The organism is Roseivirga seohaensis subsp. aquiponti, from assembly GCF_001267955.1.
GTDB classification, from domain to species: Bacteria; Bacteroidota; Bacteroidia; order Cytophagales; family Cyclobacteriaceae; genus Roseivirga; species Roseivirga seohaensis.
In genome coordinates this window covers 57,672-115,342 of sequence record NZ_JSVA01000016.1, presented here as the reverse complement: position 1 = coordinate 115,342, position 57,671 = coordinate 57,672, and the positions used below count along the sequence as shown (strand labels likewise).

Genomic DNA, 57,671 nt, shown 5'->3' with positions numbered 1-57,671 from the left:
TATTGAAATCGCCTTCTGAGTCTTGGTTGGCGTGGTCAGGAACGGTTTGGTTATAAATTTTGTAACCAAATGGAAGTGTCGTTATCTAATGTTCAAACCTCACTAAAAATGGAAGCGATTAAATTGAATGACATTACCATTGGAAAAATGTCGGATTCGGAAATCATCAGGAGAGTATTGGGTGGTGAAAAGGAACTCTTTGAGATACTGATGCGCAGATATAATCAAACACTCTATCGTGTGATTAGGAGCTATATGACTGTTGAAGGTGATGTAGAAGATGCTATGCAAGAGGCCTACCTTAAAGCTTATGAAAAGTTAGATCAGTTTAAAGGTACAGCCGCTTTTTCTACTTGGTTGGTAAGAATTGGAATGAATGAGGCGCTACAAAAGATTAGAAAGAACAAACGGATATTTTTTATTGACGAACACGCGGAAGCGTCTGGTCGAATTTTTCTACTCCCAGATAACGGACAAATGAATCCTGAAAAGAACGTAATTAAACACGAAACCCGATTGATGGTGGAGAAGTCCATTGACCAATTGCCAGAGAAATACAGGGTGATTTTTATGCTGCATCAAGTGGAGGGCATGAATAATACCGAGATTTCAGCTGCGCTCGATTTAACCGAAAGCAATGTAAAAGTAAGGTTGTATAGGGCGAAGAAGATGCTGAAAGAAGAATTGTTTAAGCAATCCGTAGATGTATCAGCTTTTGAATTCGGGAACTGCCGTTGCGATAGAATTGTACAGTTTGTTATGGATCGTATTTAGTCTAGGCTGTAGGCCAACCTAGACTATTGATCCCTAAACTTGCGCATCATTTTGTTGGCAAATACGAACTCGTCAAGTTCTTGAACACCAGAATGCATAATGTCATCACTATTGCCTTCCCAAAGTTTGTGGCTATTGCTAAGGAACATAATGTATTCGCCAATCTCCATTACTGAGTTCATGTCATGAGTTACAATCACGGTGGTGATTTGGTATTCCTCCGTAATTTCCGCTAGTAAACGGTCTATTTTGATCGAAGTAATTGGGTCGAGTCCAGAATTAGGTTCGTCACAAAACAGGTATTGAGAGCTGTTTACGATGGCCCTAGCAATACCCACTCTTTTTTGCATGCCACCACTAATTTCTGAAGGCATTCGCTTATTGGTGTTTTCTAACTTTACCCGTTTCAGACAAAAATTTACTCTATCGAGTTTTTCATCTTCGGGCATTTTGGTTAGAATATCTAATGGAAATTTCACATTCTGCTCTACAGTCATTGAATCGAAAAGCGCACCTCCTTGAAAAAGCATTCCTATTTCTCTTCGAATGTCGGTTTTTAGGTCTCTGTGGGCGTTAATAAAATCTCTTCCATCGTAAAGAATGTCTCCTGAATCAGGTTTGAAAAGGCCAACGATATTCTTAAGCATTACACTTTTTCCCGACCCACTTGCACCAATGATCAGGTTCGTCTTTCCCTTCTCAAATTTCACACTGATGTCATTTAAGACCACCTTATCATCGAAAGACTTTACTAAATTCTTAACTTCTATCATCTTACTAAAAGTAATTGAGCGAGAATGAAATCACTGAACAAAATGGCGATACAGCTTACAGTTACCGCGCGTGTACTGGCCTGACCTACTTCTAATGCACCGCCTTTGGTAAAAAAGCCCATATAGGAAGAAATGGATGAGACTAGAAAGCCAAAAACAACAGATTTTATTAATGCGAAAGAAACAGTGAATTGATTGAAGTCCATTTTGAGTCCCATAAAGTAGTCGGCTGTAGAAACTACACCACCAAATTTAGCAGCCAAGAATCCTCCTAAAATTGCCAATACTCCAGCTAGAATTACGAGCAGCGGATACATAATAAGCGTGCCTACTATTTTAGGAAGTACCAAATAGGAAGAAGAGTTAATTCCCATAACTTCAAGCGCGTCAATTTGCTCTGTAATTCGCATGGTACCAAGGTTTCCTGCAATGCTAGACCCAACTTTACCAGCGAAAATGATAGCGGTAATTGTTGGAGCCAATTCCAAAATCGTTAAATCTCGAACCACAAGCCCTACAACACTATCGGGAATAAGTGGGTTAACAAGGTTGTATGCCGTTTGAAGGGTAGATACTGCTCCGATAAAAAGCGAAACCAAACCTACCAAAACGATACTGTTGATACCCACCAACATACACTCGTCAAGGGTTAATTTAACATAGGTTTTGAACGACTCACGATTTTTGAAAAGAGAGCTTATAAACAATAAGTATTTGCCGAGACTCTTCATTAAAAAAGCATTTCCATCAGGGTGATTAAATTAACAGGGTGGTAAAATAACAAAACTTGAGGCAAAAGATTCGGCTTGGGCCATCTTAATTGAACAAATTGATCTAATTTCAAGTCGTTGGTAAAACGTAAAAATCTGAAACAATTATTCAAACATGAAAAAACTGGCAGTAATTACCGGAGGAACTAAGGGAATTGGCAGAGCTACCATTGAGAAATTTGCCAAAGAAGGCTTCGATATTATGACTTGCGCGCGAAACCAAGAAGACCTGAAACAGCTCAAGAAAGAGGTAAATGAGGCTTTCCCTAAAATTGAGATTCACACAATCCAGGCAGATTTATCAAAAAAACAGGAGGTGCTTAAATTCGCTGAGATGATTATATCCTTTGATCGCCCCGTGGATCTGCTTTTGAATAATACAGGCACTTTTATTCCGGGCAGTGTACATAATGAAGACGATGGAAATATAGAAATGATGATTGAAACGAATCTTTACAGCGCTTATCACCTTACACGGGCATTGATTTCTGGGATGATGGAACGCAAATCGGGTCATGTTTTTACCACGGGCTCAATTGCAGGAATTCAGGCTTATGCCAATGGTGGTAGCTATTCTATTTCCAAATTTGCCTTACTGGGTTTTACAAAAGCTTTGCGTGAGGAAATGAAACCTCATGGAGTACGGGTTACTTCTATATTGGCTGGCGCAACCTATACGCCAAGCTGGGAAGGAGCGGGACTTCCAGAAGAACGATTTATGAAGGCTTCAGATGTTGCTGATGCTATTTATGCTGCTCATGCCTTGTCGCCCAATACTGTGGTGGAGGAGATCATCCTTCGTCCGCAATTGGGAGATATTTAAGTCTGCCACTGTAAAGTTTGTGGCTTGATTGGGTTTTCGAAAGGGGTTTTCTCTTCTTGGCATTTTTCGTAACGTGTTCGAATGGCATTATACCACTTGGCCTGCATGTCAGGGTCGCCCATGAGCATCAGTGGAGGGTTGTTTTGAAGGCCTTCCTTTAGCTTTTCAAACACATCTACATCCTGCTGAATAAAGGTGTTGGCAAAGCGATAGAAGATAGGTTTTAGGTATTTGAACCAACCGATGTCCGTGTAAATAAATTGAATCAATTCCGTCTGGTTTTCATTTACAGGAGTCAGGGCCGTCATGATCACGATATCATTTTCACCCACTTTAATATGCTCAATTCTGATGCCTGGTAACTGAAAACTGATTTCCGTAGTCTGCTCTTTTTTTAGAATTTTATAAGCCGCTGAGTTCTTAGAAGGTTCATGCCGCACCATCTTAAAACCCAGGTGTGAAGGCGCAAAATTCTTTGTCTTGAGCTTGAGGTTGGTCTTTTTTCTAAAGAACCAAGATTGATGCACAAAAGGAACGTGTGCAGGATCAATCAAGCCAATCACCGAATGATCGAGGCTGCAAGACATCGGTTTTGCAGTCACAAAATCGAAATTGGCTTCTTCTTTTAAAGGAAACTGAGGGAAAAGACTTTCGTCCATGTCCTCAGGCTTGCGCATGTCTTTGGGTAAGTAAATCAGTACAATGCCATGCACTTCGCGCAGCGGATAATAAGGCGCTCTTACCTTAGTTACATCTAGTTTAGAAGAAGGAGGGAGCGTTGGTATTTTAGAACAAGTGCCGTCTGTTTTAAACCTCCAGCCATGATAGCAGCATTCAATTTCGCAGCCGTCAAAAGTGCCATAAGTTAATGGAATGCCACGGTGTGGACATTGGTTGCGAAGCGCGAAAACCTTCCCTTGTTCATCTCTGCCCAAAAGAATTTTCTCACTGTCTATTTCCTTCTCAATGGTCTTCCCATTTTTCAAAAGGCTACCATGACAGGCTACGTACCAAATGTTTCGTAAATTTTTTGACTTTGCTGTACTCATTATATCAAATCTGCACCCACAAACATAATGATTATCAACCGCATCTATTTTTAGAGTGGATAGAAATTTTAAGAAGGCCGCTAAAGGTCGTTATATACTGGTGCTGCTATTTCTTTATAGGGAACAGCACTCATCAATAAGCCGCCACTCATATGGTAACTGAGGTTCACGAGGTCATTTGAAACTGGGTCAATATTAAAATCTACACAGGCAATTTGAAGCTGACTTCCGTTAGAAAAGCTGAGCACCATTTCTTGAGGTACAAAAAGTTTTTCCTCTAGAATTTCGAAATTCTCATCAAGTTTCTGGAAGTAAGTCCAATTGATGGCTACTTCATTCACTTCATCGCCTTCCATATTTTTGAAGGTGTCGATGTTGGTGATTTCAATATCATCCCAATCTTCATCTACTTCTACCTTGGCCAAAGAGAAGTTGAAAATTTGATCTTCTGGATGCCAGTAGAAGGTAAGTGGGCTGTCTTCAAAAACAAATGCTACAGCAGCAGAAACCACTACTGCCTCGTTTTCTTCCACAAAAGGGTAGGGCTGGTGGTGGTTGAATACTCTAATACTGGTTAGTTTTTTATTAAGAATCTTACTTATGAGGAGTTCGTTGGCTTCTTGTTCAGTCATTACGTACTTGTTGTCCTATTAAAAAATCAAATATACATTTCTTACTTTATGTAAGCACCCTTCAACACCTCCAACTTTCCGTCAACCTCAGGTAACTCATTAATGCCTAAAATATGGGCTACAAATGGGTAAACGTTTACATTTTCAAACTTAGTAAGTTTGAAGCCTGGTTTAATGTTTGGCCCATTTGCGTAGAAAATGGTAGCCATATCTTCTGAGAGATAAGGATCATAACCATGCTCTCCGTGTACCCCGCCTCTAATAATATTTCTTTGCCAATTGCTTTTAGAATTTAAAGAGTGACCTGCATTGGCCACCAAAACTATTTCGCCACTTCGCAAATTTTGATAGTGCCAGTTTTTAGGGAAGGCCTCTTTCTTGTAGGCTGTGAAATTATTCTCCTTTCCTTTAATGGCCGTATATATTTGGTCAGTTTTTGATTGGTCGTTAACATAAAGGTGAGCGAGAGTTCCACTGTTAACAAACCTGTACTCATCCTTATTTATTCCTTCCAGAACTTCATCAACGTTAATCAAACTTTCTTCATTATTGGCTACTTCGTTCATACCGTGATCGGAAGTGACAATCACATTCACTGGCAGATCAATTTGTTTGAGCTGCTCCATGATTAAACCCAGAAGTCGATCGGCTTCTAAAACAGATTCTTTAGCACCATTAGGGCCGTTGGCATGTCCTTGGTCGTCCACTAGAGAAAAGTATAATGAAATGTAATTAGGACGTTCAGCTTTGGGTAATTTTAGCCATTCCATTACCGTTGAAATTCTATCTTCATTTTTCACTTTCCCATCATAAATCTCATAGTAATCAGGGAAACTGCCCGCGATTGGGGCTTCGGAACCCACCCAGAAATAAGAAGCTGATTTCATTCCGTTTTTTTGCACCAATTGCCACAAGGGTAGCCCCCCATAAAAAGCTGGGTTTTCTACCACTTTACGGTTGCCGATGCTATACCGTAAATCAAGGTCGCGGTCATAGAAATTATTATCCACCAAGCCGTGATTTCCCGGATAAAGCCCCGTTACCAATGTATAATGATTTGGGAATGTTTTACTCGGAAATGAGGGAAGCATGGCTTCGGCAGAAGTTCCTGTTTCTATGAATTTCTTGAAATTCGGAGCGTCATATTTTTCTACATAATCATGTCTGAAACCATCAAAAGAAATCATGATTACATAAGGAGTTTCCTGTTGACAAGAAACGGAACTCATTGCTATAAGTGCAAATACAGTGAATAATAAGGCTGATTTTATATACTTCTTCATTGCTTTGTGGATTGCCTCAAAGATAAAGGCTGCATCAATTAATACGATTGCTTTTTGGGTTTTTTACAAGTTAAAGATACCTAATCTAGGTAGCTCAGTTTCATGTCAATGGTCAGAGCCAGTTCATTCATGATGGTTTTTGAAAGTCCTTTGCAGCGGCTCATTTCATATTTATAAAAGAATTGGAGTGTGTGAAGCTTGCTTTCATAGAAATCGGTAGCGTAAGTGCTGTCGTTTGTGTCTAAAGCTTTCTGTGCCGAAACCCCGATTTTAAGCCACTGCCAGCCCATTACTACCGTTCCGAATAAATCCATAAAAATTGTGGCATCGGCCAAGTAGCGTTCAAAATCCCCATTTTGAGCATGAGGCATTAAGGCACCTAAAACCTGTTGTATTGAATTAAGGCTTTCTCCTAAAACTCGAATATTAAATTGGAGTGAATCATGAGCGCTAGCTTCTTTAATAGTAGACTGAATTTCTTCGGCTAGCCATTCCAGCACTTTGCCATTTTTTAACCCCACTTTTCGGCCTAATAAATCCAATGACTGAATGCCTGTTGTGCCTTCGTAAATGGAAATAATTCGAATGTCACGGTAATATTGTTGAAGAATAAAGTCCATGCAGAAGCCGTAGCCGCCAAGTACTTGTAATCCTGTACTTACTGCTTCAAGCCCTTTTTCTGAAGGATAGGTTTTAGCGATAGGAGTGAGTAATTCTAGAAGTAAATTGTAACGTCCCTTTTCTTCTCCTTCTGAAATATGTTCTAAATCCACATAATGCGCGGCCTGCATTACCAAACTTAAAGAACCTTCCACAATGGCTTTTTGGAAGAGCAGCATTCGTTTTACATCAGGGTGATTGATGATTAAGGTTTGATCTTCGTCTAAGTCCTTTTTACCTGAAGATGTTAATTTTCTTCCCTGAGGCCTTTCTTTTGCATATTGAAGCGAAGCATAATAAGCAGCTGAGGCTATTCCCGTTCCCATTCTGCCAGTTGCAATTCTAGCTTCATTCATCATTTGGAACATGTAAATTAAGCCATGATTTTCGTCTCCAATCATGTGCCCAACGCTGTCTTCAAAAACCAAATGCGAGGTGCAATAACCCCGCTGACCCAGTTTTTCAAATTCTCCGGCCACAATCACTTGCTGCTTACCAAGACTACCATCAGCGGCTACTATTTTCTTCGGAACTACAAAAAGCGAAACTCCTTTTGTGCCCGAAGGAGCGCCTTCTGTTCGAGCCAATACCAAATGAATAATGTTCTCGGCAAACTGATGGTCACCTGAGGAGATGAATATTTTTTGACCGTTGATTTTATAGGTGCCATCTTCCTGAAGGCTGGCAGTAGTTTTTACATCTGATAATGACGATCCCGCTTGCGGTTCGGTCAAACACATGGTGCCTGTCCATTCTAGAGACATCATTTTTTGCGCGTAGGTTTCTTTTAGAAAATCATTTCCAAAAGAGACAATAAGGTTTGCCGCACCTGCGGTTAAACCTAAATAGCCCGTAACATGGTTATTGGCGGCTTCCATCATAAAATAGAGCGTATGAAAAACGATGTTCGGTAATTGTAAACCGCCATCTTTTTCCTCGAACATGGCAGCTACAAGTCCCATTTCGCCTGATTCTTTTAGAATGCTTTCAAATTGCGGGTGAATCGTAATTACTCCGTTTGCAAAGGAGGAAGGCTTTTCATCCATTTCTTTAATAAAAGGATGGAGGCTTTTATCGCAGAAGGTTTTTACCGAATCTAACAATAGATCAATCGATGGTTTGTCGTAAGCAGCATAACGGTTGGCTTCAAGTAATTCTTCCGTTTGATGAACATTGTACATCAAAAACTTGATGGTGTTTAGGTTAGTATACTGTGATGGATTAGGCATGGCATATTGGTTTGTTTTCAATATAAGTGAAAACAAATAAAATGCAGGTAACTAAGTTCAGAATGAAGTTTATTCAGTTGCCAATTGTGAGCTTAAAGCAATGGCGCAAGTAATCTACAAACAGATTCGAGCAGTTTCTTCGAAATACTGCGTTTCTTCCATTCACTAAGATGTAATTCTTCGCAATCGGCCTTATCGGTTTCAAAATTCTGATTGAGTTGAATAGCAATAGCAGGATCATAAATATAGGTGTTCACCTCATGGTTTAGGTCGAAACTTCGGTAATCCATATTGGCTGTGCCTACTATGGCTAGCTTTCCGTCTACTGTAAGCGTTTTAGAATGCAGAAACCCTTTTTTGTAAAGGTAAACCTTAACCCCCGCTTCTAAAAGCAACTTCATATAAGACATGGAGGCTGCTTGAACAATCCAAGAGTCAGAAGCATGGGGAATCATAAGTTCTACCGAAACCCCACTTTTGGCAGAGGTAGTGATTCCGTTAATAATACTCTCATTTGGAATGAAGTATGGGGTAGCAATTTTAAGACTATTTCTAGCAGAATTAATGGCTAGGTAGAAAGAGTCCATAATACTGGCTAAATCCCAATCGGGGCCACTTGCGTTTACCTGAACATAACTAGAACCAAATGAAGGTTCGGTTTTTGGGAAATGCTTTTCAGTTGGTCGCCAAGGCTGACCAGAGACAAATTGCCAATTGAGAATAAATAGAAACTGTAATGTTTTTACTGCGGAGCCTTCGATTTTAATATGGGTGTCGCGCCAGTAGGTTGGGTATTTTCCATTGTTGATATAACGGTCGTCTACATTAATCCCTCCAGTAAAACTGGTAATACCATCAATAATAACCACTTTCCTGTGGTTGCGGTAATTGATTTTACTGGTAAATGAAGGGAAAAGTACTGGCATGAATTCATAAATTTCAACACCAGCGCTTTTCATTTTTTCGAAATAAGCGCTTTTTAAACCGAGGCTTCCAACACCATCTACAATCACCCTTACTTGAACACCCTCTTTGGCTTTAGCCATTAATAACTCACTGATTTGATGCCCGATTCCATCGCTAGTAAAGATGTAGTATTCTAAATGAATATGATTTTTTGCTTGTTTCAGTGCTTCTAAAAGTGCTGGAAACTTTTCTTCCCCATTTTTCAATAAGGTAATTCTATTATTTTCTGAAAGAGGAGAGAGATCGCGACTTAAAAAGCGGATGAGTTTATCGAATTGTTCGCTTACTAAAGCTTTATGAATAGGAGTTGCATTCTCTGGGGTTAAATATTCGTCAATATATTTTTGGCCAAAAGCAGAGTTGATCAATTGGTTTTTAGAGAAAATCCTTCGTTTTCTGATGTGCTGCCCAAAAAACAGATAGATGATTAGGCCTAAAACAGGCAGCAATAACAGCAATAAGAGGTAAGAATGCGTTTTTAGCGGGTTTCGATTTTCAAGCAGAATATTAATAACCACAATAAAGATAGCTAAATAATATAGCCCTAGAAGGAAAGGAGAAAGCGTGAACCAAAAATCGAGCATGATTAAAATTAGCGATTTAACCCATAGCTAGTTACTAAAGTTCAAAATTGATTTCAATGAGAAATGGAGATTAAAAGCTTAGAAGTTCTTTATATAACCTATGTAGGGGTAAACCCATTACATTGTAAAAATCACCTTCAATTTTTTCTATGCCCACCATGCCAATCCATTCTTGGATTCCGTAGGCACCTGCCTTGTCGAAAGGCTTGTATTTTTTGATATAATGCTCGATTTCAGCTTTTTCTAGCTTTCGAAAAGTGACTTTGGTAGTTTCTGAAAAGCTTGTTTTTTTATTAGAAGAACGAAGACAAACGCCTGTGATTACCTGATGCGTTTTGCCTGAAAGCGACTGAATCATCTCAAACGCTTCCTGTGTATTTTCGGCTTTATTCAAGATTTCACCTTGGTTCAATACGGTTGTGTCAGAAGTAATGACCAACTCATTTTCTTTTAGATTCTCAAAGGCCTGCGATTTCTTAACCGCCAAGTATTCAGCTACTTCGTTTACGGGTATTGATACAGGAAAAGACTCGTCTACCTCTTTCGTTCTGATTTCAAAATCCACTTCCAAAGATCGAAGCAGCTCTTGCCTTCGAGGCGATTTAGAAGCCAATATCAAATGGTAGGGTAAATTCATCTTCTTTAATTGATCCGAATAAATAACCACTAATTACTTTAGGGTAGAAATAGGTGGATTTTTGAGGTAGGGTATATCCTGAGTGGCAAACGTTTTTCACATCTTCCATGCTGATGTCTTGGGTGATAATGGCAAAATCTACTTCCCCAGTAATGGTTTTTTCTAAACAGTTTGAGAAGTTTCTTTCAAAGGAAATATGCTCAGAACTACGTTGGTCTTTCCCTAAAATGCCCAATGCTTTTTCTATAATAAAATAGTGCATTACGGTTAAGTCTAAATCCTTTACTACCTGCGGGAAATTCCATTTGAGTTCAGTAATTCGTTCAGGCTTCAATCTTACTTTCACGGCCTCTTTTCCAAACAATAAACCAAAGGCCCATTTTTTACCTAAAATGATTTCATTTACATCATTTGGGTTGTCTAGTGGTTTAATAATAAAGTCTTCAGAAAGTTTATGAAGCAGTTCTTCTTTGTTGAAGTTTTTTAAGCCAGAGAGTAGCCTGTGGGTAGGTAGGATTCTTAAATCATCGGCTTCTGCATTGGTGAGGTACATCAAATGAAAATTGTAAGCCTCATTACCAGTGTGGTTTGGGTTTTGAGCCTGCATTTGCTGTTTATAGAGCAAAGAGCCTTCGTATCTATGATGACCATCGGCTAAAATTACCTGTTGATCTTTCAGTTTAGCCACAAATTTTTTGATAACTTCAAAATCATGGATAACGCTTAAAACATCGCGAACGCCTTGGTAGTCTTCCCTGTCGTAAATAGGGTTTTTCATACTTTCGTCCATGTATTGCTCAAGGCTAAATTCAGGGTCGAAATAAAGCCCATGCGTTGGGCTTACATTCATTTGACTTTGTGCCAAAATATCTATTCTGTCGTTTACAGAATGCGGCATTGTGTTTTCATGACGAAGTACATCAGAATCTACACTGTTCCAGTCTGTAGCTTCTATAAAACAAATAAAGCCCTTTCTAATATATGTTCGCTTACTGCCAGGTAGTGAAAAATGTTGGTAATAAACGTAAATGCCTGGTATTTGATCTTGATTGATAATACCTTTTGCTTTCCATTCTTCTACTGTCCTCTTCTGCGTTTCAATATTTTTGGGAACGCTGATGTGTATACTATTATAAGGGTTGCTATATAGTGCTTCCCGTTGTTTTTTTGAAACAACATCAAAAAGGGGGGAGGCTAAATCTTCAATATTTGCTGATAGATCACGGTTATAGCGCCAAGCTCGAAAGGGTTTTATTCTTGCCATAATGGTTAGTCGCGTACTCTTAGTTTCCAGTTACTGGTTGTGGTATTATTCTTTAGTTTGAGACTATTGTTACTTTTTTCTTCACTGATTAAAGCAGCAAGTACCAATGCAATGTCATGATGCTCGGGGTTTACTTCCTGAAGTAATTCAGGTTTGTAATATGTTTCCACAAACTTGGTGTCGAATTTACCTGAAGTAAAGGCTTCGTGCTTAATGGCGAACTCGCAGAAGTTAAGAGTAGTTTTAAAACCTGTTATTTCATATTCCTGAATAGCTTTTACCATTCTTTCAATGGCTTCAGTTCGGTCTTTTCCTGAGGCAACAAGCTTGGCTATCATTGGGTCGTAATAAATAGGAATATCCATTCCCTCTTCAAAACCGTCATCTACTCTAATCCCTGGTCCCTCAGGTCGATTGTAGGTACTTAAATACCCAATATCTGGGAGGAAATTATTGGTGGGGTCCTCAGCGTAAACTCTTACTTCCAATGAATGTCCTTTTATTTTAAGGTCTTCTTGTTTAAAGCTTAATGGATGACCTTCGGCAATTAAGATTTGTTCTTTTACTAAGTCTACACCGGTAATTTCTTCGGTAACGGGGTGTTCTACTTGTAAACGTGTATTCATTTCTAGAAAGAAGAAATCTAAATTTTCGTCTACAATAAACTCTACTGTACCTGCACTGTAGTAGTCGCAAGATTTGGCAACACCCAACGCAGCTTCGCCCATGGCTTTACGTTTTTCTGGAGTTAGTATGGCAGAAGGGGCTTCTTCAATTACTTTTTGGTGTCTTCTTTGAATAGAACATTCACGTTCGAAAAGGTAAACCAAGTTTCCATGTTTATCGCCCAATACCTGAATTTCGATATGGCGTGGAGAGGTGATGAATTTTTCAACGAAAACAGCACCATTCCCAAAAGCAGATTGTGCTTCGCTAATGGCACGTTTCATTTGCTCTTCCAGTTCTTCTGGGTTTTCAACAACCCTCATTCCTTTACCACCACCACCAGCGCTGGCCTTAATTAGAACTGGATAACCTACTTGCTCAGCGATTTTTCTTGCCTCTTCCGGATCTGTGACGGCATGATTTACTCCTGGTACCATAGGAACGTTATAGCCCGATACAGCCTCTTTGGCAGACAGTTTATCACCCATGATTTCAATGGCTTTTGTAGATGGGCCAATAAAAATGATACCGTTTTCTTCTATACTTTTTGCAAAACCACCGTTTTCGGAGAGGAATCCATAGCCAGGATGCACGGCATCAACGGCCAAGTCTTTACAGATTTTAATAATTTTGTCAGTCATTAAGTAAGACTGTGCGGAAGGAGGAGGGCCAACGTTAACGGCTTCGTCTGCATAGCGCACATGTGGCGAATGGCGGTCTGCATCGCTATATATGGCTACAGTTTTGATTCCCATTTCGCGGGCTGTTTTCATTACCCTAACAGCAATTTCACCGCGGTTGGCTACTAAAATTTTATTTATTTTCCTGATTTCCATTCCCTTCAAAATTTTGCTTACAATGCTAATTAATTATCTGCTAAAATCTAAGTTTGGACTCATGATATATACATGCTGTTTTTTGATAAATGGCGTTTATAGTGTTACATTTGCAGCCTTATTTGTTACTTAGGTTAATCAACTTAAAGTCTAAAGGAATTGGATCTATTTGAAAAATTACTTGCTGATAACGGCCCACTAGGGAAACATTCAGAGATATCAGAAGGGTACTTTACGTTCCCTAAATTAGAAGGTGAAATTGCTCCTCGAATGAAGTTTATGGGCAAAGAAGTCCTTACTTGGAGTTTAAATAACTATTTGGGTTTGGGTAACCTACCAGAAGTTAGAGAGGCAGATGCCAAGGCCGCTGCCGACTGGGGCTTAGCTTACCCGATGGGAGCGAGAATGATGTCTGGAAACACGGATTATCATGAAGAATTAGAGCAAGGCTTGGCCTCTTTTGTGGGCAAAGAATCAGGATATTTACTGAATTACGGATATCAAGGAGTGCTTTCTATTATAGATGCTTTGGTCGATCGTAAGGATGTAATTGTTTATGATGGCGAATCGCATGCTTGTATTATCGATGGAGTAAGATTGCACATGGGGAAACGTTTTGTATACCCACATAACGACATCGAAAACCTTGAAAAACAGCTTGAAAGAGCAACTCGCTTAACTAAAGAAACCGGAGGCGGAATTTTAGTGATTACCGAAGGTGTATTTGGGATGACTGGTAACCTTGGTTCATTAAATGAGATTGCTGCCTTAAAATCTAAATTCAACTTTAGGCTTTTTGTAGATGATGCTCATGGTTTTGGTACTATGGGAGCAACAGGAGCAGGAACTCATGAACATTTAAATTGTATAGATGAGGTAGATTTGTACTTCTCCACTTTTGCTAAATCAATGGCTGCTGTAGGTGCCTTTGTAGCAGGAGATAAGCAGATAATCCATTACCTTAAGTATAATATGAGGTCTCAAATTTTTGCAAAGGCATTACCAATGCCTTTTGTGATTGGTGGACTTAAAAGGTTGGAGATTATAAAAACACAACCTCAGCATAAGGAAAATCTTTGGAAAATTGTAAATGCGCTTCAAGGTGGGTTGCAAGCGAAAGGTTTTAGTATTGGAACTACCAAATCGAGTGTAACTCCTGTGGTTTTGAATGGAACCGTTGGTGAAGCTGCAACCTTGAGCAAAGATTTAAGAGAGAATTTCAATATTTTCTGTTCTGTTGTGATATACCCAGTAGTGCCGAAAGGAATGATCATTTTAAGACTAATTCCAACCGCCTCACACAGTATGGAAGATGTAAACGAAACCATTGCAGCATTTGAGGCAATAAAAGGTAAGTTAACAAGCGGTGAGTACAAAAATGCCGAGTTAGCTGCTGCCTTTGGAGAGTAATGTTAAAAAAAAGTGCCCTGACTGTTGCAAATAGAGTATTTTGATTTAAATTGCTATCCAAACAAACATTTTTCAACAACCTTAAAAGCACAAATAATATGAGCAGATTTAGCGAAGTAAAAAACTTAATTGACTCTTTAGAGGGTGATTTCGAAAAGTTCTACGACAAGAAAAATCAAGCTGCGGGTACTAGAGTTAGAAAAGGAATGCAAGACCTTAAGAACTTAGCTCAAGAAATTCGAATTGATGTTCAAAACATTAAGAACCAAGGATAATTATTACATCCTTTGAAAAATAAAAGAGAGGCTAATCGTTAGATTGGCCTCTCTTTTTTTGTGCTGTAATTACTTATAATAAAGCCTTAATCTTTGTTTTAAGGTCTTCTGAGGCGGGTAATAGCGGCATTCGTACGTAGTTTTTACATATACCGAATTCTTCTAAAACCTGCTTTATTCCTACCGGATTGCTTTCTGCATACATCAAAGGATTAATGTCGATTAACTCAAAAGTGGCTTCTGAAGATGCTTTAAAATCGGCAGAAAATGCTGCCTTTGTTATCCTCTTAAAGATTTCTGGGAAGGCATTTGCAAGCACAGAAATAACACCAACTGCCCCAGTCGCCATCATGGGAGTTGTTAATAAATCGTCACCAGAAATCAATAAAAAGTCTTCCGGAGCATCATTTGAAATGGACATGCACTGTGTTAAATCACCAGAAGCTTCTTTAATTGCAACAATATTTTTGTGTTGAGCCAAACGTAATGTAGTGTTTGCTGATATATTTGATTGCGTTCTACCAGGTACATTGTATAAAATTACAGGAACCGGAGATGCATCGGCAATCATTTTAAAATGCTGATAAATTCCTTCTTGGCTTGGCTTATTATAGTATGGACTTACAGATAGTATTGCGTCTACGCCATCTAAATCAGCCGATTTAATATTGTCTAAAACAGACTGTGTGTTGTTTCCTCCAATACCATATACAATGGGTAAACCAGTTTTATTATTCTTCTTTACAAACGAGAGAATCTCAGCTTTTTCCGCTGCAGTGGTAGTGGCCGATTCTCCCGTTGTACCTTGTACTACGAAATAATCAACCCCTTTGGCGGTGTGCTCTAATAGTTTTAATAGCCCGTCAAAATCAATTGTTAAATCTTCATTAAAAGGTGTAACTAGCGCTACACCTGTACCTTTTAATATCTCCATTTTCTTTACTTCAATGCGTTTACATAAATAAGCATTTGGTCTGATAAGTTCTTCAAACCTGCACTTTTATTAATTTTAATCATCAGGTCATAAATGCCTTCACCTTGGTCTGAATGACAACCTACTTTCCAATTAGCCCTTGATTTTGTTAGCAAGGGTTTAATAGATGAATTAATATCGAAATCAAGATGAAATAAGTAGTCGAAAGGTTTTTCCATAAAAGATAGAACAGTTTCAGACTGAATCTTTCCGAATAAATTGAAATCAGCTCGGCTAAAGGTTGGGCTTTCTGTAGCCGGTTGAATTTTTTTTATAGGGTTGAAGCACAAAAAGTCAATGGACTTGTTTGAGCCTAATGAATTGGCGAACTCTTGAATAGATTTTTCCTTATGGCTGTCTTCCCAAGAATAAAGTAACCCTATGTGTTTCGACTCAGAAAAAAGCTTAAAGCCTTCTTGGGTATTACCATTTACGGTTGATGATTTTGAGAATAATGACATCAATTATTGATCATTTGAATAAATTCTTCTTCTGAAATTATTTTAATTCCGAGGGTGGTAGCTTTCTCTAATTTGGATGGCCCCATTTTGTCGCCAGCCACTAAGAAGTCTAGTTTTTTACTGATAGAGGAAATTATTTTACCTCCATTGGCCTTAATTTTTTCTTGAAGTTCATCTCTAGAAAATTGGGTAAATACTCCAGAAATAACAAAGGTTTTACCTTCAAAAATATTGCTTTCAGGAGCCAGAACCTGAGATTGGTCTTTCTCGAGTCGAACTCCAGCTTCTTTTAATTTTTGAATGATTAGAATATGTTCTTCATTCTGAAAAAACTCGATAACACTTTGGGCTATTCTGTCTCCAATTTCCTCTACCGCTATAAGGCTTTCAAAGCTTGCCTTTGCTAAGGTATCTATATTCTGAAAATGAGCTGCTAATTTTTCTGCAACAGTTTTGCCTACATAACGAATTCCTAAACCAAAAAGAACACGTTCAAATGGAACTTGCTTAGATGCTTCAATCGCCTTAATGATGTTCCCCGCAGATTTATCACGAAGACTTCTTACGGTATATTCACCTTTTTTATCTGAATAAATACGGAATTCAAGACCATTTAACTGATCAAAAGTCAGGCTGTACAAATCAGCGTAGTTACTGATTAAATTATTCTGAAGTAATCCTCTTATGGTTTCAGGGCCAAGTGAATCGATATCAACAGCTTTGCGCTGAATAAAATGTTCAATTCTCCCCAATACTTGCGGAGGACAGGCATCTGCATTTGGGCAATAATGGTTGGCTTCTCCTTCTTGCCTAACTAACGATGTTCCACATTCAGGACATTCCGTAATGTACGTAATTGGTTCACTATCAGATTTTCGCAAGGCGAGATTAACAGCAGTTACTTTCGGGATTATTTCGCCACCTTTTTCTACAAAAACGGTATCCCCAATACGCAAATCTAGCCTTTCAATTTGATCGGCATTATGAAGCGAAGCTCTTTTTACCGTTGTGCCTGCTAAAAGTACCGGACTTAAATTGGCCACAGGTGTAACAGAACCTGTTCGTCCTACTTGATATGAAATGCTTTCTAAAACTGTTGCGGCACTTTCTGCTTTGTATTTGTATGAAATGGCCCAACGTGGACTTTTTGCCGTGAACCCCAATTGGTCTTGTTGGTTAAGATCGTTGACCTTGATAACTATGCCATCGGTTTCTACGGGTAGCGTATGCCTTTTTTCTTCCCATTCGTGAATATAAGCCAGTACTTCTTGAATGGAATGACACTTTTTATAGGTAGGCGATACATTAAAGCCCCAACTTTCAACAGCTGCCATACATTCTGAATGAGTTCTGTAGCCTAGGTTTTCGCCTAATAAGTAGTAGAGAAAACAGTCTAATCTACGTTGTGCTACTACGGAAGAATCTTGCATTTTCAATGTTCCAGAAGCTGCATTCCTTGGATTGGCCAATAAATCTAAACCAATGTCTTCACGCTCTGCATTTACACGCTGAAATTCTTTAATAGGAAAGAATGCTTCGCCACGTACTTCAAACTCTGCCGGTACTGCGCCTTTTAATTTTAAGGGAATGGAACGTATGGTTTTGGCATTTGTAGTGATATCATCACCTTGAGTACCATCGCCTCTAGTAACCGCACGTTTTAATACCCCATTTTCATAAGTTAAGCTAAGAGCAACACCATCAAACTTGAGTTCACAGAAGTATTCATACTCCTGACCTTCCAAGCCTTTAGCTACTCGTTTATCAAATTCAATAAGGTCTTCTTCAGAATAGGTATTGCCCAAAGAGAGCATTGGGTATTTGTGAACTACAGTGTCAAACTCTTTGGTAATCGTGCCGCCAACTCGTTGAGTAGGAGAGTCTTCGGCCTTGAATTGAGGGAACTGGACCTCTAGGGCAGCAAGCTTGACCAAAAGTTGGTCAAAATCGAAATCTGAAATTTCAGAAGTGCTTTTTTGGTAATACAAATCACTATGATAGTTGATTTGTTCTGTCAGTTGTTTGATTTGTTCTTGAGCTTGATCGGGTGTCATGGGTGTGTTTTTATAGATCATTCAAGGTTTTCTAAAGAATTGTTCAATTCCTCTTCTGTATTTTTTAAGCGCGATTTACAGTCTTTTATCAGCTGAGTTGCTTCTTTCACTAAACTCGATAAATCATCAATGTCGGGCTGTTGATTTTCAATAATGTCTACAATCGTTTCAATTCTTTCTAACGATTCTTTATAGGTCAATTTCTTCTTACTCATTGTTGGCTGATTTTACCGTACTCTTAATTCTGTGTTTAGCAGTTATGGTTTCTAATTCTTCTCCAGTTTTCACTTCTTGTACTGCGGAAATAGGTTTTCCATTAATTAGTGTAATTGAATAACCTCGATTTAAAACCGATGCTGGGTCAAGTAATTTGAGCTGTTTTTCCAGCCCGTCCAATTTTTTTTCTGCTTCTTTTAGTCTTTGGTATTTAGCTTTCGCTAAGGGTAATTCAAAGTTATCTACTTTCTTGTTTTCAACCCTAAAAAGATTTTTAACCGCGTAATTTAGCCTTAACTGTTTTTGGTTTAATGCATTTTCAGACTGATGCATTATTGCCTTCATCGAAGTTTTTAATGAATAACCCACGTTCATTATTTCGTAAGCCGAAACCTGTAGAAGGTGTTTTCCTGATTTCTCTAACCGATAGGCCATCTCGTTTAGGCTATCGTCATAACGTTCTATTCCAGAAATAAGGAATTCAGCCACAGCGGTAGGCGTTTTCATTTGAGTATGGGCTACTAAATCGGCTATCGTTTCATCTCGTTCATGACCAATTCCAGTAATCACAGGAAGGGGGAATTGTGCAATATGAGAAGCTAATTCATAGTCATCAAAACAATCTAGATCAACCTGAGATCCACCACCGCGAATAATTACCACTAAATCAAAAGCTTGTATTTCAGCATGAATTTGGTGTAAGGCCGATATTATAGCGCTTGGGGCTTGATCGCCCTGCATTAACGATTGAAAGAGTTTTGTTGTGAAAGAATAGCCTCTTGAGTTTTGTTCAATTTGATTTTTAAAATCACCATAACCAGCCGCAGTTTCGGAACTGATGATTGCGATGCATTGCGGAACGATAGGGAGTGTTAGTTCTTTGTTGATATCGAATACGCCTTCGTCTTGAAGCTTTTGAATTATTTCCTGACGTTTTCGGGCACGCTCTCCTAGAGTAAAGTTCGGGTCAATATCCTTAATATTCAGACTCATGCCGTACAGTTCGTGATATTGTACTTGAACATTTAGCAATACTTTTATTCCAGGCTGCAACGAGGTTTTTGTAATGGATTCAAACCAAGCGCTAAGATTTCGGTAGGTATAAGCCCAAATGTTTGCTCTGATTTTGCTGGTTACATACTGACCTTCTTTATCTACCAACTCCATATAGCAATGGCCTTTTGGATTAAGCCTCATTTCGCTGATTTCAGCAATAACCCAATAGGAAGGTTCGAGATTTTTCTCGAGTTCTGATTTAATGAGGCTGGTTAACTCAAAAAGAGTGAGGTGAGTCATAACGCAAATTACATCAATGCCATTCTTGATCAAATGGGATTAAACAAAAAATCCTGCGTTAGCAGGATTTAAATTTTTCTGGGGTGTTATTGCTTTAGTTGCGATTACCACCTCGCTTATGTTCTTCGTTATCATCACGACTCATCTGTTTATATAACGACCTTCTAAAATCACTTTCAAACGAAACCATTCTCCATACCTGTCTTGAATTCAATACATCATTGAACTTTTTCATATAGGTTTTTTCTACATCTAACTCCGCTTGTTTCTGATCTAAGTATATAAAAAGTAACTCGTCAGCATCCACCTCTTTCATGTCTCGAGGGTTATCATACTTCCCATAAATAGCCCTTTTCTTAGCACTGTACTCTTTAGAAAGCGCTATTTTTTTAGAATCATATTCATTGAATAAAGGCCAAAACAGTTTGGCTTGATCTACTGTAAGGTCTAAGCGATTGGTCAAGAAAGCAATTTTGGCTTTCTGGATTTTATCCCTCTCATCTTGTGAGGATCGTCCACTTTGGGCAGGAACTGAAAGGCAGTTGGCTAAAATGAAAAGTGAGAAAATAATTTTTTTCATAATTCTTGTACTAATGATCGAAGTATTCAAAGTCGTAATCTAATTCTGGGTTTTCATTTAATGCAAAGCTATAGCTCGATGTTTCTTCCAGAATCATATTGTCAAGTATTGCATCTAAACCTTCAATAGATGAAAGGAGTTCATATTCGATGGCTTGGCGTTCTTCTAAATAGTTTATGATCGCCTCATCAGAAATTTCACTCAATAGTTCAGATTCACTTACTTCATTTTTTGGTATCGATAACAATGCTACCATTATAAGTATCACTGCAGCGGCCACTGATTTAAACCATGTGGTTTGGTACAGCGGAATAATTTTGGCTTCTGGTTTAACTTTTGCAAGAATTTCAGCGTTGAGCTTCTCAAAATAATTTTCTGGTGTTGTAAAAGCATTTCCCTTAAGATGCCCATTACCAAGAATTCCTTCCTCTTTAGTAATACTAGTCGCTGAAATTATTTTTTCATTTAGTTTGTCGAAGTAGCCATTGGGAACATTGAAAACACCTTTCTTAAGCTTTTCCTTATTAAGAAATTTATTCTTTTCGACATTAATTTCTTGATCAGTTTTTTCTTTCAGACTATCAAAATACCCCTCTGGAACTTCAAAAATATTGTTTTTGAGCTTAGGGTCTTTAAGTTTTTTATATGGAGTTTCGTCCGACATCGATGCTTTGATTATCAAAGGGTTATAAGGTTTAATCTTGAGCTAAATACTCCTCTATTTTTTTAACCGCCAAATGGTAATTTGCTTTGAGTCCGCCCACGCTAGTGCCAATAATTTCTGAAATGTCTTCATACTTCATGTCGTCAAAATATTTCATATTGAATACTAGCTTTTGCTTTTCGGGCAAGGTTAGAATTGCCTTTTGAAGTTTGATTTGAATCTCATCTCCGTCAATATATGAACCGCTAGTTAGTTTGTTTTCTAAATCATGATTGACATCGTCAATTGACCAAGCTTGTTTTCTTTGCCTTTTCTTTAAAAAAGTAAGTGCTTCGTTTGTGGCTATTCTGTAAATCCAAGTATATAATTGAGAGGCTTCTCTGAATCCTTCAAGATTTTTAAAAACCTTAATAAACACCTCTTGCACTACATCATCGGTGTCATCATGGTCAATTAGAATCTTTCGAATATGCCAATAAATGCGTTGTTGGTACCTATCTATAAGTACATTAAAAGCTTTATTTCGTGTGGCTGGATTTTTAAAATCCTCTATGATTTGATGATCGTCCAAAAAGAATGTGTTGTTTAGGCTGTTAGATGCTCTGAATGTGGATTGGTTTAGTTGAAAGTTAATTGGTTTTAATCAAATTAAAAACTTTGAACCACTTAGAGGTATATGCTGTTTGGTTTTCGTTCTTTATATTTAACATTAAGTATATAATTCACATACAGTGGGGTTAGAAGAAGATATTAAGCAAGGCCGAAAGTTTACGAATGAGTATGAAAAACTTATAGTAAACCTGATTTATACTAACAGCTGGATTTCAGAGCAACAGCTTAATATTTTTAAACCCTTCGGTATTTCTTCTGCTCAGTATAATGTGTTAAGAATTTTGCGAGGCCATTATCCTAAACCGTGCACCATCAATACAATTATAGATCGAATGATTGATAGGATGTCTAACGCTTCTCGTATCGTAGATAGGCTCGAGGCTAAAGCGCTTGTGGTGAGAGAGGTGAGCGAAACTGATAGACGAGCAAAAGATGTGCTCATTACTCAAAAAGGGCTTGATTTACTTGATGAAGTAGAGATACAATCTAAACATTGGATGGACAGGTTTAAGAAGATTGAAGAGGAGAGAGTAAAAGAAGCTAATATTTTACTGGATGAACTGCGGTCTATGCAGGATTAGGAAAAACGTAAATACCAATTCTGTGCCGTTGGTATGTATTATTTTACTATCTAACAATTTCTGTATTAAACCTTTAAAAGCTTTTTTAATCTTACTCTCTTAAAAACTATTTTAACTATGAAAAACTCTCTTAAAGCTAGTACACTACTTTTTGCTTTTCTTATCATTTCCGTTTCATTCAAGAGTAAACCAGAGGCACCATTAACACAAGCGATAAACGAGCAAGAAGGGATTACATTTCCGGAAAATATTCAAGTAATTATAGATGCGAAGTGTATGAATTGCCACAAGCCTGATGCACGAAACGAAAAAGCCAAGGAAAAGCTTCAGTGGGAAAAGGTAGCAAAAATGAACAAGGAAGAACAATCTCACTTTATTGCAGAGATGTTTGAAGTATTAGAAGAAGGTAAAATGCCTCCTCCAAGAATGGTGGAACGAAATCCTGACATGAAATTGACAGATGATGAGACCAAGGCGTTATTGACTTGGATGGAAGCTGAAGAGAAAAGAATTAAAGGGAAATAACTTAATTTAGGTACATAAAAAAGCCTTTCACTCGTAAGAATGAAAGGCTTTTTCTATGGAATACTTTGGATTTAAATTTCTCTTATGAAATCCATTAAGCCTGAATTTTTCCCTTTAGGTCGTACAATCATCATTGGAATGTTGTTGTTGATTTGAATGAGTTGCTCGGCTCTGCTTCCAATGAATAAAGCGGTAGTGGCAGTTCTTCCTTTAACACCTATAATAATTGTAGTAGGTTTATGTTTATTGGCAAAGTCAATAATGTCATTTACCGGGTCGTCATTAGTATCTAACGAATACACCACTTCAATGTCGCAGCCTTCATGGTCAATGCCGGCCATGAATTTTTTATAATCCCTTTCTGCATTTGCTCGCATTACTTCAGCAAACTCTTCGTAAGTTTTACCAGAGTAATGGTATCCACCTGGTACGGTATATACATTTTGACAAATGATCTTTATATCGTTGTCGTACTTTCTTGAAATACCAATTGCTTCTTCCATTGCAATTCTAGAATGCTCGGAGAAGTCGCAAGGCACGTGAATCAGGTTTAAATTAGAGCCAGAGTTTTCAGGGATAATGAAAAGTGCACAATCGGCTCTACGCGCTAGGCGATTAGATAAAATTCCACCGCCAACAAAATCTTTATGGCGTCCCATCATAATTAAGTCGATATCGTTCTTTTCGACAAATTTCAGGATGGCCTTAGCTGGTGAGCCTTCTTTAATATGTACCTCACTGATTCCAACGAGTTTTTCGGGAAGAGAAGAAGATACCAAGTCCTGGATCATTTTTCTTCTTTCCTCGATGGATTTAACCTTTATTTCAGGAAAGCTCTTCAAAACTTCCTCCGGAATTTTCATTTCACTAATACTATTAAAGAAATGAATTTCTTTGGTCTCGTGTGCGGTGGCAATTACCTCAATAAACTTGAGGAGCGTTTTGTCAACATCGCTGGTGTCCATCAACACCAAAATTTTCTCTCTTTTGGGCATAGTTATAATATAAACCTAAGGGCAAAATTAAAGATATAAAAGGTAGATATACCCATGAATATAGTCAAAATTTAAACAGATTCTAATACGTTTTTTTATGAGCGACTTAAAGCTTCATTCCATTTATGGTATCATAAAGCAATTCTATCAATTCTTTTGAATGTGTTGGGAACGAAGCGATTCTGATTTGTTTTCCTTTATAGTCGCCATAACCATTTCCCACCACAAAACCTTTGGATGTAAGTTCATCAATCCATTCTTGAGATGGGGTGGATGTATTGGCAACTATTACCGTTTTAGACCTTAGCTTTTCATCTGCAACAAAATGATTAAAAGAAGGATGATCGGTAACCAATTTTTGTAAAAGCAACCCTTTATAGGTGCTTTCTCTTCTAATCATATCAATGCCTTTATTCAGCATGTCGGTAGTTACTTTCATCAACAAATAAATGTTGAGCACATTAATGGTGTAGGTGGTTTGGAACTTACTTCCGTTTTTAAGTAGGTTCGGTAGTGTTTGGTATGTGCCTATTGAGTGTCCATCGGCTTCTTTCTTTAAAGCCTTTTCAATGCAACGGTTATTTACAATCCATACGCCTAAACCTGCAGGCAACCCAAAGCACTTTTGTACCGAAAAATAGGCGCTATCAATTTGCGCGAAATCAATGTCAATCACCGGAAATGCCGAAACGCCATCAATAGCAATAATGGCTTCGGGGTGTGACTTTCTTACTTTATAGATTTCTTCTACAGGAAAAGTAACTCCAGTACTGGTTTCGTTCAGCGCAAAACTGATCAATTCGGTATCTTTAGGAATATTGTCTGGGTTTACTTCGGGAATGGTTCCAAACTTGGATTCACTTTTTAAAGCTTGTTTTCCTAGACTTTTAGAAAACTCATAGAATCGGTTAGAGAAAGCACCATTGCAGAAGTGATAAGATTTATCTACCACCAAGTTTTGAATTTGTCGTTCCCAAATTTCTGTAGCTGAACTAAGAAAGAAGACATGATAGCCTTCAGGAATATTCATCAAGCTCTTTAGGTTTTCTACAGCATGTTGATAATAGGCGGCTGCTTGTTTGCTTCTATGATTCACCTCCATCACTTGCTCTTTAAGGGCTTGTTTCAGGTGTTCTTCTACGGTAAAATAAAGGGCAGATGGCCCTGGGGTAAAGTAAATTTTTCTAGCCATTGTGTTCTTCCTTTTTTAGCAATTCCAACTGTCGGTAGTAGTGGTTACGTACAAACAGAAAATAAAATGCTAACGGAAGCAAAAGTATTAAGCCACAGATGAAAAACATCGTGTCGATGCCATAATATTCTGCAACATAACCTAGGGCTATTGAGCCTGCGCCAATTCCTAAGTCAACAGCGGAAAAGAAAGTAGCATTTGCAGCTCCTCGTCTTTCAATAGGAACAATGTTTAAGGCCATGGTTTGAACAGTAGGCATAATTAATCCATTGCCCATACCTACTAAAACGCCACACATCATAAATGGCCAGAAGGTCTCTGTGTATTTGAGCCAAATCAATCCAATAATAGTAACCACCAAACCAATAACTACAATGCCCGTAGGGCCTTTTCTATCCATTACTTTGCCTACCAATAGTCTGGCTACAGCTACTCCAATGGCCATGAAAATGAAAAATAATGCACCTTGTTTTAGACCAAGTTCATCACTGTAAATTCGGATAAAAGAAATGATGGCGGCATAGGGAAAAGCACCCATAAACATTACTGCTGCGATACGATTTACACGGCCATCAAACATTTTTTTAATGCTAAGTTTCGTTTCTCCTGTTTTAATATTCGGCACTTTAATAATTAATGCAAGCACAAGGGAAGCAAAGCACACCGCAAACGAAATGTTAAATAGGTTGGTGAAATTGCCTTGCCCCATAATTTGGTCGCCAGCGTAAGGCGCAAAAGCAATAGAGAAGGTCATTGCAAGCCCGAAGTAACCGATTCCTTCGCCTCTTTTGTTTTCAGGAATAAGATCAGCAGCTATTGTGCTTCCACTAGTTGTAATCGTTCCCCAAGTAAAACCATGGAATACTCGTAGTATTAATAGGATGAAGAAGGTAGAGGATAAGTGATAGAGCGCAAAGAGTAAAGTGAAAATGCCCAATGCCCAAAGATAAACTGACCGCCTGCCGTAAGCATCTAAAGCATAACCGCAAAATGGACGAATGATTAAGGCCGATAAAGCATATACTCCAATAATGTAGCCTACTTGATTTTTATTAGCTCCTAATGCATCTACGGCATATACAGGTAGGGTAGGCAACAGAAAATAGAAAGCTGTTGCCATTAAGAAATAGGAAATAAAATGGAGTACGAAATCTCTGGTTAAAATCTTATCGGTCTGCAAAAGCTAAATCTCTTTATGGATAATTGCCTTAAAGGCATTTGACAAAACAAAGAATAAATTATCACGAATGAAAACCCAAAGTTTCTCAAACGCATTTTTTATTGTTTGTTAGGGTATGACGTAAAATTAGAGGTTTGGGTAACAGCCAATAAAAAGGAATAGTTTTAGTTTTTATGGAACAATTGGCTTCGTAGCTTTGTATGTATATTCCCTAAGGGGCTCGGACAAATTTTTGAACTTTACAAGTTAAACTAAAATTCCGGGTGATTCTCGCACAAAACAAGGCCTCACCTTGTTCCGTTTTTCGGCACAAGGCCTCGTTCGAAAGAGCAGGATAACAGTGGACTGTTGCGGGCAAAGGGATAGCCCAAATCCTGTCTATTAAGGAGGTTCAAAAACCTCCGAGTTCTAAAGGGTTTATGAAAAGCTCCGATTTATCGGGGCTTTTTGCTTTTTACCAAGATCAGTTTTTTGAAATCACTTCGCCTTAAAAAATAAATAAGTGGCATGAAATTCCATCACACCACTTATTGCTTTGACCTTATTCTGAAATTCTAACTAATTTTTGCCTTCTGCTTGACCTTTAATAATCGCTCTAGCTTTATCATAAGTTACTCCTGTGCCTACTGCGCTTGGTTCGTAAAAGTAAACCCCTTCAGCTACAGAGTTAATACTGGAAGTCAGCTTCTTTACATCAATATCTTTCTTTAGTTGGTCTATGCTAATGCTTCCTTTAGAAAATTGATCGATCTGGCTTTTGTTGACTGAGATACGAACAGATTTTGGAAGTGTGCTTTTACTGAAAAACGTACTGAAATTCAAGTTGAGAATGATCACCTCATCGCTTTTTACACTACGTAAAGTACGCCCGTAAGTAATTAGGCTTTCTTTTGCCATTTCAATCAAATCATCGAAAGACTCTTCAATTTTATTGAGTTGCTCTTCTTCTTTCTTTTTCTCATCTGTGTCTTCTTTGACAACTTCTGCTCGTTGAGTGCTATAAAAAGCTATTCGGGCATTTGTTCCCCCTGTATTGTATGATAAACCTATGTTGTACATTAACCCAAAACCTTCAAAATAGGTATAGCTGGTGTTGCTTGTTTTTCTATAGGTTCCGTCAAAAGTAGATTGAAATAGGTCGTCTAGAATGCCTGCCATAATTTTAGTGTCAGACGATTCCTTTGTTTCATCGTCCATTACCTTGGTAGTTATCTTGCCTTTGGCGGCTTCAAAAGAAAGCTTTCCACTCAATACATCTTTTAAATCTTTAAACTGAATGGAAGAAGAGATTCGCTTTGTATTTGATCCACCTCTAGTATTTAAAAATACAATATTTTCGCCTTGATTCGCCTTTCTGCTATTTTCACTAATGGGCGAATATTTTACATTCAGCATAATTTGCTCGTTGTCTTTTAAATCAGAAAGAATACTGCCATAGTTGAGTAAGAATTCTTTAGAGAGTTCTTTGAGTTCGTTTTCTCTTTCTTTGTTAGATTGATCTATATTGACTTCTTCTGTGTCGGTTTCCTTTTTCTCTTTGGTTGATTTTACATCTAAATTCGTACTTTGAGCAAAAATCACTCTTCCAAATAGACCATCATTTCCAACATTGAAAATTACCCCTTTGCCTGGAATATGAATGCCCTTAATATCTCCGGTAGATGATGTGTAAAAGGGGCTGTCTGAGTTTCGAAACATATCACTCAACACGTTTTGAAGAATGATAATGTCGCGCTCCATTTTAGGGAGTTTAGATAAGTCTTGGTCTCGGGAAGGAAACCCGCTCACCACTGTTGACCCAGTAGTGCTAACGAACTGTTGTGCATTTAATGAGCCGCCAAACATCATTAGAGATGCTAAGGCGAGTGCTTTGATTGTTGTTTTCATTTTCATGATTTTGATATTTTGAGTGTTATTTTTTTTCGATTTTGATTCTGTCTGATAATTGACTTTCGTTGATTTCTCCTTTACTGAAAGCCGCTATGTCGCTCATTTTCCAAACTGCTTCTAGCATGTATGTTCGCTTTGCTGACTTTGGAGAAGGAGGGAGTTCTTTTCCATCTACTTTTATTTTGCTGTCTTCAATGTGAAAAACAAACCTGAATTCTTCATTTGGTTTTAGCTGAGGTAGATAAGAATAGAAATCCCTGATAAATTTCTTGGTAGCCTCTTCTAATCGTTTTTGTTGAAGGCTGATGATTTCATCGGTGTAAAATGTGTCGAGTACCTCGTAATCATTTTTGCCGAATCTGGCCGATGCCGTAGCTATATAGATGTTTGCATTATAAGCTTCAAAGTGAATTTCAACACCTTTGCCGTCTTTATAATCCGCTTCACTTTCTTTTATGTTATTCAATAGTACTGCATCGTCATAATGTTTGAGGAAGTTTTCAAAAGTGACTCTAGTAATTTCTAAGTCTCTTTTGATTGGGCTCAAGCCATTTTGTTGTAGTTGGGCTTGTGCGTTTATGCTTACCACCAGACCAAGGAGGTAAATCAGATATTTTGAGTTTTTGACCATTTTACTTTTTGTTTGGGTTGTTTGCGGCTATGATATTCACTTTTTCAGAAAGGGTTAATATTGCATCTTCAATGTCTAGTTGCTTGTTGATGGTGGCATCTTCAAGGTTGGTAAATGCGGCTTGAATGTTTCTTAAATCTTCGATGCGCTGACTTTCCCAATTGTTTGAAAAGGCCACAACAATTTCTCTTAGCATATCTCGATAATCGCCTCCGAGTTTATCATTCAGCGAAGCCATTTGATACATCAAATCATTTTTTTCCTGCTCAAATACCTTTTTGATTACTTCTTCTGAACTCATATTGGCCTGAAGAATTTGCATTTCATTACCGATACTGTCTTGCACAGATTTCAAACTGGTTTGCATATAATCGAGCATCAATTGGCGGTCATTATTTACAATATCAGCGACTTGTTGCTCTGTGAGGCCATTTTGGATATCGCCAAAAGCCATTTGAAGCCCATCATTGTTATACTGAATTGAAAAACCAGAAGCCCAACCTGCGGTAATAACGAGCAGAATAGTAGCGGCTACAGCCAAATACTTCCTCCAGTAGAGCCATTCACTATTCGTTTGCGGCATCATAAAGGGAATAGACTCGGGTTCTTCATCATTCAAATCGGCCATCACCATTCTGGTGGCTTCAAGCCCTTGCAGTTCTTCTTTTACCTCAGGATGAGATTTCATATAATCATCGATCTGAGCTTTTTTCTCTGGACTGATCTCATCGTAGAGATAATCCATAAGATCTTCGTTTGTTGGTTTATAGCTCATAATGAATTGTTTCTTGGTTAATGTTCCATTGGGCCAAAAGCTTTTTTAAGGAACCTAGTGCATAATACAAGCGAGATTTAACTGTGTTTTCCGAAATGTCCATCGCCTCGGCAATCTCTCTTATTTTCAGCCCCTCATATTCTTTCATAATCACCACCAGTCGTTGTTCTTCTGGTAATTCGGCCAATGCTTTTTTCAATACTTCTTTTAATTCCATACTGCCGAATTCCTTCTCTGGGTCACTATTCCTGTCTGTCGATTTGGTGTTATGAATAAACTCCTGATCGGTTTTCGACTGAACTTTCATAAAAGGAAAAACCCATTTTGCCTTTTGTCTTCGGGCTTCTTCATGACAGTAATTAGAAGCAATCCTATAGAGCCAAGGTTTAAACCTGCGTTCATCTTGTAAGGATTTCAGGTTCTTATTCATGCTAATAAAGGTTTTCTGAGTCACCTCCATTGCTTGATCATGGTCGCCAAAATACTTTAGGGCGAAGTTGTAAATACGCTTATACCATTGTTTCACCAGTTGGTTCAGCGCAATAGCATCCCCCTGTTTTGCAGCGGTAATCAAGAAGTTGGTTTGTGGCATCAGGTTGATTTCCTTCATTGGATTATCGTGTTCCTGAATTTATGATGAAATAAGCTTTTAAAAAGTTTGAAGGAAGTTAAAGAATCCTTCGGACTTCAAAGCTACTACATAAGGAGTCATCACTTCAATGTATTGAATTTTACTATAGAATATCTTTTTTGAGGTAAAATGTCGATTCCAGTATTATGACCTAGATCATGTTTAAAGTTGTCTAAAGTCACGACCTGTCTTGATACACATCAACCAAATAGGGTAATTAGTTTTTGACCTTTGTATTGTTACCAAAACCTAGAGCTATGAAGGTTAACACTACAATAAAATTCACAATAAGATTAATGCTCATTATGCTTATGACAATGTCATATAGTGTTCTGAGCGCACAAGAACAATACAGTTTGGTGAAATCCAATCAGAAATTTATGGTGAAGGGTACTTCATCATTGCACGATTGGCATATGGAGGCTACTGACGGCCAAGGTGAGTGTGTATTGACGCAGACTAACGGAATTATCAATATTCAAAAAGCTGAAGTAAAGTTTAAGGCTGAAGCCTTAGAGAGTGGAAAAAGAGGAATGGATAAAAATGCTTATAAGGCTCTCAAAACAGAAGATTTTCCTTGGATTGAATTTAAACTCTCGGCTTTTGAAGCAAAACAAGCAGGTAAAGGCCTTGTTAAGGGAGATCTGACTATTGCCGGATTTACCAAGCCAGTCACTTTTGAAGTTGAGACTGTTCATGGAACAGGCACAATTACAGTATCAGGCACTTCAGCTTTTAAACTGACAGATTTTAAAATTGATCCTCCTACAGCATTGATGGGAACAATTAAAACCGGTGACGATGTCACTGTTGAATTCAATCTAACATTCAAAAACCAAAAACAATAAAGCCATGAAGAATTTTAAAACGACATTTCTAGCACTGTTTTTATTGAGCAGTGTAGCGAGTTTTGCTCAAGTAGATTTGCGCTCACCTTTACAGTTTAGGAGAGATGCAGGAAAGAAAGGCATAAACGTATTTGAAACCTCAAAAGCAGATACCGTAATTTTTGAAGGAATTAATGTAAGAGTAGGGGGCGATTTTGCACTTCAATTTCAGGGCTTGAGTCATGAAAACTCTATTGTTGGTGATCCGCTGGTTGATTTAGCTTCCAATTTTAGTTTACCAACCGCTAACCTGAACCTTGATGTTCAACTAGCAGATGGTATGCGCTTACATTTAAGAACCTATTTATCATCACGTCACCATACTGAATCTTATGTAAAAGGTGGGTATCTACAAATGGATAAACTCGATTTTATCAAAGAAGGATTTCTTTCAGAATTAATGGAAATCGCGACCATTCGCGTAGGTATGGATCAGATTAATTACGGAGATGCACAATTCAGAAGATCGGATAACGCCATGACCATTTACAATCCATTTGTGAGTAACTATATTATGGATGCCTTTACTACTGAGCCTTTCTTTGAAGTAACATTACAGCCATCTGATTTCATTTTAGTTGCTGGTGTAACCAATGGCAGATTGAACCAAAGCCCAGTGAAAGGTGATGACGGTATGGTTGTTTACAGTAAAGTAGGTTGGGACAAACAAATGAATGACGACCTAAGATTGAGATTGACAGGTTCATTATATTCAAGTTCAGACAAAAGTACCCGTGACTATATCTACGGTGGCGACAGAGCAGGAGGAAGATACTATAGCACTTTGGCCACAGTAGCTAACGGTGGTTCAGATTTCGACCCAAGATTTAACCCAGGTTTTGGTTCTCAAACAGCCATTCAGTTTAACCCATTTGTGAAGTTCAAGGGCTTAGAGTTCTTCGGAGTAATGGAGTTTGTAAATAACGGCAACGATGCTGTTGGAGGTAGCTTTACTCAGGTTGGCTTAGAAGGGCTTTATAGATTTGGAATGAACGAGCAATGGTACTTTGGCGGTCGCTATAACAATGTAAGTGGTGAGAAAAGCGATTTGGCAAGTACAAACGAAATTAGCCGAATGAATCTTGGTGGAGGCTGGTTTATGACTAACAACGTTTTGGTGAAACTAGAATATGTTAATCAAGAGTACTCTGGTGCTGGTTTTGCCAACAGCCGATTCCAAGATGGTAAGTTTAATGGAGTTGTTTTGGAAGCCGCAATTAGCTTCTAATGATCTAACAATGATTGGATTTCACTTTTAAAAACATAAGCTTTAAGCTGAATGCAGAAACTGATCATCATAATATTTTTAGGACTGTTTTCTTCAATAACACTTACCGGACAAGAGTATTTGGTAGTGATGAGGAAGACAGTCCTTATTAAAGGAAAAACCTCTTTCGGGAGGTTTTCTTGCACTTACCAAAATGAGCATGATCAAGATACTGTTAGCTTTTCAAAAGTACCAAATGCAGAATCTTTAATGGATTTATCTATTCCTGTGGCCTCTTTTGATTGTGGGAATAGAATGTTGGATAGAGACTTTGGGAAGACATTAAAATCTGATGAATTCCCACACATCGAAGTAAAGCTTGATGATTTCAAACGAATTGGTCAACAGTACTTTGGGGATATATGGATTATGCTCACAGGTAAAAAAATGAAAATGGAGCATATTCCTTTTACAATTAATAAAGATGAAGAAGGAGAGTTTCTGTTCTCTGAAATCACCATTTCATTAGATTATTTCGATTTAAGCCCTCCTAAAAAGCTTTTCGGTTTAGTCAAGGTACAAGATGAACTGATTATTGAATTGAGTTTGAAGTTGTAAAGAATTGTTCTCAACTTCTTTCAAATCTTCACTTTTTTAGCTTTCTACTGGTTGATAAACAATGAAATCGTAATAAAGAGAAATTGGCTCATTTTTCTCATTTCTTGAGCATTTTCTCCACCTTCTTCTCAAACAATTCAACCCATTTGGTATACATTTTACCCGAAGGGTGGAGGTCATCGTTTGCGATAAGTTCTGGGTGAGATTTCGCCATTCTGGAAATAGGGGTAATGTTGTAGTAGGCTACTCCATATTTCTTAGCAATATTCTTACTGACTTTGTTATAAGCATCCAGTTCCTTTTTTATTTGCTCTTCTTTGGCTGCTCCAAAGGGTGTTTTTCCGTAATCTGGAATTGATACTACAAAAACATTCTCCTTTTTTCCTCCCGCATATTTTATAGCGATCTGAAGAAGTTCTTCAAATTCAGGAGCAAAGCTTTCTACCGATTTTCCTTGGTATTGGTTATTCACTCCGATTAATAGTGATACTAAATCATAGCTTTCCAAAAGTTCGTTATCTGCTTCAATGGCGGACTTTAGGTCATCGGTTCTCCATCCTGTTTTAGCAATGATTTTTGGGTCTTTCATAGGAACCCCCTCATGGACCAAGCGCGCAGCGAGTTGGATAGGCCAGCGTTCCGATTCAGCCACGCTTTCACCAATAGTATAAGAATCGCCAAGTGCTAAATAGGTTTTAGGAGCGGTTTGGCTATCAGTTTTTTGAGCAGTTAATGAGTTCATGCTTAAAAGGGTAATGAAAATAACTAACAATGCTAATAGAGGAAGCCTTTGTTTCATAATGTTTATTTTTCAATAAAATTAAGAAAACTAACGACTACACCAACTCTCGTAAGTCTACAGGCACAACTCTAGAAACCCCTTGCTCAATCATAGTGATGCCATAAATTACATCAGTACTGATCATCGTTCTCTTGTTGTGGGTTACTATAATGAATTGAGAATCAGTTGAGAATTTTTTAATGATCTCGTTGAATTTATCAATATTGGCGTCATCCAACGGAGCGTCTACTTCATCGAAAATACAGAATGGAGCTGGTTTTAGCAGGTAAATGGAAAATAATAGTGCTGTTGCAGTTAGTGTTTTTTCGCCCCCCGAAAGCTGATTAATACTCAGCGGACGTTTTCCTTTTGGTTTGGCCATAATCTCAATAGCCGATTCTAGCGGATTACTTGGGTCGACCAGTTTCAGCTCACAATCGTCTTCATCGGTAAATAATGACCTAAAAACTTTAATGAAGTTATCTCTGATTTGACCAAATGCGGATAGAAAGGTTTCTCTAGCTACTGTGTCAATTTCATCGATGGTTTGCATTAGCGAGCCTTTTGCCTCAATTAAATCATTTTTCTGAACAGTGATAAAATCGTAGCGTTCTTTGATTTCTTCGTAGGCTTCCATTGCCATAGGGTTGATCGGGCCTATGCGTTCAATTTTGTCTTTTACTTTTTGAACCAAAGCCTGAAGTTCTTCCACTGGTGTGTGGTCTTCCTCTTCAACCTCTTCTTTCAGAAGAGCATTCAAGTCGATGTTGAATTCTACAGACAATCGCTCTTTTACAGCACTGAGTTCAACTTTGGTTTCATTCAATTTAGATTGAAACTCCATTAAAATTGTATCGGCTTGTTCACGTTTTTGGCGCAATTCACGTAAGGTTTTATCCGACACATCAATGTTGCCGCGCTGGGCGTAATATTCCTTCTCCGATTCATTAACGCCTTTTTCGATACTCTCTTTTTCATCGTAAAGCCCAATGAGCTCATCATCATTGCTTTCGGTGGTATCGATCAAACGCTTGATTTCCGTTTCGTTTCTTTCTAATTCTACCTGATTCTTTTCAATTCTTGACTTACTTCCGTCATAGGCAGTTTGCTTGTAGTCAATCTCTTGGGTAACAGACTGAAGCTTATTCTGTTTTTGATGGAATTGGATGTTTATTTCGTTGTATTTCTGCGATTTTTCTGAAAGTAGTTCGTTTTCTTTTTTGGCCGTAACCTCTAGTTCACCAATACCTTGCTGTAGCGCTATATAGCTTCTTTCAGCATCTTTTACTTCTGGTCTTAACTCAAGTAAATCAGCAGAAATATTATCAATGTTTCGGGTAATGTCTTCTCTTCGGTTGGCGTTGCTGCTTAACATCTGACCAAGCTGTTCCTTTCTGGTTTTTACAGAAATAAACTCTTCGTTTACCTGACTATATTCTTTTTGTAGGCTGTCTATTTCAGTTCTGTAACTGCTCGACTTTAAATGGGCCAGCTCTTTCTGTTTTTCATCAAGCCTTTCTTTAACCTCCGCAATTTGAGTTTCTAGCTCTTTAATCGTCTTTTGAAGCTTTTCTAAGTTCTTAGCGCGACCAATTCTTTTGCCCTCAAAAAGCCCCACAGAACCGCCAGAAATGCTGAATTTACGCTTAGTGTATTTGCCACTTTCGGTAATGAAAACAGCATCTTCATCAATAGGGATTTCGCCAGGCCCACCAGCAATGACGAATACATTTTCCAGAATAAAACTGATCAATCGCTTATATCTCGGTTCGTATTCCACAATCTCTGTGGCTGGAACGGCATTTTGATAGAGTTTCGCTTGAGGGGCTTCATATCTGTCAAAAGCATCGAGAACAAAAAAGTTGGCTTTGCCTTTTGCGGCATCACTTAGAATATTCACGGCCTCAAAAGCCTGCCTTTCATTGTCTACAATGTAGTAGTTCATGTAAGGCTCAAGGTAATTCTCTATTGTAATTCGGTAACGATCGTCACAGGTAAGAATATCAGAAAGGAGTGGGGCGTTTTTGCTCCAACTGGCTTTCTTTTTTAAGAATTTTATGGCTTCCGGAAACCCCTCTAGGTTTTCAACCAAGCTTTTGGTTAGGTTGTACTCGTTGCGTTGCGAATCGAGTTTACGGCTCAGTTTCGTTAATTTCTCACGAACTACATTGATTGTTTCTTCAGTACTTTCAATGGAAGTGCGCTGCTTTTCCTCCTGATTTTTCTTCGCTTCAAGGTCTTTTTTCTTTTGCTCAAGAATTACCCCGATCTCCTCTAGTTTAGAATCAAAGGATTCAAGGTTGGCAGATTGCTCGGAAGTATCTGAAGTGGTTTTTTCTAATTCTCTATTTAAGGTTTGGAGCTGAATTTCCTTGATTTCAATCTCCTTTTTAAGGTTATAGAGGGTCTCTCGTTTTTCGTTAAAGGCCTTACTTTTTTGGTCAAAACTGGCTTGTGCTTCTTGAGCCGCAGTGCGTTGTGCTTCAAAAGCAGCTTTTAAGCTTTCTATTTGAGAAGTAGCTGCTTTTAAATCCTTTTCCGCTACTTCTTTCTCGTTTTTTAAACTTTCTAAACTGAAAGACGCGCGCTCATTACTCTTTTTATCGGCTTCTAATTGCTCTCGAAGGTTGTCGCTTTTATCTTGAAGAAAGGTGAGCCTTTCATTTTTGATTTTCCTGTCGCTTTCAAATTGACGAATTTTATTTACGTGCTCGTTCAGGGTTCGTTGGCGGGTAGAAAGTAGCTTTTCTTTCACAATAAGGTCGGCCTTCCCTTTTTCGATGGCCGCCTCTTGTGTTGACATCATTTGGTTGATCTCAACTTTTTTATCGTTCAGTTGCTGAATTTCTTTTTCAAGCGACTTTAGTTTATTGTTCTGTGTTTCTACCGTTTTTCGAGTAAGTCGAACACTTAAGTTTTTATACTCTTCTTTATACTCGTAGTATTTTATGGCTTGTTTGGCCTGCTTTTCTAATGACTTGAGGTTCTTTTCGATCTCAAAAAGTAAATCCTCTACCCGGTCTAAATCGTCATCGGTGTCTTTAAGCTTTTTAAGTGTTTCCCTTTTTCTCTTCTTGAATTTTGAAATCCCAGCCGCTTCCTCGAAAAGGTCTCTTCGAGAGTTTTCCTTATCGTTCAAAAGATCATCGACCATTTTAAGCTCGATAATCGCATAACTGTTCGATGCGATGCCAGTATCCATGAACAATTCATTGATGTCCTTCAGTCGGCAGCTAACCCCATTTAAAAGGTACTCGCTTTCGCCAGACCTGTAGTAGCGTCTGGTGATGGTTACCTCAGTATATTCTGTAGGAAGGAGGTTCTTAGTGTTTTTGAAGCTCAATGAAACTTCGGCCAGTTGAGTAGGCTTTCTTTTCTTAGTTCCGTTGAAGATGATGTTCTCCATTTTTTCGGAACGCAGCATCCTTGTTTTTTGCTCGCCCAATACCCAACGGATTGCATCCACAACATTTGATTTGCCACAACCGTTTGGGCCAACAATACCAGTAATACCTTCATCAAAATTGATGACTATGCGATCACCAAAACTTTTAAAGCCCTTGATTTCTAATTTTGTAAGCTGCATTGAGTGAGGATTGCGAAAAATCGACCTTAGTAAGCAAAATTAGAATTAATTCTTAGATTTGCTAATAGCATGGAATTTGACTCAGGAAACTTACTCTATATCGCTTTTGCTATTCTTTACTTTGTTTTTACAGCACGAAAGAAAGACCAAAAGAAAAATGCAGGTGAATCTTCTTCAGCACCAGAGAGGAGAGGAGATACCGTGGGGCCAGTCCCTAGTAATCAACAACCTACTTTTGAAGAATTGCTTGAGCAGTTTACTGGTCAACGTAAAGTAAAAGAAGAGCCTAAACCATTTATTGCCGAAGAACCAACAACTCGTGTGATTGAAGAGGTTAAGCCAGCTCAATCAAGAAAATCTATTTATTCCGAAGCAAATAAGATTTACGGTACTAAAAAACGCACAGAAAGCCCAGTAGTTGTATTTCACGAACCCGAAGAGGAAGATGTGGAAAGAACGGATTATGCCGCATTAATTGGCGATACAGACGGTGCTCGAAAAGCTTTTGTAATGGGTGAAATTTTTAACCGAAAGTATTAAGAAGCTTTAAAAGTTACGGGTATTTCAATTTTAGTTGGAATAGCAAATCCACCTTTAACTCCTGGCGACCACTTTGGTGATTTTTTGATAGCATTTAATACCTGATTATCAAAATCTCTTCCTATTCCTTCTTCTAACTTTACGTCCTTGATTTCACCCAATTCATTTACAATAAACGAAACACTCACTTCTCCTTCCAATCGTCCAAGGGGTTTGGTTTGGGGGTATTTAATGTTTTCAAGTAAATAGTCTTTCCAGTCATTAAATCCGTTTTTAGGGGTTGGTTTTAAATCCTTTTCTCCAAAGCTGGCATAAACATAAGCTGATTCAGAAATAGTTACCGATTCGGTTTTTAAATCAGCCTCACATGAGAAAATAAAGAATAGCAGAGCTACTACCGGAATTGGAATCAATAATTTGAACCAATTGATTTTCCGTTGAGTAGTAATCATATTTACCCTCTTCAGAGTTTTGCTTTTAGCAAAGAAGCTTCCTTGCGGAATTCCCATTTTTTGAAATACTAGTTTTACGAGAAGCCTAGTGTAAGCCACTTGTCCATTGGCTTTTACAGCTGTTCTGTCTGCTTCATATTCGTGTATTTCTTCGATTAAATTTCTATACAAGTAGATAAATGGATTGAACCAGAAAAACACTTTAAGAACTTCCATTAACATTATGTCATAAGAGTGCCTTTGCTTAATATGCACTTTCTCATGATCCAATATTTGCTTTTGTTCAGCTTCAGAAAGGTTTTGACTATCGTCCCACATCAGGTATTTAAAGAACGCGAAAGTAGGCATTGAACCTTCCGTCTTTACCATAAAGTAACCATCTTTAAATCGGGTATTGTGTCGTTTATACCATAGAAATTCCCTGAAAGATCTCATCTGAATAAATAGCCTTAAAGCTAAAGCAATCATTCCAATCATATAAGCAAGAATAACTGCTTCCCACCATCTTAGGAAGGGTTTTTCAGAATTTGCTGTTACGGTAACTGAGTAAAAACCCTTCGGTTCTATTATAGGCTCTTTGCTCACTTCATTGCTCACATTGTGCAATGAATTTAATACACTTGGAGTGTTTTCAGGGTTATACCCCACTTTAAGTAATGGAAATGATAAAGATATAAGTATGGCTGCCAATAGATAAAATCTATTGTATTGGAAGCTGCTCTCTTTTCTCAAAACAAAATGATAAAGCAAGTAAAATACTGCCAAACATGTGGCAGTTTCTAATGCATATAGAAGCGCATTATTTAGCGAATCTAACAATACTAAAGCGGGGTGTTTTGACATAACCTAGAGCTTAGTCTTCTTTTAAATCTTCTCCAACATGTTTTGCTAGCGACTCAAATTCTTTGATATCCATGTCATTTTCTTGTGCGAAAAATGATACCAGCTTTTGAAAGGAGCCCCCAAAGTAGCCTCCAATAAAGTTTTTAAGATAGAAGTTGCTGTAGCTTGTTTTGTCTACCAAAGGAAAGTATTCATGAGTCTTACCGTAAGCCTTATAACCTACAAAGCCTTTTTTCTCTAAAATTCTAATAATTGTTGACACAGTATTGTAGGCAGGTTTTGGTTCTGGCATTTTTGAAAGCACATCTTTCACGAAGCCTCTCTCAATCTGCCATAGTATTTGCATTACCTGCTCTTCTGCTTTCGTTAATTCTTTCATAATCTGTAAATTAAAACACTCGAGTAATTCTAATATCAATAATAAAACTATTGCACTAGTTTTCCAACTAATGCAATAGTTTTTTGATTCTAAAATATAGTCTTAAGAAATTATTGGGTAAAAGCGTATGAGATTAGGTTTGCGCCCATACGTAAGGCCTGAAGCCTAATAGATTCGGGATCATTATAAATACGCTGATCTTCCCAGCCATTACCTAAATCGCTTTCATAAGAATAATAGCAAACCAATCTACCTTCATATATTAAGCCAAAGCCTTGGGGCGATTTACCATCATGTTCATGGATTTTGGGAATGCCTTTGTCAAATTTAAATTTTTGATTGTATATAGGGTGGTCGTGAGGTAACTCTATAAATTCTAATTCAGGGAAAACCTTTTTCATCTCTAACCTCACAAACTGATCTAAACCATAATTATCGTCAATGTGAAGAAAGCCGCCAGCGGTAAGGTAGTTTCTTAGGTTTTCTGCTTCTTGACTAGAGAATACAACATTGCCGTGGCCTGTCATATAAATAAACGGGTATTCAAATAAGCTGGGGTTTCCAATTTCTACCACGGCATCTTGGGTGTCTATATTTGTTTTTAGATTTTCATTACAGAAAGTAGCCAAGTTGGGTAGGGCTGTTTTGTTTGCATACCAATCACCTCCGCCATTATATTTTAATTTAGCAATTTTGACTTTGGCTTGTTGAGCAGAAGCTAGTACACTAAAAAAAAGGAAGGCGAGAGAAAAAAGAATTCGGTTGGCTTTCATAAGTTCGACTAAGCTTATTTTCTTTAAGAGAACATATTAGGGAAAATTCTAAATGAAATAAAGAAAGCGGGTTATAATTGAACCAACTTTTATACAAGAACGCTATATTCTCAACGAAGTTTACTCCAATAGAAGCAAATGAGATTTTCTAACATCGATTTAGTTGTTAATCAGCTGAGGGCTCGTCTAGAATTGCCGCTACCGGGAAGAGAGGCTCAAATAAGAATGGCGCCTACACCAATAGACGAGAATCGCTTTAAAGAAATCGCTAATAGACCTGCAAGACCTGGAGGCGTGATGGTATTGATTTATCCTAAAAATGGAGAGTTGTATTTACCACTGATGAAGCGACCAGGTTATAATGGAGCTCATGGCGGGCAGGTTAGTTTTCCGGGTGGAAAGGCAGAAAAGCAGGATTTGAGTTTAATAGAGACGGCTTTACGAGAAACAGAGGAAGAAATTGGCGTAAGGGCCAAAGAGGTTTCGGTTATTGGGCAATTGTCTGAGTTGTTTATTATTGCTAGCAATTTTAAGGTGTTACCAACAGTTGGCGTGGTTAATTATACCCCTAAATTCATTCCTGACCCTTATGAGGTAGAGGCGGTTTTAGAGGTGCCAATCTCTCAATTTTATGACATGAATAAAAGAGGGGTAGAAGAAATGAGATTTGGTAAGTATGTTATTCAGTCGCCTTATTTTAATGTGGATGGACATTTAGTTTGGGGCGCTACCGCTATGATGTTAAGTGAGTTGCTAGCAGTTATCGATGATGTGGAGCTCGGTTTGTTAAATCCTTAGTATTTAGGGTTAAACCTCTTTTGTATCCTTTTTTAAGTATAAGACGAGTTTATTAAGCAGTTCTTTTGGGTCGAACGGTTTAGAAATAAATTCATCTAAAACGGCTCTCTTGGGGTTTTCTTGAAGGTCATTCTTTGAAAAAGCAGTCATCCCTATAATATTAGTTTTTCTATTAAGGATTGATTGTTCTCTAATTAGCGCTGTGCATTCGAACCCATCCATCTCGTCCATATGAATATCCATTAGAATTAGGTCGAAAAGCTCTTCATTGCTTTTTTGAAAAGCCTTATTACCATTAGAGGCTTCATGAAATTCAGCATTCCATTTTTGAAACAACCTACTTAATACCATTCTATTCATGTAGTTATCATCTACTACAAGTATTTTGGCTTGCTTTAGGTCGTAAATAGTGTCTGTTTTATTTGAGGCTAATAAGTCAAAAGTTTCAGGTAGTTTAAACTCAATTTCAAACTGAAACGATGTGCCTTCACCAAGCTTACTGGATACTGATACCTTGCTATTGTGTAGTTCTAATAGCTTCTTAGTAATTGACAAACCAAGTCCGGTGCCGCCATATTTCCTTGTTGTATCACTACTGGCCTGTTCGTAATCGTTAAAAATTTCATTGATTTTGTCTTCTGGAATTCCAATCCCGGTGTCTGTTACCGTAAATTCTATACTAACCTTTTCGTCCTCAATCCCTAGTAATTCTGCACTTACTACTATGCTGCCCTGTTCGGTAAATTTTAAGGCATTACTCATTAGGTTATTGAAAATCTGAGTAAGTCTGGTGGGGTCACCAATAAGTCGGTTTGGGGTGTTTTCCGAAAGGTGAAAGTCTAGCGTAATATTCTTGCTGTGGGCTTTAAACTTAAAGCTGTCTCGAATATTTTTGAGTAGATCGATTAATGAGAAATCAATCATTTCTAGCTTTAATTTTCCAGCTTCAATTTTGTTGTAATCAAGTATATCATTGATGAGTGAGCTAAGATTTTCTGCAGAAAACTTTAGTGCATCAATGTATTCTTGGGTTTCCTCATTTTCATTATCAATATCCATTAAATGGCTTAAACTGATAATTGCATTTAATGGTGTGCGAATTTCGTGACTCATCACAGATAAGAAGTCAGACTTTGATTTAGTAGCCTTCTCTGCTTCTAATCGTGCTTTCTTTAATTCAATATTCTGAACATTGATTTGGTGGGTTCGTTCTGCTACTTTTTCTTTTAGTTCTGCATTAGTCTTTTCTTGAAGTTTCTCATTTTCAACCAATTGAATTATGAGGGATTCTTGTGTAATGGCATGGTTTTCAGTGAGTTTTCTCATTCTATGGCCTAAGCCCAGAGCAAAGAATACTATTTCAACCCCTACAGCTAACTGAACATAAGGAACTATTTTGGCATCAAGGTCAAGTATGTACTGAGACGAAGCAAACAATGCAATAGTAACTAGGAAAATAGAGCCAAGAGCGAAATAGCGTAACTCTAAGCTATTCAACCTTCTAAGCGATAGAATGAAAACAACTACACTTGCCGATATCCCAATATTAAAGAGGTTATGTATAATAAGTCCATTATATACATCATGTGTAATAGTAATGTAGATAGAGTTGAAAACGAAAGCTACTAGCATTACTCCAATAAAAACTTTGAAGTAATAGTCCCATTTTGGGTAATGTTCTTTTGTATTAAGAAAATGACGCGCGAAAGAAAAATAGAATACGGCCGAAAGGTTGGGTAGTAGCCATAGTAAAGATAGTTTTTCAGGGTGCTCAGGAAAAATATAAGGGTCTAGAAAGCCATGGAAAAAGAGAAAGTAAATGGTGTTTGTTATGGCGTAAAATGCATAAAAAAGGAAAACTATTCTTCTAACGTAGATGTACAGAGAAATACTAAGAATTGATAAAATGATTAATAAACCAGTGAAGATTCCTTCCAATAATGCCTTTTGTTCTGCTTGTTGCTGCCATTTTTCAAGTTGAACCGCTTTGAAATTAAAGCGAGGAGGGTAGTTGTCTAATGACTTGGTTTTGATTAGCAGTGTAGCTTTTTCATCTATTTTTAACTCTAACTTGAATTGAGATTGGTATCCCTTTTTAACATTTCGCTCACTAACGGGTACAAAATAGCCAGTCTTTAAAGAGTCGAGCTTTTCGGATTTTTGAATATATACGGTTGAATATGCATTATCGCCAGTATAAACTACTAGGTTCTGGTATCGGTCTGAATAGTTTGAAAGAATTAGTTTAACCCAATAAGTTTTGTTGGTCTCAAACAAATCAATCTCATCTAAACCAATATAGTAACTTGACCCAAAATCCTTTACCTGATTGTAGTTAAGGTTATTGCTATCATCGCGAAACACCATTATTTGAGAAGAAGGGATGTACTGGGTTTCACTATTATATATTCTATGCTGATACCAGTAGTCGGCAATGCTATCAGATTTCGCTATGAGCGATTGCCCACTAATAAATAGAATAATAAGAATAGAAACCCTAAACATATAGTCTTTAACAAGGGAAATGGTTCTGTAAATCGGTATTCAAAAATGCTAATAATTTCTAGCTTTGTTAAATATCAATATACTTAATATTAAAGAATATGATAACAAGCGAAATACTGTATTTCAAAGGGTTTATTGTGTTTTTAAATCACGAAAATTTTAAAGCGTCTTTACTCCAAGGTGCAGACTGATGAATTGCTTCAAGTACTTTCTCGGGATCTTCAAAAGCATTCCAAATGTTATTATGAATAGGCTTCATGAAATTCTCTTCAATCGAGTGTTCTAACATTTTAATTAAGTGATCGTAATAGCCAAAGGCATTTAGTATTACGATAGGTTTGGTGAAAATACCGAGCCTTTTTAGTGTCATGGCTTCTAGTAATTCTTCCATTGTTCCACAGCCACCAGGTAATGTAATTAGGGCATCTACACCAACCATAAACTGTTTCTTACGCTCGTGCATGTCAGCCGTGAAAATAAATTCATTAACGTCTTTATGGTGGAATTCAACCTCTTTCATAAAGTGGGGCATTATACCAACAATTCGACCTTTTTCAGAAAGTATTGTATCGGCAAGTTTACCCATTAAGCCTCGGCTACCACCGCCATAAACTACAGTGATATTGTTTTTAACAAGCACCCTTGCTAGTTTTTCAGTAGCCTCAAAATACTTTTGGTCAATGTTTTCGCTAGAAGCGCAGTAAATACAAACCTTTTTAATTTTTTGCATTGTTGGCAGTTTGATAATAGGCAAGTTGGAGAAGATTAGTCATAACTCAAAAAAATAAAAAACAGATTGAGTTGTGAACTATAGTGTGTTCTCAATTTTTTGACAAATTTCTAAGATGTTAAATGCCATGATATTAATCGTTAGAAGCATGCGCAAAGTTGAATAGGGGTAATTTCCATAGTTTTTATTCATTCTATTGATTCCATTAAAAAACCACCCAAAAGGGGTAGGTTTTATGTGTGATTTTATACCGAGATTGTGGCTGTAAAATGATCAAATTTTGACAATGTTCTTTGGCTAATTTTATCAACTATGAAAAAATAGTGCAATCGTTAAAAAATGAATATTTGAACTAAGTAAATATCACAATTCGATAATCATTTTTATTTATCTAAACTGCTAATCTGTTGTTACATTTATTGAGCATATGATTTCATCTTTAATTATTGCTTTAGCGGGTGTTTTTGGTCTTTTTAAGCTTAAAAAGGCCAAAAGTCAGTTTACAAAGCTCGTTATTGTTTTGCTTGGTTTTAGCGCAATTGCTTCTGTTGTTAATTATTATGAAATATCCACCTACGCTCCTGTAGCTATAGGCTTTTTTTCGTTGTTGGCTAGCTTCGAGTCTACCAGTTCATTTTCAATGAAAAAGCCTCAGATACTGTTTTTTGTACTCAGTGGTTTGGGTTTTTTTATATTTTCTTTGGCCTCAGTTCTTCCTTTGGATGTATATATAATTGACTGGCCATTCTTAATCTTGTTTTTTATCGGTTTGGGCTATCATTGGTTTAACCATGGGAAAAAGATAAAATCAAGAATGGGAATTCTCATTGTTTGGTCGGGATTAGCAATTTCATGGCTTTTTACCCTAGTTGCTTCAATGTTTTAATTCGGATGAATTTCAAATTGATTTATTTCATCAGGACTTAAGCCGATAAGAAGAAAAATGATGGTGTTTAGTTTTGCCATCTAACAATTCATAATTACAATTAATGGTTCAGTAAACCACATATAACTTAAACTTGGGGGAGTGTTTTTTATTCTAGAATTATTCACCCTAGCAAATAAACCGATGAACATGAATTCATTCAGTTTTGTGTTCGAAAAGGAGTATCATGGTTTTTGTAACTCTGGTGGTTGCAATGGCGTATTGCATTTATATCTAAATATAGACAGATGATTTTAGAAGTAGCTGGTTTTTTATCTAATGCATTATTGTTAGACAAGGATTTGCACAAAGAGGACTCAATTGTTGTTCGTAACCTCAATAAAGAAAAGCAGCTGGCTTTAGCTTCTAGTTATGGCACTTTCAACCTAGCCGAAATTAAACCTCAACAGTCGGAATTTAGGCAGTTAACCGCTGGGGATTCTGTGAAATTAAAGCTCAATTCAGAATTTGGCCAAATTTCAGTTGAATGCAATGGAAAGGAAATAGGTGTTATTTCTGAGTCTTATTATCGTTTAAATGAACTAAAAGAAGCATTAAGGTTGAATAAAAATATTGATGTAAAATGTATTCGAAAGGATTTGGTGGTTTCTGGAGCAGTGAGCTTCTCCTACGAGATTAAATAGTCCAGACCTGTAACTTCTATAACGATTCAATACTCTTTTTATGGATTTTATTGACATTCAGAAGTGTAAATATCAACTCTGAATCTATTCCTAAAATTCGTTTAAAACACAACAGTTAGCCGAATTGGTCAAGTTTACAATTTGCTAATTTGGCTTTTCTGTTTTCTATCGAATAAAAATGAGGAGCATTTTTGGCCTTTTTAAGTGAAAGCACTACACTTGTATGATTTTTTAAGTCAGCATGCTGACATGGTAATTATTAATGACCTCTCCATTTAGTTTTCTTCTCATTTAATATTCAAAACAATAAAATGAAAAAGGTGTTTTTCGCAATGATGCTATTGTGCAATTGGGCTATTGCTCAAAGCAACGCGCAAGAAAATTCAAAAGGAACAATTGGGATCAATTCTCAATTTTCATACAAAATGCTGGATCCTAGTCAGAACCTCAGGAAAGTAAATATTCTATTAGAGGAAAGGCAAAAAGGAGCTTTAGAAGATAGAAGTTTAACAATCGGCACCTCTCTGATTTCTATTTTTGATTATCAAAGATCGAATGAAGACTCGAAGTTCGCGTACCTTATGCGCCACCCAACATCCACAAACCAGATTGGAAAAACCGTTACTGAAGCAGTAATTCATTCTTTTCAGATTTCTACAACAGGTGCCATAAATAACTGGATTACAGTTCATGCCGAATTACTGTATAATCCAGAGCAAAGTTTTGGGCAAGGAACTATTACTACATTAACCAGGAACCAGATTCAACTTTACAAAGCATTTTTGGTAATGGGTGATTTGAATAAATCACCATTTTATGGTGCTATTGGTAAAATGGATGCACCTTTTGGTCAGGTAGGAAGCGTGAGTCCATTTTCTAATTCTACTACTTGGCATGCCTTCGGTGGTTTAGGTTATGGCTTACAAGTGGGTTATAGAAAAGGAGGAATTCATGCCAAATTTATGGCTGTGCAAGGTGGTAGCCAGTTCCGTGCCTTGGCTACTCCAGTAGGTAATGGTTCGAATGTGCCTTCTAAAATCAACAACTTTGTATCTGACCTTAATTATACAATGAATTTGAGCGAAGAAGCTGAACTGAATGTAGGCGGCTCGTTTGTATTTGGTAGTGCGTATTGTCATGCATATCCTGTAACACATTTCAACCCATGTCAAGATAATAATCCGGCCTATACCGCATATGGTAACTTAAAAATCAGCGATAAATTTGTGGCACAAGGTAGTTTTGCTAAAACTGTAAAAGTTTGGCCTGGCACTTTTAATCCCAATCCTCCGCTAGATGTGTTTCCAGCTTCAAAAGTATCTTCTTTTGATATTGGAGCAAAGTATAATTTCAACCCAGAAAGCAATGTAGTTTATACGCTGTCAGGTGAGTTTTCTAAGTTTATTGCTGGGCCTGAAGGCGCACCATGGGAAAGGCAAAACCAGCTTGTAATTGGTTTTGCGGGCATGATCAATCGTTCTTGCAAACTCTTTTTCGAAGCTTTTAGAACCGATGGCTATGTGCCTTTGAACTTTGTAAGCGGAGGTAATTTAGCACCAGGAGAAACGCACAGTGTGAGAGGCTCATTTAGTCATGGTGTGGTACTTGGTGGGCAAGTGATTTTATAAGATTAACCATCCATTTAGAAAAGCGCTTTCAGTTTTAATTGAAAGTGCTTTTTTTGTTTAAGGGTATAAGAATATACCCACCCCACGGTATAGTCGATTGGGTATAACTTCTAGAAATTTAACTCAAAAAAAGAACGTATGGCTTATACAGAAGTGGAAGTGGATTTACTTCCCGAGGAATTGAAGAAAGCAAAAACCAATTTGATTGGGATTTTAATTTTTATGCTCATTTTCTTCGCGTTTATAAAGTTCTTTTTCTGGGATAACCTTCTTTCCGACATCGATGAAATGATACCTATTATCATGTTTGGAGGTTTTTTTCTCTTGTTCTTAGCCGTGTTAGGCTATATAATGAGAGGTTTCATTTTGGATTTCTTTAAAAGGAAGAAGCAAATTCTGACGGGTACTATTACCGATAAACACATAGACATTACCACCTCGCATAGTTCTCGAGGGGGAGTCCGAGGAAGTAGCGGAAGTAAGACTACCACACGGAGAACATATTACCTTTATTTTGATAATAAAAAATTACCTGTTGATGCGATTATTTATGGGCGTATGTCGGTGGGTATGGAAGTTGAAATTCATTATTCCAAGTATTCTCAAACTGTTTTTCATAGCAGGGTAATTGCTGAGGCCGAAATCAGTGAAGATAAAATCAAAGCCATTGTTCCTGATGTCGATAAGCAGCAAAATTTTATACCAAAGGAACGAGAGTTACAAATGGCCAAGGCTGATTTTGAACTTCTAAAAAAGGCTAGAAATCGTGCAATAAAAAATCGTATTTGGGTTGTTGTTGTCTTAGGTTGGGTGGTTATTGGCTCCTTGTTTTCTGGGCTTTGGCTTATACCTATTATGCTTTTCCCTTTTACTATTTGGTGGTTTTTAGCTTTCAGAAAGATTGTTAAATACATTTTGGCCTATAGAAAGGAAGTGAATACTGGAATGAAAGTCGTTTATTCAGAATTGGTGCTCGACAAATTTAGACAAACTGGAAATACCAGAGGTTTTTTCATTCGTACTAATAATCAGCTCATTAGTGTAAATGAAAGTAATTATGAACAGCTGAAAATGGGCGATCTTATCATGGTGTTTAAAGGTAAAGCTACGGGTTGGGTGTTTGGGTTTATGACTTCCGATAATGAATTATATGAAGTAAAAAGTGACGCTAAGCTCAAAATGAAATAGATAATTAATCTGTAGTGAGTTAGAAAACATTTGTTGTAACTTAATGGTTAATCCTAAAACATTAAATTTTAAGCAATGAAAAAATTATCTATCTATTTCACTTTTGGGATAATACTATTAATGTTTGTTCCAAGCCCGATGAAGGCTTCATCAATAAGTGACCCAATAACTGAAGAGTCGAAAGAGAAATTAACGCATGAGGAAATGCAGGCTATGGTGGTTCGCTTGAATGAAATCAAAGACATGGACAAATCCAGTTTGACCAGAGAAGAAAGAAAGGAACTGCGTAAAGAGGTACGTGCTATGAAAAAGGATATTCGCGATAGCGGAGGAGGAGGGCTTTACATCTCTTCAGGAGCTATTATAGTTATTCTTTTATTGATTATTATTCTTTAAAAATATCATAATTGTAAAATAAGAAAGGCAACCCAACTGGGTTGCCTTCTTATTTCTAATCGCCTGATTTTATTAGTTTACTATAATTTGTGCGCTTAATGTATTGCTGTTGCCTGCTGGTGGTGTATTATATCCTCGTAGAATAATAGTGTAGTAATACCCATTCTGAAATTTGATATCAGGCACATTCAGTTCAATCGTATTGTCATCTGGAGATGTTACTTTTAGGTCATATTCTGCCGCAGTAAGCTCCATAAAATCAGAAGCATCCATAAAATTTGAGTCGCTAAATAAAGGGGCGGCTTGGCCCTCAGCTGTAACTTGTAATGTAGGCGCGTCTGGTGATAGGTTTACCAGCCTTACTTTGGCGTTTCCGTTACTTGGGGTATCTGAATTGTCCTCTAATTTCAACACTTTCAAATCATCATATTCTCCTACGGTAAATATTGAGTAGGCTCTTCCTGCGCCTAAAGCCAAGGTAGTGTCGGCAACAATATTATTTGCATTGGCTGGGGTAAATTTAAAATTTCTACTACCTGTAAAAAACCTTAAATATCCTGTGTAATCTGCATAATCGAAAGGATAAGTATTCAATTGCCTGTTATCAATTTCGATGTCTAAGGCTGGAGCGTTGGGCGATGCTTGATAAAGTGAAACGTAAGCCACGTTATCTGGAATGCTATCACCATCATCTGTATTACAGCTAGAAAGTAAAAATACCGTGGCAACCAACATCATCATACTCCTCATCATTCCTTTAAACGGAATCTCTTGCTTTGCATTTAATTTCATAATTCTGAATTTTTATTTGATTTAGGTTATTTATTTTGTTGTGCCTACTGCCTTAGTAGACAAGTGTTCGGGATTAAAACCACAAGTTTAATGCCATGGAACTTTCACTGTTGAAGTGAATTTACCCTTATCAAGCCGCTAGTTCAATGTGGCGTATAACATCAACTTATGTAGTTTTTTCTACAGTGTTAATAGACAAGAGTAAAGAATCAAAGGTTGGAACTTGCTTTGAAATATGGGCTTCAATCTATACCCTCCAGAGGGTATGGCTTATGCCGCTTGGCTGGTATTGAGTAAACTCTTAATTGACAGTAGATTTGATATCATGAAAAGATGACTCAGGTATGAGCGTTGGTCATCAAATAAATATATTTAAATGGGAAGGGTATCAAATTTATCGATGGCATTACTGGTGATAATGGCCAACACTGTTGCAGCACAATTTTCTAAATCTATAACGGATCTTTCATTGAATGGGCAGGTGGTAGAAAGCCAAATTCATTGGTATAGGTACGACAGGGAGACTAAAACCATTACAAAAATAAGAGAGACTTATGCGCTTTTTGATGAGGCAGGCAGACAATTGCAAGACAAAACTTCTGAAGTGCTGGAGGATAGAGTAATAGAACATAGTTACACTTGGAATGAAAATGGGGCAGCAAGCGAGATGCTCAATGAGGTGAGTTTTGCAGGTAATAAAAATAGTCGCTTTGCAAAGTTTAGTCATGTACGAAGTGCTGGTAAGTGGATAACTTATGAAATTTCAAGTGCCGATACCGCCCAGATTTATCAGTATGTTACCGGGGCACCTGAAACACCAAAAATGTTGATCGTATTCAATGGTAAAAGGGTTAAAAAAAGAATTGAAGACCATAAGTATTATCCAAATAGCACTGTTTTTAGCAGTATTAACATTACTCATGTTGAAGGCGATCGCAAGCTAGGAGCGGAGGAGATTGTGTTTGACGAGAATGGTTATAGAAAAAGCTATGAACTTAAGGGTGAACAGAAAGAGGTTTTATTTAGAGATGAACATAATGCTGTTGTTAAGTCGGTGATGGAGGCAAGGGGTAAGCAATACACCAATTCTGAAAGTATGTATGAGTACGATGGACAGGATAACTGGACGAAGGTTTATCGAAAAAGGCTCGATCAAGAGGGAAAGGTGATGGAGGAGCTTTATGGTTTTAAGAAAACTAAATTATGGTGGAAGGAGCCTGCTGGTTCTTTGGAGCCAGATTATTCGTTTATCAAGAAGACTAACCCTATAAACAAATAGAATATGCCAGGTATACTTTCATGGGTGTTGATTTTGGCGGGGCTTTTAGTGCTCTTGTTACTCATTTATTATTTTCGTTCACCTGAGAAGGCCACTCCGAACATACATAGAGCGATTCCTTTTGTTACGGCTGCTTTGGCCATTTGGTCTTTGGTTACCAGCTGGATGTGGTTTTATTATTTCAACTTAGTGCTTAGCATGCCTACACTATTGATTGCGATTTTGCTTAACTTTTGGGCGAGACATAAGAAGCTTGACGAAAGATCGGTAAAGCTGAATTGGTATATAATCGGTGGTACTATTTTGTTGAGTCTTTTAAGCTTCATCTTTTTTTTCATGAGATAATTGGTCTTATTGATCGGTTACTTTTTTACATTAACTGAAGCCGCATAAAACCTATTGTAATAGGTTTTATGCGGCTTTTTTGTATTTAACACATTTTATTATAGGTTTTATGAAAATGAACTCTATCTTTGTTTAGCATGTTACACCTATAACATTAGGTTTTATGTGTATATTTGTTATTTAAAACCTATAAATTTAGGTCTATGAATTGGAAGAGGATGACAGATCAGGCCATTGTCGATGAGATGGGCAGGCGGGTCAAGCAGTTAAGGTTGCAGAAAAGGTACACTCAGAAAGAGCTTGCTCAAAATGCTGGGGTAAATATCAATACGATTCAAAATCTCGAATATGGGCGTTCTGTTACTTTATCGGTATTAATTCAGGTGCTTCGTGCGCTCAAATCTCTCGATCAGCTTGATTACCTCATTCCTGAAGTGGAAGAAAGCCCTATGATGGTAATGGAGCGTGAGCTTAAACCTATGCAGCGGGTACGTAAATCTAAAAAGAAATAGTCATGCTAGTATTAAGGGTAAAGATTTGGGGCGAACTAGTGGGCGCTGTGCTTTGGAACGAGCAAAGGCAGTTGGCTTCTTTTGAGTTTGCTCCTGAGTTTGCAGAGGGTACTACTGACTTGGCGCCACTCACCATGCCTTTGGAAGATATTAAGCGGGGTGAGCGCATTTTTTCATTCCCCAATTTAGGGAAGGCCACTTATAGCGGTTTACCGGGCTTGCTTTCCGATTCGCTCCCTGATGCTTTTGGAAATCAGATCATCCGTTCTTGGTTGGCTTCTCAAGGTAGGGCTATCAACTCCATTAACCCCATTGAAAAATTAGGCTATGTGGGTATTCGTGGCATGGGGGCACTGGAGTTTGAACCAGCTACTACGCCCTTCGGAACGCAGGTGAAAGATATCGAAGTGGAATCCTTGCTTTCGCTAACCAATAAGGTATTGGAAGAACGGCAAGCGGTAAACCTTAACCTGACGGCAGATGAGGAGCAAGCCATGACCGACTTGATTCGGGTAGGGACTTCGGCTGGAGGGCAGCGCCCCAAAGCAATTATTGGTTTCAACCCCAAAACGAAAGCGATTAAATCGGGGCAGTTTACTTTGCCTAAAGGCTTTGAATATTACATGCTAAAATTTGATGGGGTAAATGAAGGGAGTTTGGGTGACCCAGCGGGTTATGGACGTATAGAAATGGCTTATCATTTAATGGCGAAAGATTGCGGCATCGACATGATGCCTTGTCAGCTTTTGGAAGAAAATGGGCGAGCGCATTTTATGACTCAGCGTTTCGATCGGAGAGAAGAAGGAAAGAAACTACACATGCAAACTTTGTGTGCCATGGCACATTACGATTTCATGATGCCTGGGCTGTATGGTTATGAAGATGCTTTTGCCGATATGCGTGAATTGCGGTTGCCATATCAGGATTTTGAGCAACAGTATTTGCGTATGGTGTTCAATGTAATTGCAAGAAACCAAGACGACCATACTAAGAATATTGCTTTTCTATTGCCTCAAGGCGGAGAATGGAGACTGTCACCAGCCTATGATGTCAATTGGGCCTATAACCCTCATGGCGACTGGACCAGTCAGCACCAAATGTCGATTAGGGGAAAGCGTGATAATTTTACGCTGGACGATCTATTGGGTTTTGCCAAGGAGAATTCAATCAAGAAGCCTCAGCAGTTAATCGATCAGGTGACTTCTGTAGTGAATGATTGGCCGAAATATGCTGCTCAAACTGGGGTAGATAAAAGTAGGGCTTCAATCATCGGTAAAACCCACCGAAAACTGAAATAGGATTTAGATTTGCTCCAATTTGATATGAACGGCTAGTAAGGTTTCATTACCCAAAACTTTGGCAGAATGCCCATGCTTTTCAGTATCGAAAAGAATATGTTTTGGCAGGTAGTCTTTGGCAATAAACATGCTGCCAGCGCTAAAATCTTTATGTTCCCCATTCCGAAGTGTAATTCTTAAAGTGCCGCTTTGTACCAGAATTAAAGTAGGGTCGCCAGCCACATGCCAATCACTTTCATAGCCTGATTTGCTGGTTCGGATTCTTAGATTCTGGGCATCAATTCGCTCGGTTAAATTCATTCCGCCCCGAACATGTTGAGGGAAGGCTTCTTCCGAAAAAACGGTAACGAAATCTTCATTCACGCTGATGGTAGGGATACTGATCATGGGAGTGAAGAAAGTGAAAAAATCTTTACCTACATAGAGACTTCAACCCTTTGAGAAAATGTATTAGTTTAATCGTTTGTAGCTGCTTTTTGGATAAGATCTCTCAACCAATCATTCGGAGCCATATCAATGGTGAGATTGATTCTGTCGGTTGTGCTGCCATTCACTACTTTATGTGGGTCGGTAAGGCGTAAATACCAGCATTCACCAGGCTGCATGGGTACAGGGGTTCCGTTTAAGAAAAAATCTACTTCCTTACCCACAAGTATAGGAATGGTTAAACGCACCACAGACCTTTCAACTTCTAAACCTAAAGTAGGGTCGGTATGTTCTTTTACTTCGTTGCCAGCAGCCAATCTCAAAACTCTCACTAGAGTGACACGAGTATGTTCCTGAAACTTATCTATGATGCTGGTTAAATATGGGGTTGAAGCCAAGGCTGGAATGTTCATCCATTCTGTCCAGCTACCATCTGCATAATCATCGGCAGGAGGAGGAAAGGGGAGGGATGGGTCTACCTGGTGGGCAGGTGCTCGCAGCGGAATTACATTGTAATAAATAAATTCGTTCATGCCCAAGGTTTTCACCTCAGCTTTCATTTTTTCTACATCGAAAGTAAAGGGTAATCTAACACGATCATTGGCAACGGCAGCTATGGACATGGTTTTAAATTAAGGTTATTAATAAAACCTTAAGTAAAACTTTTTTATTAATTGATTCAATTAAAATGATTGAAATATAAGCGAAAGCTACCGTGGCTTTCGCTTATGTTTTTGTTTTTAAAACTAGTGATCAAGTCTTATTTCGTTTTATCAATTATTAAAATAGAGCTTGCTTATATTTCGATAGCCAGAATTGTCTCCATACCAATCGCGATACGTTGCTCCTTGGCTTAATCCCCAATCTACAAATTTGTTATAGCCCTGATCTATTCTAGCTTTTTCAATTGGGTATCTGAATTCATGAATAATATGGATTGCCCAAGGTAAATTATTGCTGTCTTGATAGGTTTTTCCTGCAACTAAATTCGTGTCGTCATATTCCGTTCCGAATAGACTTCCATTTGCTAGAGAAGTAGGCATTTTTCCTGCCAAGTGCAGTTCAGTTCCTCGGTCATAACTTGAGAAAATGAATGGATTGAAAGGGGCGTCACCGATCAATTCAGGATCAATTGGGTGGGTAAATTCTACAACCACCTCAATTTCGAATGGAGTAACTTTAGCTTCATTTGGATCTGTATTTATGAATTTTGCTCCCGTGGCTGGTTTCATATGATTGAAACTATCGTTGAAGACAATGATTACAGCCTTATCTTGCTGATCTTCTAGGCCTTTGGCATTTAGGGAAGTATTATTACCAGCCGTTTTATGCCCTGTTACCGATTCCACTAAAGTGGGGTCAACATCTAATTCTATTCCAAATCCGCTATGGTTTGCAGCTCCTACGGCTCTTATAGTAAAGTTCATGATAAATCTCACACTCTTGTTATTACTATTCAACACATTGGTATATCGGTACCCAATCACCATGTCATTGAAGTCGTAATCACCCTTTAAAGGCCATAAATCTTCAAAAGCGAAAGAACCCATTCCTAATGCAGAAGGTGTGTAGGTGTCAACTGCTGCCTCTGGATCGTTAGGATAATCATCTAACTCATCAATAACTCCATCATTATCGGAGTCTTGCTGACTTAAATCTGTCGTCTTACATCTCCATGCAGTAAGGTCATTTATTTTTTTGTCGAAAGTTTTTACAATTTGGTAAGCGCCATCTTCTTTACTGATTTGGATAAGGTTTGAGTTAGCATCATTGGTACCCACAAAAATGCGGTCTTGCCTGTCGATGGCCATAGAAGTAAGCTGAAAAGGGAAGTTTTCCGCACTAATTCTTACAATCTCAGCTGTGTTGTTTGTGTCGTTAATCTCGGTAAACTTATACAAACCTGAAAAACAGGCCAAATAGAGTTCGCCAGCCGAATCGAAAGCCAAGTCACCTCCACCACTGTTGTTGATAAAGCCATTTATGGTATATTCTGCAACTACATCATTGGTTTCGGCATCCACTTTATAAAGCAGTTCTTTATTGCCCATGTAAAAAAGGCCGTCTTTGTATTCTAACCTTGGGTAACTTCCATTAAATGGATTACTGTTGTGTTTAATAGAGAAGGTGCCGTTGGCAATATCGTAAGCATATAATGTCTTATTTACATTGTAATACATAATTCCATTCTCTTGATCTAAGGCATTGGCAATTGATCCTCCACCTTCTAACTGACTCAAATCGGTTGGATTAAAGGCGTCATCCGAAACATCAATCGTAAAGAAATCGCCATTACTATTTACCGCATAAAGGTGATCGAAACAGCCTTCCTTGCTATTAGCTGCCGCTGAACTAATGCTGACATCTATGGTCAGGTTTGCACTACTTCCTTCAATATTTAATAGGTAATCCTCCGTACCTCCCGCCTCAGATTTTAAAACATGCATATCTTCTACTGAAGAGGGAAGCCACTGACTTACATTAAGTCCGTTGGTTTGTTTAATGTAGGCTCCCAGCATTTGACGATCTCCATTGTATAGATAATATAGTTCGTATTTGGCAGGAGTGGTATTGTAATCTTGTATGCTTAGATTGACCTTCTTTGAGGTTTCAAAATCGAAGTTTTGGAAGGAATAATCACGTAACGATTCCGTATTTTCAATCGCTTCTTCGAAAGAAGGTTCTTCAATGCAGGAGGTAAGTGTTACGATTATTGCTAAGTACAAGAGCTTTTTCATATTTCACTAGATTTGAGTCAAAAATCGATACAACGAGGGGTGAAAAGCTGATTTTTCGATGAGTGAACCATTTATTTCGCTCAATGGCTAGGTTTGACGATAAGCAACAGCGCTAGTTTTTACACCCTTTAATAAAAACTCCTGAATCCTTTTCTACTATACGTTTGAATCATACATTTGCCGTTAAGTGGGGTGCTTGCTAAATGGCAGGCTGAGATGATACCCAGGAGTTTTGCTCCGCACCTGATCCAGATAATGCTGGCGTAGGGATTTAAGGTTATTACGGTCTGTAATGACCCGGTTCATCTCCTCATTTCATTGAAAATAACGAACAATGATAGAGGAATTTCTAACAGAACTTACTTGGCTTGAAGGCCTAGGAACGCTTTTTGGTATTGTGCAGGTGATACTCGCACGCCAAAACAACATCAACACGTACTTATTCGGAATAGTGGCCATACTCATGAGTATGTGGGTACTTTACCAAAGTGCATTGTATGCCGATATTTTGCTGCATATGTATTATTTGGTCATGAGTATTTATGGCTGGCTATACTGGAAATACGGCAAACAAAAAGCAGAAGCGCCCATTAGTAATTCTACTCAGCAAGAACATTTAAAGGCTATTCTAATAGTGCTCGGCTGTTTTGGGTTGATGAGTTATTGGCTCAACTTCCATACGGATTCTGATGTGCCCATTTGGGATGCAACTGTAAGTGCTTTTGCCTGGGCGGGTATGTGGTTAATGGCCAAACGCAAGATTGAAAACTGGGTTTATTTGAATATTAGCAACATCATTTCAATTCCGCTTTTGATTTATAAAGACCTCTATATCTACGCAGGTATGTCGGTGTTCTTGTTTATTATGGGTACATCGGGTTATTTGAAATGGCGCAAATTAATGAGTGAAGAAAATGGGAATGCATATGCAACAGCTTAAAGAATGGTGTAGTGATGCACCTGTTTTTAGACCAGAAGTGCTGGACTGGATCGCCAAAGAAAACTTGTGGAATATTTGGGTACCGAAGACATTTAAAGGAAGAGAAATGTCTTTAACCGAAGGGCTAAAACAACTTCAGACATTGGCCAGAATTGATGGCAGTTTGGGTTGGACAGTGACGCTTTGTAGTGGAGCCAATTTCTTTATTGGAAACCTTAAGCCTGAAGTGGCAAAGGAACTTTTCGCTCAGCCTGCAATTTTTGGAGGAAGTGGAGGTATGTTCGGTACCGCTGAAAAGGAGGGGAGCAGCTACCGACTGAACGGCACTTGGCGATATGCAACGGGTGCGCCTTATTTAACTCATTTTACTCTAAATGCTAAGATTGTAGAAAGTGGTGTTGAGCAGGTAAATGAAGATTGTTCACCCAAATTTCTCTCCTTTGTAATTCCGGCCAGCGAAGTACAAATCATAAATGACTGGAACACCATGGGGCTAAAGGCCTCGGCTACTCATTCTTTCGAAGTGAAGGATGTGCTAGTAGGAGAGGAATACAGCTTTGTGTACAATCAGTTT

58 protein-coding genes (1 of these 58 only partly in view) are annotated in these 57,671 nt (G+C 38.0%); 22 read left to right on the top strand and 36 right to left on the bottom strand.

Translation table 11 applies throughout. The annotated features are described in order from the left end of the window. Positions 1-108: 108 nt before the first annotated feature. Complete coding sequence (locus OB69_RS14020; protein WP_053224409.1) at positions 109-774, top strand: RNA polymerase sigma factor; 666 nt, start codon at positions 109-111, stop codon at positions 772-774. A 23-nt stretch (positions 775-797) separates the two neighbouring features. Here OB69_RS14020 and OB69_RS14015 read toward each other — a convergent pair whose 3' ends face one another. Both OB69_RS14015 and OB69_RS14010 read right to left on the bottom strand, forming a co-directional pair. Then, positions 798-1,547 carry an ABC transporter ATP-binding protein gene (locus OB69_RS14015; protein ID WP_053224366.1) on the bottom strand — a complete coding sequence of 250 codons (750 nt, stop codon included), beginning with the start codon at positions 1,545-1,547 and terminating at the stop codon, positions 798-800. Further along, positions 1,544-2,278 carry an MlaE family ABC transporter permease gene (locus OB69_RS14010; RefSeq protein ID WP_053224365.1) on the bottom strand — a complete coding sequence of 245 codons (735 nt, stop codon included), beginning with the start codon at positions 2,276-2,278 and terminating at the stop codon, positions 1,544-1,546. Before OB69_RS14010 ends, OB69_RS14015 begins: the two co-directional genes overlap by 4 nt. A gap of 154 nt (positions 2,279-2,432) precedes the next feature. Here OB69_RS14010 and OB69_RS14005 point away from each other — a divergent pair, with 154 nt between their 5' ends. Further along, positions 2,433-3,140: an SDR family oxidoreductase gene (locus OB69_RS14005; protein WP_053224364.1), complete on the top strand. Its 708-nt coding sequence runs from the start codon at positions 2,433-2,435 to the stop codon at positions 3,138-3,140. Here the strand turns inward: OB69_RS14005 and OB69_RS14000 are convergent. The 8 genes from OB69_RS14000 to OB69_RS13965 form a co-directional block, all read right to left on the bottom strand. Further along, positions 3,137-4,189, bottom strand: coding sequence for an aromatic ring-hydroxylating oxygenase subunit alpha (locus tag OB69_RS14000; RefSeq protein WP_053224363.1), 1,053 nt, complete (start codon positions 4,187-4,189; stop codon positions 3,137-3,139). The genes OB69_RS14005 and OB69_RS14000 overlap by 4 nt on opposite strands. 80 nt (positions 4,190-4,269) lie before the next feature. After that, positions 4,270-4,821, bottom strand: a complete 552-nt coding sequence (locus tag OB69_RS13995; protein WP_053224362.1) for a hypothetical protein — start codon at positions 4,819-4,821, stop codon at positions 4,270-4,272. A gap of 41 nt (positions 4,822-4,862) precedes the next feature. Next, on the bottom strand, positions 4,863-6,104 hold the full coding sequence (locus tag OB69_RS13990; protein WP_053224361.1) for an alkaline phosphatase family protein: 1,242 nt from the start codon (positions 6,102-6,104) through the stop codon (positions 4,863-4,865). A gap of 80 nt (positions 6,105-6,184) precedes the next feature. Beyond that, positions 6,185-7,993: an acyl-CoA dehydrogenase gene (locus tag OB69_RS13985; RefSeq protein ID WP_053224360.1), complete on the bottom strand. Its 1,809-nt coding sequence runs from the start codon at positions 7,991-7,993 to the stop codon at positions 6,185-6,187. Between the two features lie 92 nt (positions 7,994-8,085). Further along, positions 8,086-9,543, bottom strand: a complete 1,458-nt coding sequence (gene cls / locus OB69_RS13980; protein ID WP_053224359.1) for a cardiolipin synthase — start codon at positions 9,541-9,543, stop codon at positions 8,086-8,088. Positions 9,544-9,613: 70 nt separating this feature from the next. Continuing rightward, positions 9,614-10,180 carry a Maf family nucleotide pyrophosphatase gene (locus OB69_RS13975; RefSeq protein WP_053224358.1) on the bottom strand — a complete coding sequence of 189 codons (567 nt, stop codon included), beginning with the start codon at positions 10,178-10,180 and terminating at the stop codon, positions 9,614-9,616. Next, complete coding sequence (locus tag OB69_RS13970) at positions 10,146-11,444, bottom strand: DUF1015 domain-containing protein (RefSeq protein ID WP_053224357.1); 1,299 nt, start codon at positions 11,442-11,444, stop codon at positions 10,146-10,148. Before OB69_RS13970 ends, OB69_RS13975 begins: the two co-directional genes overlap by 35 nt. Before the next feature lie 5 nt (positions 11,445-11,449). Beyond that, complete coding sequence (locus OB69_RS13965; protein ID WP_053224408.1) at positions 11,450-12,940, bottom strand: acetyl-CoA carboxylase biotin carboxylase subunit; 1,491 nt, start codon at positions 12,938-12,940, stop codon at positions 11,450-11,452. Positions 12,941-13,105: 165 nt separating this feature from the next. On the opposite strand from OB69_RS13965, the gene OB69_RS13960 reads away from it, so the two are divergent. Continuing rightward, a complete protein-coding gene (locus OB69_RS13960) occupies positions 13,106-14,356 on the top strand; it encodes an aminotransferase class I/II-fold pyridoxal phosphate-dependent enzyme (RefSeq protein WP_053224356.1) in 1,251 nt (416 codons plus the stop codon). 98 nt (positions 14,357-14,454) lie between these two features. After that, positions 14,455-14,631, top strand: a complete 177-nt coding sequence (locus tag OB69_RS13955) for a hypothetical protein (protein ID WP_053224355.1) — start codon at positions 14,455-14,457, stop codon at positions 14,629-14,631. Positions 14,632-14,704: 73 nt separating this feature from the next. Here the strand turns inward: OB69_RS13955 and dapA are convergent, their stop codons facing one another. From dapA to OB69_RS13915, 8 genes are all read right to left on the bottom strand, one after another. Then, positions 14,705-15,565: a 4-hydroxy-tetrahydrodipicolinate synthase gene (gene dapA, locus OB69_RS13950; RefSeq protein ID WP_053224354.1), complete on the bottom strand. Its 861-nt coding sequence runs from the start codon at positions 15,563-15,565 to the stop codon at positions 14,705-14,707. A gap of 5 nt (positions 15,566-15,570) precedes the next feature. Next, on the bottom strand, positions 15,571-16,065 hold the full coding sequence (locus OB69_RS13945; RefSeq protein WP_053224353.1) for a DUF6913 domain-containing protein: 495 nt from the start codon (positions 16,063-16,065) through the stop codon (positions 15,571-15,573). Beyond that, positions 16,065-18,119: an NAD-dependent DNA ligase LigA gene (gene ligA / locus OB69_RS13940; RefSeq protein ID WP_053224407.1), complete on the bottom strand. Its 2,055-nt coding sequence runs from the start codon at positions 18,117-18,119 to the stop codon at positions 16,065-16,067. The genes OB69_RS13945 and ligA overlap by 1 nt, the downstream gene beginning before the upstream one ends. Positions 18,120-18,136: 17 nt before the next feature. After that, complete coding sequence (gene xseB, locus OB69_RS13935; RefSeq protein WP_053224352.1) at positions 18,137-18,334, bottom strand: exodeoxyribonuclease VII small subunit; 198 nt, start codon at positions 18,332-18,334, stop codon at positions 18,137-18,139. After that, the gene (xseA, locus tag OB69_RS13930; RefSeq protein WP_053224351.1) at positions 18,327-19,631 is read right to left on the bottom strand and encodes an exodeoxyribonuclease VII large subunit; all 1,305 of its coding nucleotides are present in this window, start codon (positions 19,629-19,631) and stop codon (positions 18,327-18,329) included. The genes xseB and xseA overlap by 8 nt, the downstream gene beginning before the upstream one ends. Positions 19,632-19,725: 94 nt before the next feature. After that, the gene (locus OB69_RS13925) at positions 19,726-20,211 is read right to left on the bottom strand and encodes a hypothetical protein (RefSeq protein WP_053224350.1); all 486 of its coding nucleotides are present in this window, start codon (positions 20,209-20,211) and stop codon (positions 19,726-19,728) included. Positions 20,212-20,221: 10 nt separating this feature from the next. Continuing rightward, on the bottom strand, positions 20,222-20,893 hold the full coding sequence (locus tag OB69_RS13920; protein ID WP_157608588.1) for a hypothetical protein: 672 nt from the start codon (positions 20,891-20,893) through the stop codon (positions 20,222-20,224). Positions 20,894-20,906: 13 nt separating this feature from the next. Next, positions 20,907-21,446: an RNA polymerase sigma factor gene (locus OB69_RS13915; RefSeq protein WP_053224348.1), complete on the bottom strand. Its 540-nt coding sequence runs from the start codon at positions 21,444-21,446 to the stop codon at positions 20,907-20,909. A 160-nt stretch (positions 21,447-21,606) separates the two neighbouring features. Here OB69_RS13915 and OB69_RS13910 point away from each other — a divergent pair, with 160 nt between their 5' ends. Further along, a complete protein-coding gene (locus tag OB69_RS13910; RefSeq protein WP_053224347.1) occupies positions 21,607-22,068 on the top strand; it encodes a MarR family winged helix-turn-helix transcriptional regulator in 462 nt (153 codons plus the stop codon). Positions 22,069-22,185: 117 nt separating this feature from the next. Continuing rightward, positions 22,186-22,593 carry a heme-binding domain-containing protein gene (locus OB69_RS13905; RefSeq protein WP_053224346.1) on the top strand — a complete coding sequence of 136 codons (408 nt, stop codon included), beginning with the start codon at positions 22,186-22,188 and terminating at the stop codon, positions 22,591-22,593. Between the two features lie 71 nt (positions 22,594-22,664). Here OB69_RS13905 and OB69_RS13900 read toward each other — a convergent pair whose 3' ends face one another. The 7 genes from OB69_RS13900 to OB69_RS13870 form a co-directional block, all read right to left on the bottom strand. Beyond that, positions 22,665-23,588 (bottom strand): universal stress protein, encoded by a 924-nt coding sequence (locus OB69_RS13900; protein WP_053224345.1) that lies wholly within the window; start codon positions 23,586-23,588, stop codon positions 22,665-22,667. Between the two features lie 106 nt (positions 23,589-23,694). After that, positions 23,695-24,780 (bottom strand): aminotransferase class V-fold PLP-dependent enzyme, encoded by a 1,086-nt coding sequence (locus tag OB69_RS13895; protein ID WP_053224344.1) that lies wholly within the window; start codon positions 24,778-24,780, stop codon positions 23,695-23,697. Then, complete coding sequence (locus OB69_RS13890) at positions 24,773-25,960, bottom strand: MFS transporter (RefSeq protein WP_071426791.1); 1,188 nt, start codon at positions 25,958-25,960, stop codon at positions 24,773-24,775. The genes OB69_RS13895 and OB69_RS13890 overlap by 8 nt, the downstream gene beginning before the upstream one ends. 558 nt (positions 25,961-26,518) lie before the next feature. Then, positions 26,519-27,847 (bottom strand): hypothetical protein, encoded by a 1,329-nt coding sequence (locus OB69_RS13885; protein ID WP_157608587.1) that lies wholly within the window; start codon positions 27,845-27,847, stop codon positions 26,519-26,521. Positions 27,848-27,872: 25 nt separating this feature from the next. Then, positions 27,873-28,481 (bottom strand): hypothetical protein, encoded by a 609-nt coding sequence (locus tag OB69_RS13880; RefSeq protein ID WP_053224341.1) that lies wholly within the window; start codon positions 28,479-28,481, stop codon positions 27,873-27,875. A 1-nt stretch (position 28,482) separates the two neighbouring features. Beyond that, positions 28,483-29,226 (bottom strand): hypothetical protein, encoded by a 744-nt coding sequence (locus OB69_RS13875; protein WP_157608586.1) that lies wholly within the window; start codon positions 29,224-29,226, stop codon positions 28,483-28,485. Between the two features lie 19 nt (positions 29,227-29,245). Continuing rightward, a complete protein-coding gene (locus tag OB69_RS13870) occupies positions 29,246-29,866 on the bottom strand; it encodes an RNA polymerase sigma factor (RefSeq protein ID WP_245620823.1) in 621 nt (206 codons plus the stop codon). A 278-nt stretch (positions 29,867-30,144) separates the two neighbouring features. Between OB69_RS13870 and OB69_RS13865 the strand changes: the two genes are divergently transcribed. The 3 genes from OB69_RS13865 to OB69_RS13855 are packed head-to-tail and all read left to right on the top strand — an operon-like array spanning position 30,145 to position 32,599. After that, a complete protein-coding gene (locus OB69_RS13865) occupies positions 30,145-30,735 on the top strand; it encodes a YceI family protein (protein ID WP_053224339.1) in 591 nt (196 codons plus the stop codon). A gap of 4 nt (positions 30,736-30,739) precedes the next feature. Then, positions 30,740-32,002, top strand: coding sequence for a hypothetical protein (locus OB69_RS13860; RefSeq protein ID WP_053224338.1), 1,263 nt, complete (start codon positions 30,740-30,742; stop codon positions 32,000-32,002). Positions 32,003-32,053: 51 nt separating this feature from the next. Then, positions 32,054-32,599, top strand: a complete 546-nt coding sequence (locus tag OB69_RS13855) for a YceI family protein (protein ID WP_053224337.1) — start codon at positions 32,054-32,056, stop codon at positions 32,597-32,599. A 97-nt stretch (positions 32,600-32,696) separates the two neighbouring features. Here the strand turns inward: OB69_RS13855 and OB69_RS13850 are convergent, their stop codons facing one another. Next, on the bottom strand, positions 32,697-33,398 hold the full coding sequence (locus OB69_RS13850) for an SGNH/GDSL hydrolase family protein (RefSeq protein WP_071426790.1): 702 nt from the start codon (positions 33,396-33,398) through the stop codon (positions 32,697-32,699). Between the two features lie 37 nt (positions 33,399-33,435). After that, positions 33,436-36,966, bottom strand: a complete 3,531-nt coding sequence (gene smc, locus OB69_RS13845) for a chromosome segregation protein SMC (RefSeq protein WP_053224336.1) — start codon at positions 36,964-36,966, stop codon at positions 33,436-33,438. Between the two features lie 69 nt (positions 36,967-37,035). On the opposite strand from smc, the gene OB69_RS13840 reads away from it, so the two are divergent. Continuing rightward, positions 37,036-37,506 carry a hypothetical protein gene (locus OB69_RS13840; protein ID WP_053224335.1) on the top strand — a complete coding sequence of 157 codons (471 nt, stop codon included), beginning with the start codon at positions 37,036-37,038 and terminating at the stop codon, positions 37,504-37,506. Here OB69_RS13840 and OB69_RS13835 read toward each other — a convergent pair. The 3 genes from OB69_RS13835 to OB69_RS13825 form a co-directional block, all read right to left on the bottom strand. Further along, complete coding sequence (locus tag OB69_RS13835) at positions 37,503-38,801, bottom strand: M56 family metallopeptidase (protein WP_053224334.1); 1,299 nt, start codon at positions 38,799-38,801, stop codon at positions 37,503-37,505. The genes OB69_RS13840 and OB69_RS13835 overlap by 4 nt on opposite strands. Before the next feature lie 10 nt (positions 38,802-38,811). Further along, positions 38,812-39,180: a BlaI/MecI/CopY family transcriptional regulator gene (locus OB69_RS13830; protein WP_053224333.1), complete on the bottom strand. Its 369-nt coding sequence runs from the start codon at positions 39,178-39,180 to the stop codon at positions 38,812-38,814. A gap of 110 nt (positions 39,181-39,290) precedes the next feature. Then, positions 39,291-39,953, bottom strand: a complete 663-nt coding sequence (locus tag OB69_RS13825; RefSeq protein WP_053224332.1) for a DUF4159 domain-containing protein — start codon at positions 39,951-39,953, stop codon at positions 39,291-39,293. Positions 39,954-40,091: 138 nt separating this feature from the next. Here OB69_RS13825 and OB69_RS13820 point away from each other — a divergent pair, with 138 nt between their 5' ends. After that, positions 40,092-40,751 (top strand): NUDIX hydrolase, encoded by a 660-nt coding sequence (locus OB69_RS13820; RefSeq protein WP_053224331.1) that lies wholly within the window; start codon positions 40,092-40,094, stop codon positions 40,749-40,751. Positions 40,752-40,760: 9 nt separating this feature from the next. On the opposite strand, the gene OB69_RS13815 is transcribed toward OB69_RS13820, so the two are convergent. Beyond that, complete coding sequence (locus OB69_RS13815) at positions 40,761-43,256, bottom strand: hybrid sensor histidine kinase/response regulator (RefSeq protein WP_053224330.1); 2,496 nt, start codon at positions 43,254-43,256, stop codon at positions 40,761-40,763. Positions 43,257-43,404: 148 nt separating this feature from the next. Next, positions 43,405-43,986, bottom strand: a complete 582-nt coding sequence (locus OB69_RS13810; protein WP_053224329.1) for an LOG family protein — start codon at positions 43,984-43,986, stop codon at positions 43,405-43,407. Positions 43,987-44,413: 427 nt separating this feature from the next. On the opposite strand from OB69_RS13810, the gene OB69_RS13805 reads away from it, so the two are divergent. The 5 genes from OB69_RS13805 (at position 44,414) to OB69_RS13785 (ending at position 48,767) form a co-directional block, all read left to right on the top strand. Continuing rightward, positions 44,414-44,872, top strand: coding sequence for a hypothetical protein (locus OB69_RS13805; RefSeq protein WP_053224328.1), 459 nt, complete (start codon positions 44,414-44,416; stop codon positions 44,870-44,872). A 287-nt stretch (positions 44,873-45,159) separates the two neighbouring features. Further along, the gene (locus tag OB69_RS13800) at positions 45,160-45,555 is read left to right on the top strand and encodes a hypothetical protein (protein ID WP_053224327.1); all 396 of its coding nucleotides are present in this window, start codon (positions 45,160-45,162) and stop codon (positions 45,553-45,555) included. A 311-nt stretch (positions 45,556-45,866) separates the two neighbouring features. Beyond that, complete coding sequence (locus OB69_RS13795; RefSeq protein ID WP_053224326.1) at positions 45,867-47,183, top strand: hypothetical protein; 1,317 nt, start codon at positions 45,867-45,869, stop codon at positions 47,181-47,183. Between the two features lie 138 nt (positions 47,184-47,321). Continuing rightward, positions 47,322-48,371 carry a hypothetical protein gene (locus OB69_RS13790; RefSeq protein ID WP_053224325.1) on the top strand — a complete coding sequence of 350 codons (1,050 nt, stop codon included), beginning with the start codon at positions 47,322-47,324 and terminating at the stop codon, positions 48,369-48,371. A 75-nt stretch (positions 48,372-48,446) separates the two neighbouring features. Beyond that, entirely contained in the window at positions 48,447-48,767 is a 321-nt protein-coding gene (locus OB69_RS13785; RefSeq protein WP_053224324.1) for a hypothetical protein, read from the top strand. 72 nt (positions 48,768-48,839) lie between these two features. Here OB69_RS13785 and OB69_RS13780 read toward each other — a convergent pair whose 3' ends face one another. Continuing rightward, on the bottom strand, positions 48,840-49,559 hold the full coding sequence (locus tag OB69_RS13780) for a DUF4397 domain-containing protein (protein WP_053224323.1): 720 nt from the start codon (positions 49,557-49,559) through the stop codon (positions 48,840-48,842). 376 nt (positions 49,560-49,935) lie between these two features. On the opposite strand from OB69_RS13780, the gene OB69_RS13775 reads away from it, so the two are divergent. The 4 genes from OB69_RS13775 to OB69_RS13760 all read left to right on the top strand — a co-directional run bounded on the left by OB69_RS13775 (position 49,936) and on the right by OB69_RS13760 (position 52,993). Continuing rightward, positions 49,936-50,838 carry a hypothetical protein gene (locus tag OB69_RS13775; protein ID WP_157608585.1) on the top strand — a complete coding sequence of 301 codons (903 nt, stop codon included), beginning with the start codon at positions 49,936-49,938 and terminating at the stop codon, positions 50,836-50,838. 3 nt (positions 50,839-50,841) lie between these two features. Further along, positions 50,842-51,183 (top strand): hypothetical protein, encoded by a 342-nt coding sequence (locus OB69_RS13770; RefSeq protein WP_053224321.1) that lies wholly within the window; start codon positions 50,842-50,844, stop codon positions 51,181-51,183. Between the two features lie 203 nt (positions 51,184-51,386). Further along, on the top strand, positions 51,387-51,695 hold the full coding sequence (locus tag OB69_RS13765; protein WP_062591531.1) for a helix-turn-helix domain-containing protein: 309 nt from the start codon (positions 51,387-51,389) through the stop codon (positions 51,693-51,695). A gap of 2 nt (positions 51,696-51,697) precedes the next feature. Next, positions 51,698-52,993 carry a type II toxin-antitoxin system HipA family toxin gene (locus tag OB69_RS13760; RefSeq protein ID WP_053224319.1) on the top strand — a complete coding sequence of 432 codons (1,296 nt, stop codon included), beginning with the start codon at positions 51,698-51,700 and terminating at the stop codon, positions 52,991-52,993. A 3-nt stretch (positions 52,994-52,996) separates the two neighbouring features. Here the strand turns inward: OB69_RS13760 and OB69_RS13755 are convergent, their stop codons facing one another. The 3 genes from OB69_RS13755 to OB69_RS13745 all read right to left on the bottom strand — a co-directional run bounded on the left by OB69_RS13755 (position 52,997) and on the right by OB69_RS13745 (position 56,157). After that, the gene (locus tag OB69_RS13755) at positions 52,997-53,380 is read right to left on the bottom strand and encodes a cupin domain-containing protein (protein ID WP_053224318.1); all 384 of its coding nucleotides are present in this window, start codon (positions 53,378-53,380) and stop codon (positions 52,997-52,999) included. Positions 53,381-53,448: 68 nt separating this feature from the next. Then, the gene (locus OB69_RS13750; protein WP_053224317.1) at positions 53,449-54,042 is read right to left on the bottom strand and encodes an aspartyl/asparaginyl beta-hydroxylase domain-containing protein; all 594 of its coding nucleotides are present in this window, start codon (positions 54,040-54,042) and stop codon (positions 53,449-53,451) included. A gap of 150 nt (positions 54,043-54,192) precedes the next feature. Further along, positions 54,193-56,157, bottom strand: coding sequence for an LruC domain-containing protein (locus tag OB69_RS13745; RefSeq protein WP_053224316.1), 1,965 nt, complete (start codon positions 56,155-56,157; stop codon positions 54,193-54,195). 334 nt (positions 56,158-56,491) lie between these two features. Between OB69_RS13745 and pnuC the strand changes: the two genes are divergently transcribed. Next, positions 56,492-57,097 (top strand): nicotinamide riboside transporter PnuC, encoded by a 606-nt coding sequence (pnuC, locus tag OB69_RS13740; RefSeq protein ID WP_053224315.1) that lies wholly within the window; start codon positions 56,492-56,494, stop codon positions 57,095-57,097. Continuing rightward, positions 57,084-57,671, top strand: partial view of an acyl-CoA dehydrogenase family protein gene (locus OB69_RS13735; RefSeq protein ID WP_053224404.1) — the 5' portion only. It continues 399 nt past the right edge of the window; the window shows 588 of its 987 coding nt (coding positions 1-588); its start codon is at positions 57,084-57,086; its stop codon lies off the right edge, out of view. The genes pnuC and OB69_RS13735 overlap by 14 nt, the downstream gene beginning before the upstream one ends.

Coding starts and splice junctions, on each gene's coding strand:
- OB69_RS13860 (WP_053224338.1), top strand. CDS start 30,740: ATGAAGAATTTTAAAACGACATTTCTAGCACTGTTTTTATTGAGCAGT.
- OB69_RS14000 (WP_053224363.1), bottom strand. CDS start 4,189: ATGAGTACAGCAAAGTCAAAAAATTTACGAAACATTTGGTACGTAGCC.
- OB69_RS13835 (WP_053224334.1), bottom strand. CDS start 38,801: ATGTCAAAACACCCCGCTTTAGTATTGTTAGATTCGCTAAATAATGCG.
- OB69_RS13775 (WP_157608585.1), top strand. CDS start 49,936: ATGGGAAGGGTATCAAATTTATCGATGGCATTACTGGTGATAATGGCC.
- OB69_RS13925 (WP_053224350.1), bottom strand. CDS start 20,211: ATGAAAAAAATTATTTTCTCACTTTTCATTTTAGCCAACTGCCTTTCA.
- OB69_RS14020 (WP_053224409.1), top strand. CDS start 109: ATGGAAGCGATTAAATTGAATGACATTACCATTGGAAAAATGTCGGAT.
- OB69_RS13760 (WP_053224319.1), top strand. CDS start 51,698: ATGCTAGTATTAAGGGTAAAGATTTGGGGCGAACTAGTGGGCGCTGTG.
- OB69_RS13830 (WP_053224333.1), bottom strand. CDS start 39,180: ATGAAAGAATTAACGAAAGCAGAAGAGCAGGTAATGCAAATACTATGG.
- OB69_RS14015 (WP_053224366.1), bottom strand. CDS start 1,547: ATGATAGAAGTTAAGAATTTAGTAAAGTCTTTCGATGATAAGGTGGTC.
- xseB (WP_053224352.1), bottom strand. CDS start 18,334: ATGAGTAAGAAGAAATTGACCTATAAAGAATCGTTAGAAAGAATTGAA.
- OB69_RS13825 (WP_053224332.1), bottom strand. CDS start 39,953: ATGAAAGCCAACCGAATTCTTTTTTCTCTCGCCTTCCTTTTTTTTAGT.
- xseA (WP_053224351.1), bottom strand. CDS start 19,631: ATGACTCACCTCACTCTTTTTGAGTTAACCAGCCTCATTAAATCAGAA.
- OB69_RS13745 (WP_053224316.1), bottom strand. CDS start 56,157: ATGAAAAAGCTCTTGTACTTAGCAATAATCGTAACACTTACCTCCTGC.
- OB69_RS13750 (WP_053224317.1), bottom strand. CDS start 54,042: ATGTCCATAGCTGCCGTTGCCAATGATCGTGTTAGATTACCCTTTACT.
- OB69_RS13905 (WP_053224346.1), top strand. CDS start 22,186: ATGAAAAACTCTCTTAAAGCTAGTACACTACTTTTTGCTTTTCTTATC.
- OB69_RS13865 (WP_053224339.1), top strand. CDS start 30,145: ATGAAGGTTAACACTACAATAAAATTCACAATAAGATTAATGCTCATT.
- OB69_RS13790 (WP_053224325.1), top strand. CDS start 47,322: ATGGCTTATACAGAAGTGGAAGTGGATTTACTTCCCGAGGAATTGAAG.
- OB69_RS13770 (WP_053224321.1), top strand. CDS start 50,842: ATGCCAGGTATACTTTCATGGGTGTTGATTTTGGCGGGGCTTTTAGTG.
- smc (WP_053224336.1), bottom strand. CDS start 36,966: ATGCAGCTTACAAAATTAGAAATCAAGGGCTTTAAAAGTTTTGGTGAT.
- OB69_RS13985 (WP_053224360.1), bottom strand. CDS start 7,993: ATGCCTAATCCATCACAGTATACTAACCTAAACACCATCAAGTTTTTG.
- OB69_RS13970 (WP_053224357.1), bottom strand. CDS start 11,444: ATGGCAAGAATAAAACCCTTTCGAGCTTGGCGCTATAACCGTGATCTA.
- OB69_RS13995 (WP_053224362.1), bottom strand. CDS start 4,821: ATGACTGAACAAGAAGCCAACGAACTCCTCATAAGTAAGATTCTTAAT.
- OB69_RS13855 (WP_053224337.1), top strand. CDS start 32,054: ATGCAGAAACTGATCATCATAATATTTTTAGGACTGTTTTCTTCAATA.
- OB69_RS13800 (WP_053224327.1), top strand. CDS start 45,160: ATGATTTTAGAAGTAGCTGGTTTTTTATCTAATGCATTATTGTTAGAC.
- OB69_RS13840 (WP_053224335.1), top strand. CDS start 37,036: ATGGAATTTGACTCAGGAAACTTACTCTATATCGCTTTTGCTATTCTT.
- dapA (WP_053224354.1), bottom strand. CDS start 15,565: ATGGAGATATTAAAAGGTACAGGTGTAGCGCTAGTTACACCTTTTAAT.
- OB69_RS13780 (WP_053224323.1), bottom strand. CDS start 49,559: ATGAAATTAAATGCAAAGCAAGAGATTCCGTTTAAAGGAATGATGAGG.
- OB69_RS13870 (WP_245620823.1), bottom strand. CDS start 29,866: ATGAAGGAAATCAACCTGATGCCACAAACCAACTTCTTGATTACCGCT.
- ligA (WP_053224407.1), bottom strand. CDS start 18,119: ATGACACCCGATCAAGCTCAAGAACAAATCAAACAACTGACAGAACAA.
- OB69_RS13785 (WP_053224324.1), top strand. CDS start 48,447: ATGAAAAAATTATCTATCTATTTCACTTTTGGGATAATACTATTAATG.
- OB69_RS14010 (WP_053224365.1), bottom strand. CDS start 2,278: ATGAAGAGTCTCGGCAAATACTTATTGTTTATAAGCTCTCTTTTCAAA.
- OB69_RS13900 (WP_053224345.1), bottom strand. CDS start 23,588: ATGCCCAAAAGAGAGAAAATTTTGGTGTTGATGGACACCAGCGATGTT.
- OB69_RS14005 (WP_053224364.1), top strand. CDS start 2,433: ATGAAAAAACTGGCAGTAATTACCGGAGGAACTAAGGGAATTGGCAGA.
- pnuC (WP_053224315.1), top strand. CDS start 56,492: ATGATAGAGGAATTTCTAACAGAACTTACTTGGCTTGAAGGCCTAGGA.
- OB69_RS13880 (WP_053224341.1), bottom strand. CDS start 28,481: ATGGTCAAAAACTCAAAATATCTGATTTACCTCCTTGGTCTGGTGGTA.
- OB69_RS13895 (WP_053224344.1), bottom strand. CDS start 24,780: ATGGCTAGAAAAATTTACTTTACCCCAGGGCCATCTGCCCTTTATTTT.
- OB69_RS13975 (WP_053224358.1), bottom strand. CDS start 10,180: ATGAATTTACCCTACCATTTGATATTGGCTTCTAAATCGCCTCGAAGG.
- OB69_RS13955 (WP_053224355.1), top strand. CDS start 14,455: ATGAGCAGATTTAGCGAAGTAAAAAACTTAATTGACTCTTTAGAGGGT.
- OB69_RS13990 (WP_053224361.1), bottom strand. CDS start 6,104: ATGAAGAAGTATATAAAATCAGCCTTATTATTCACTGTATTTGCACTT.
- OB69_RS13820 (WP_053224331.1), top strand. CDS start 40,092: ATGAGATTTTCTAACATCGATTTAGTTGTTAATCAGCTGAGGGCTCGT.
- cls (WP_053224359.1), bottom strand. CDS start 9,543: ATGCTCGATTTTTGGTTCACGCTTTCTCCTTTCCTTCTAGGGCTATAT.
- OB69_RS13885 (WP_157608587.1), bottom strand. CDS start 27,847: ATGAAAACAACAATCAAAGCACTCGCCTTAGCATCTCTAATGATGTTT.
- OB69_RS13755 (WP_053224318.1), bottom strand. CDS start 53,380: ATGATCAGTATCCCTACCATCAGCGTGAATGAAGATTTCGTTACCGTT.
- OB69_RS13945 (WP_053224353.1), bottom strand. CDS start 16,065: ATGTCATTATTCTCAAAATCATCAACCGTAAATGGTAATACCCAAGAA.
- OB69_RS13850 (WP_071426790.1), bottom strand. CDS start 33,398: ATGAAACAAAGGCTTCCTCTATTAGCATTGTTAGTTATTTTCATTACC.
- OB69_RS13815 (WP_053224330.1), bottom strand. CDS start 43,256: ATGTTTAGGGTTTCTATTCTTATTATTCTATTTATTAGTGGGCAATCG.
- OB69_RS13795 (WP_053224326.1), top strand. CDS start 45,867: ATGAAAAAGGTGTTTTTCGCAATGATGCTATTGTGCAATTGGGCTATT.
- OB69_RS13765 (WP_062591531.1), top strand. CDS start 51,387: ATGAATTGGAAGAGGATGACAGATCAGGCCATTGTCGATGAGATGGGC.
- OB69_RS13810 (WP_053224329.1), bottom strand. CDS start 43,986: ATGCAAAAAATTAAAAAGGTTTGTATTTACTGCGCTTCTAGCGAAAAC.
- OB69_RS13805 (WP_053224328.1), top strand. CDS start 44,414: ATGATTTCATCTTTAATTATTGCTTTAGCGGGTGTTTTTGGTCTTTTT.
- OB69_RS13875 (WP_157608586.1), bottom strand. CDS start 29,226: ATGGATTATCTCTACGATGAGATCAGTCCAGAGAAAAAAGCTCAGATC.